Origin of the sequence: Duganella sp. CF402 (assembly GCF_900109645.1) — a bacterium.
In the GTDB taxonomy this organism is placed as follows: Bacteria; Pseudomonadota; Gammaproteobacteria; order Burkholderiales; family Burkholderiaceae_D; genus Rugamonas.
The window spans coordinates 2,209,013-2,265,398 of sequence record NZ_FOBG01000001.1; the positions used below are offsets into that span (position 1 = coordinate 2,209,013).

The following is a 56,386-nucleotide window of genomic DNA, read 5'->3' on the forward strand; positions in this document are numbered from 1 at the left end:
CTCCAGTTCCAGCGTGTTGATATCCTGCCCCATCGCCAGGCCGATGGTCACATCCAGCGTGTAGGCTTTCAGGTCGCGCAGCAGGTCTACAGGGCGGCCGGCCGCGATGGCTGCCTCCCAGCGCAGGCGCAGGCGCTCCGTCATCGCCGCCAGCGTGGGGAAGAAATTATGAATCACCTCCGGCGTCAGCGCGCGCATCACCAGCTTGCGCTGGCGGCGCCAATCCTCGCCCTCGGCGGTGAACAAGCCGCGCGTCCCCACTTCATTCAGCATATCGGCCGAACGGGTGGACCGACGGATCAGGTCCGGCCGGTCGCGCAGCAGCGTGGCGATCAGATCTCGGTCAGCCGTGGCCAGCATCTGGCGGCGCATGATATTGAAGCGGTACAGCGGACCGTGCTCGCGCGCCCAGCCCTCCATCACCTGGTGAAAAGGCCGCGCGCGGATATCGCGCACATTGCCGAACAGCGGACGGCCTTTCGGCCCCGGCAGGTCGGCGATGCGGCGCGGCGGCGGCGCCATGTCCGGTGTAAGTTGCATGATGTTTTTTTCCATATTGTGCCCGTCTCCGCGTACACTATATCTCCCAAATGTTGACGATATACTCACTCGCCGGAGGAAGCAAATGCTGTCGCACGTTTATGTGGGAATTAACAACTTTGACGAGACGCTGCCGTTCTACAGCGCCCTGATGGCGGTGCTGGGCGCACGCCAGCGCTTCGTCGATACGCACCGGCCGTGGGCCGCGTGGCAGCCGACCGAAGGGGCACGGCCGCTGTTCATCATCGGCGCGCCCTACGACAACCAGCCGGCGGCATGCGGCAACGGCCAGATGCTGGCGCTGCTGGCGACTTCACGGGAGATGGTGGACCGCGCCTACGAAACGGCACGGGAACATGGCGGCGTCTGCGAAGGCGCGCCGGGACTGAGGCCGCAGTATCACGCCAACTACTATGGCGCTTACTTCCGCGACCCGGAGGGGAATAAGCTGTGCGTCGTCTGCCATGATGCACATCACGACGCACAGCCGGGGTGAGATTTAAGCCAGGGCCTCTTTCGCCGCTTCTTCCGGCGTCAGGCCTTCGTAGAACTGGTCGGTGAACCACTCGACCTGTTCTTCAATGTGCTCCTGCGCCTGCTCCTGCGTGGCGCCGCCCTTCACCAAGAATCCTTCCACTTCAATACACCAGTTAATCAGCTCCAGGGTTTCCGGATCCAGTTCTTCCTTTTTCTTTGCCATGATGACTCCTTACTTCTCAGGGTACAGCACTACCTGCAGGTAGTTACTCGTGTCGAAGTAGCGCTGGGCGGCCAGTTTCAGGTCCGCCACCGTCATGCTGTTGACGCGCGACTCGTAGCTCAGTATATCCTCTGGATTGGTATTGTTAAAGAACGCGTTCTGCAGGGAGGCCATCCAGTAGCCATTCTCGCGCAAGCCCTTGCGGTAATTCTTGATCCATGCCGCCTTGACCTTGTTCAGGTCCACCTCTTCCGCGCCGTTCTGCTTGATCTTCTCGATTTCGGCAAAAGTGGCGGCCAGCACCTTGTCCACGTTCTCCGGCGCACATGGCAGGCTGGCGTTGATGGCGTAGTTCCCGTACGGGATGCGGTTCATGGCGCCGCTCATGCCGCCGCTGTACATCGCGCCCATTTTTTCGCGCAGCGTTTCAATCAGCTTGATATTCATGACCTCGACCAGCGCCTGCAAACGCATGCGCTCTGCGCGCGAGTATTCCACTTCGCCGGTGAAGGACAGAGAGATGGTGCTCTTCGGTTCGGAACCGGCGTGCACCTCTTTCTTGACCACGCCCTTGATCGGCCGCACGCCCTCGTCCTTGAAGGCCACCGGAATCTCGCCCACCGGCAGGCTGGCCAGGTAAGTCGCAATCAGCGGCTTGAGCTTCTCCACATCGAAACTGCCGACTACGAAGAAGGTGAAGTCGCGCGCGCTCGACATGCGGCTGTTGTAGATATCGAGCACGCGGTCCAGCGCCAGCTGGTCGAAGTCAGCCGGCTTGGCGGCGCGCAGCACGCGCGGGCTGTTGTTGTACAGGGTGGCGGTGACGGTATCGGCAAATACCGACTCGGGCCGCGCCAGATTGTTCTGCGCCAGTTCGCGCTGGCGGTCGACGTAGGCGCTGTAGATGGCGGCGTCCTTGCGCGGCTGCGTCATCTGCAAGTAGACCAATTGCAGCAGGGCTTCCACGTCCGAGCTGCCGGAACTGCCGCCCACCGATTCATTGAGCGAGCTGACACTGGCGGCGGAGCTGACGCTCTTCCCGGCCAACACCTTCACCAGATCGTTGGGCGTGTAATTCAATACGCCCATCTGGCCGACGATGCTGCTGGCGTAGTGCGCGGCGAAGACGTCGCTGTCCGGCAGCAGCGACCAGCCGCCGTAACGCAAGCCGCCGAGAATCACCTGGTCGTTATTGAAGTCGGTCGGCTTGAGAACCACCTTCACGCCGTTGCTCAGCGTGAGTTCCGTGATGCCGATTTTGGCATTGACGGTTTCGCTGACGATGCGGCCGGCCTTGGGCAAGCTAGGCATCAACTGGGTGGCATAGACTTTTTCTTCCTGCGGCTTGACGGCGATCTTCTCGGCCGCGCCGGCGATGGCCACAAGTTCATTGGCCTTCGGCTGCACCACGCCCGGCTTCTCGACGCCGGAGTAGATAACCAGCTTGCTCTGGTTTTCCGGAATGGCGGCGCGCGCGGCGGCATTCACTTCCTGCAGCGTAATGCCCGGTATCAGCTCAGTGGCATAGCGGTATTCCGCAGCGGTGCCGGGAATCGATTCCTGCTCGAGGAAGTTGCGGATGTATTCCGACGCAAAGCCGGACGAATCGGATTTATCGCGTTCGTTGTACATACGTTCGTAATTGCGCAGCATGCCCTTCTTGGCGCGCTCCACTTCCGACGCGGTGAAGCCGTACTGGCGCGCGCGCTGGTCTTCCTGCACCAGCGCGTTGATGGCAGGCGTGGCGCCGCCCTTGCCCAGCACTGCACCCGCGCCGAACGAACGGTAGCCGCGCACGATCTTGTTCATGCCGCTGCCGCCTTGCAGGAACGGCGGATTGGCCTGCTGCGTCAATTCGTACATGCGCTGGCTGAGGATAAAGCTGTACATGCCCTCGATCAGCTTCTGGCGATAGTCGGCGATGGTGTCGCCGGCCGGCCACGATTGAATCGGATAGCGGATGTAGACGGTGTTGGCGCTGACTTCCTTGTCGGTGAAGACGATGCCTTCTGAGTCCTGGCGCTCCGGAATTTGGGCGTAGTCGCGCGGGCGCGGCTTGGCCGGATTCTTGAGCTTATTGAAATGCTGCTCGATCAGGCGTTGCGCCTCGGCCGGTTCGATATCGCCGACCGCCACCACCGCCATCAGGTCCGGGCGATACCAGTCGCGGTAGAAGCGCTTGATGGCGTCATACTTGAAGGTTTTGAGGATGTCCTCTTTACCGATCGGCATGCGCTCGGCGTAGCGCGAGCCGTTCAGCACCTTGGGCAGCACGATCTTGTTCATGCGGTCGTCCACGCCCTTACCGAGGCGCAGCTCTTCCAGCACGATACCGCGTTCGCTGTCGATATCCTCGTCGTTGAAGGACAGGCCGTGGGCCCAGTCTTCCAGCACCTGGAAGCCCTGCTCCACGATTTCCTTTTTATCGGTCGGCAGCGGCAGGATGTAGACGGTTTCGTCGAAGCTCGTGTAAGCGTTGAGGTCCGCGCCGAATTTCACGCCGATCGATTGCAGATAGGAGACCAGCTCATTGCGCTTGAAATGGGTGGAACCGTTGAAAGCCATATGCTCGGTGAAGTGGGCCAGGCCTTGCTGGTCCTCGTCTTCCAGGATGGAGCCTGCCTTGACCACCAGCCGCAGTTCCAGCTTTTTCTCCGGGCGGCCGTTTTTCTGAATGTAGTAAGTCAGTCCATTGGCCAATTTGCCAACTTTAACCTGCGGCCCTACGGGGATTTTGTCACTGAGCTTCAACTCGTCGGCTAGCGCCGGGAAAGTGCAGGCCAGAAGCACAGCGCCGCACAGGGTACGCAGGTTAATCAACTTCGTCTCCGGATGCTTGGATTTTTTAGAGAATAGCTACCATACACCGAAAACCTTAAATTGGGCTAAAATCCTCGCTGCCTGCCACCCGGCAGATATTAATAACGTCTTCGGGGCGGGGTGTAATTCCCCACCGGCGGTAAAGCCCGCGAGCGCAGTAAAATGCGCAGATCTGGTGTAACTCCAGGGCCGACGGTTAAAGTCCGGATGAAAGAAGATGTGCGCTGTACGCATCCTGCTCGCCATTTATGGCGCGGCTGGCTGCGCGTATTCGCTTGCCCTGTCGCGTTCCTGACTTTTACAAGGAGCGTTTCACTATGCTGGACCAAACCGCAGTATCCCCCTACTCCCTCGTATCCGACGACCTGGAAGGCCGCATCCACGCCGCATTGGAGGCCATGCGCACCGGCGTACCGGTCATCCTGCTCGATGATTTCGACCGTGAAAACGAAGCGGACCTGATTGTTGCCGCTGAAAAGATGACCGTGCAGACGATGGCCATGATGATCCGTGAATGCAGCGGCATCGTGTGCCTGTGCCTGAGCGCGGATAAGGTGCGTGAACTGGAACTGCCGATGATGGCGGCGAATAACGGCAGCCGCTATGGCACGCCGTTCACGGTGTCGATCGAAGCGCGCGAGGGTGTGACCACCGGCGTGTCGGCGGCGGATCGCGTGACCACCATTCGTGCAGCGACGGCGGCCGATGCCAAGCCGTCGGACCTGGTGCATCCGGGCCATGTGTTCCCGTTGCGCGCCACGCCGGGCGGTGTGCTGGCCCGCAAAGGCCACACCGAAGGTTCGGTGGATCTGGCGACAATGGCCGGCCTAAACCCCTCGGCCGTGCTATGCGAACTAATGAACCCGGACGGCACCATGATGCGAGGCGCCGATATCGAGCGCTTCGCGGAACTGCACCAGATGCCTATCCTGACGATCGCAGAGATGATTGAATGGCGCCAGCAGCACCGGATCTGACGTAGTGATACACCAGCAGTAAAGCGCCTGCGTATGCCGCTGCGATCAAAGTGAACGCCATCGGCAGCCGCAGCGCCCATTCCGGTGCGATATGCATCACAGTGCCCATCATCGCCACGCCAACCAAGGCGCCGATCTGCCGATTGGCGTTCAGCGCGGCGGCGGCGCTGTTGGCATTTGCCTTGCCCGCCACCAGCATCACCGTCGCCGTCATGCCCGGAATCGCGATCCCAATCGCCACATTCATCACCACCGCCGCCAGCACCAGCAGCCAGTAAGGCGTATCGGGACGCAGGCCAAGCAGCATCAGCACCGCCATTGCCAGCCCGGCCATCAAGCCATACATCATCGGCGGCCGCGTGCCCACGCGCGCCGTGATCCTCCCCGAGGTCAGATTACCAACCGCGAAAGCCGCCATCATCGGAATCAGCTTGAGGCCAGTCTGCAGCGCATCCGCCCCGCCCTGCTGGATAAATAAACTCAGCAAGAACAACTGCCCGAACACCGCGAAGTTAATCAAAAATCCCACGCCATTGGCCGCCGCAAATGCCGGCGTCTCAAACAGCGCCTTGGGCAGCAAGGGATGCGCGCCGCCCCGTTCACGGCGCACCAGCATCGCAGCCGCAGTCACCGCCGCCGCGCCGGCCATCAGCACACCCGCCGAGGTCCAGCCCAGCGCCGGCCCCTCGATCAGCACGAAACTCAAGGCCGCCAGCGCCGCCACGCCCAGCACATGGCTCCACATCGACAAATCACGTTCATGCCGTGCCGTGGCCGGCGCCAGCACCTGCGTCAGCACGATGCCCAGCAAGCCAATCGGCACATTCACCCAGAACACGCTGCGCCAGCCGAATGCGTGCACCAGCACCCCGCCCACCAGCGGCCCCGCCGCCGACGCGCAACCGACAATCGCCGACCACGTACCGAGCATGCGCGCCCGCGTCGCCTGGTCTTCATAAGCATGCGTCAACAAACTTAAAGAACTCGGCATGAACAGCGCCGCTCCCGCGCCCTGCAGCAGGCGCGCCGCAATCAGCGCATGGCCGCTGGGCGCCAACGCGCACAGCACCGAGCCGAGGATAAACACACTCAAGCCGCCCTGATACACAGCCTTCGGACCGAAACGGTCAGCCAGCGCGCCCCCCGCCATCAGCAGCGCGGCAAAGGTCAGCGTGTAGCCGTCCACCACCCACACCAAACCGGTGAGCGGCACCGACAGGCTGGCGGAAATGTCGGACAGCGCAGTATTCACGGCGGTGACATCGATCATCGCCATCACAAAGCCGATGGCCAGCGTCATCAGCATCAATAAAGGAGGGGTTTTCATGCACACATGGTAGGCCGCTTGCCTGATGCAGTAAATACGCATAACATCAGCACTCTGATGCAAAAACGCATCACGCCGGAGACCTTCATGGACTGGGACAACGCCCGCATCTTCCTCGCCATCTACCGCAAAGGCACGCTGCGCTCGGCCGCCGCGCTGCTCGACATCGACCAGGCCACCGTCGGCCGCCGCCTCAACGCGCTGGAATCCTCGCTCGGCGCACGCCTGTTCCTGCGCACCCCGTCCGGCTACATGGCCACACCAGCCGGCGAGCAGGCCATCCATGCCGCTGAAAAAATGGAACAGGCGGCACTGCAGTTCCAGCGCGAGATGCAGGGCATCGACAACCGGTTGTCCGGCGTGGTGCGCGTCACCACCTCCGATACGATGGCCGCGCACTTCGTCATTGGCGCCATGCAGCGGCTGCACAAGCAGCATCCGGATATCCGCATCGTGCTCACCACCGGCACTGAAATCACCAGCCTGACGCGGCGCGAGGCCGACCTCGCGGTGCGCACGCTCAAGCCCACCAGCCCGGACCTGATCTCGCGCCATCTGGCCAAGCGCAGCATGGGGCTGTACGCCACGCCAGCCTACTTGAAGGCACGCGGCATGCCAGAACCAGGCGACGGACTGGCGGGGCACGACATCATCATCTACCAGCCGACGGTCGCGCCGCGCCATCAGGAAAAGATCTGCCTCGAACCGGTGCACAACGCGCGCGTGGCGCTGGAAGTGAACAGCGGGCTGGCGATGCTGGAAGCGGCACGCCAGGGCATCGGCATGGCCGAACTACCCTGCCACATGGCCGACGGCGACAAGCGGCTGGTGCGTATCTGGCCGGAGCGGGTCGACCATTACGACGTCTGGCTGGTGATGCACAGCGATTTAAGCCGCAGCGCCCGCGTGCGCGCGGCGGCCGACGCCATCATCGCCAGCTTCCCTGAACAGTAGCGTGCACCCGCGTGGCGGCGGCGGTGCTAATATGCCAACATGAACGCATATGCATCCACGTCCGGCATTCTGCAACGGCTGCACCAAGGCGCTGTCGCCTGGCTGCACGGCTGGTGGCGGCTGCTGCATTTTGCGGTGATGATGTTTTCACTGGCGCTGACGCCGGCCAGCTACGGACGCGCGAACCGGCCGGCGCTAGCCCACCGCCTCGTGGCCGACACGGTGCCCAACCTCGCGTGGTATGGCGTGCTGTCCGCGCTGGTCAGCCTGGTGCTGATCCGCATCGTGGTGGTCACGTCGCAGAGTTATGGCCTGTCGCGCTTTGCGCTGGAAATGGTGGTGCGCGTGCTGGTGCTGGAATTGATCCCGCTGACCGCCGCCGCTTTCGTCGCCCTGCGCACCACGCTGCCGGCCGGACTGGAACTGGCGCAGCGCCGCCATGCCGCCGCCAGCGCTTCCGGCGGCGAGCTGCATCGCGAGTTCTTCCCGCGCGTGGCGGCAGGCATCTTCGCGGTATGGATGCTGGCTGCGGTCAGCTGCGTGCTGACGCTGACCCTCACTTATCTTTCGCTGTACGGTTTTACGCCGTGGGCGCTGGCCGGCTACACACGCGTGGTCGGGCAGGTCTTCAATCCTGCGGTGACGCTGATACTGGTGCTGAAGATCGTGTTCTTCAGTTTTGCGGTCGCGCTGATACCGATGGCCACCTCGGACCGCATCTCGCACGGCTTGTCGGACATGGTCCGCGTGTTTGGCGTGATGCTGCTGGTCGAAGTGGCTTCGCTCATGGGTAACTACTACTGATATGACGGAACAGGACAACGAAGCCGCGCCGGTGCGCAATGCTGAACTCAAGGCCGGCGTGCTGCTGGTGCTGATGCTCGCGCTGGTGCTTGGGGCGGCGCTTTATTTGCTGTATGCGCGCGGCGCGTTCGAATCGACGCAAACGCTGGTTTTGCAGGCCGACGATTCGGAGGGCGTGGTGGTTGGCATGGATGTGACCTTTGCCGGCTTCCCCATCGGCCGCGTGCGGCGCATCGAATTGAGCCCGGAGGGCAAGGCGCGCGTGGTAGTCGATGTGCCGCGCAAGGATGCGCACTGGCTGCGTAGTTCCAGCATCTTTACGCTGGAGCGTGGGCTGGTGGGCGGCGCCAAGCTGCGTGCATTCAGCGGCATTCCAACCGACCCGCCGCTGGAGGATGGTGCGGCGCGCACGCTGCTGGTGGGCGATCCGGGCGCCGAGATTCCGCGCCTGCTGGCGGCGGCCAGGGACCTGCTGCAAAACCTGAACGATCTGACGGCGGAGAATTCCGCGCTGGCCGCATCGCTGGCCAATGTTGCCGGTGTCACCGGCAAGCTGAATGGGCCGCATGGCGCGATGGGGCTGATCGCCGGCGATGAGAAAGGCGCGCAGCAGCTGGCCGAGCGCGCCAACAAGCTGCTCGTCACGGTCAATGCGTTGGCGACCAAGGCGGATAGCCTGATCGGCCACGCCGACGAGCGGGTATTCGGCCCGTCCGGCGTGGCGACGGATGCGCAGGCCACCATCCAGCAGCTCAACGGCCTGCTGGCCGATGCGCGCAACTCGCTCAAGAAGATGGATGCGGTGCTGGTGGAGGCGCAGGCGGTGGCGTCCAACACCAAGGAGGCCACGGCGGACCTGGGCGCGCTGCGCGGCGAAGTGGAAAGCAGTTTGCGGCGGGTGGAGCAGCTGGTGAATGAAATCAATCGCAAGTGGCCATTCAAGCGCGATACGGAGATCAAGCTGCCATGAAGAAGACCATCGTTATTGCGGCCTTGCTGCTGTCCGGTTGCGGCAATAATCCGCCGGTGCCGGACTGGCAGATGACGGCACACGGGAGCATCGAGCGCGCCACCGCCGCCTACATGTCCGGCAACGCGCGCGTGGAAGCCGCCGAATCGGCGCGTGCCCGCGAAGCGCTGTCCAGCACCGGGAAAGTGGAACTGCTGATCCGCGCAGAATTGATCCGCTGCGCCGCGCGCGTGGCATCGCTGGTGTTCGAAGACTGCGCCGGCTACGACAAACTGGCGCAGGACGCCGGCACCGCCGACCGCATCTACGCCGCCTACCTCGCCGGCCACCTGCCCAGCCTCACGGATATCGTGCTGCTGCCGGAACAGCATCGGGCGGTGGCTGCGGCGAACGGGGATGCGGCAGTGGTGAGCGCGGTTCAAGCTATCGCCGATCCGCTTTCCCGCCTGGTCGCCAGCGGTGTGCTTCTGCGCACAGGCCGCGCCAATCCACAAATCCTGGCAGACGCCGTAGAAACCGCCTCCGCCCAAGGCTGGCGCCGTCCCCTGCTCGCCTGGCTCGGCGTGCAAGCCCTGCGCGCCGAACAAGCCGGCGACAGCGCCGAAGCCCAACGCATCAAACGCCGCATCGCGCTCGTCGGAGGCTGACTGGCGGCTGACGGCAACCGCGCGCGCCGCATCCTGTAAAATCCTCCCTTCAACGCATCGAGGATTTACATGGCTTACTCCCTCGCCCGCCCACTGCGCGGGCTGTTTTCCGTCCTGGCGCTGTCGTGCGCCGTACTGGCGCAAGCCGCGCCGCAAAAAGTCATCGTCGACATGGACATCGGCGACGATATCGACGACGCCTTCGCCCTCGGCCTGCTGCTGCAAAGCCCCGAGATCGAGATCGTTGGCATCACCACCGACTGGGGCGACACCGCACTGCGCGCGCAACTGCTGGAACGCATGCTGCGCGAGACCGGCCATCGCCACATCCCGGTGGCACAAGGCGTTCGCACTACCGGCAATCCACAGCCGTTCACGCAGGCGCGCTACGCGCAGCGCGGCCAGCTGCCAGCCAAAATCGATGCGGTCGATTTCATGCTCGACCAGATCAAGCGCCAGCCCGGCGAAATCACGCTGCTGGCCCTCGGCCCGCTGACCAATGTCGGCGCGGCGATCACGCGCGACGCCACCACCTTCGGCAAGCTGAAACAAGTCGCCATGATGGGCGGTTCGGTACGCAGCGGCTACCGCAAATCGCAGTACGTTCCGTCGCGGCCGGCCGACAAGGAATACAACATCGTGTCCGATATCGGCGGCGCGCAAAAACTGTTCACCTCCGGCGTACCGATCGTGATGATGCCGGTCGATTCCACCCAGATCCGTCTCGATGAAGTGGAGCGCAACGCCCTGCTCGGCCACGGCTCGCCCGTCACCGACCAACTGGCGCTGCTCTACCACCAGTGGATCAACGCCTACCAGCCTTGGTCCAGCAATATGCCGTCGCTGTTCGACGTGGTGCCGGTGGCATGGATGATCGATCCGTCGGTATGTCCAACAACGCCGCTACGCATCGTGGTCGACAGCGAAGGCTACACCCGCGAGCAGCCGGGCAAGCCAAACGCGCAAGTGTGCCTGGCCTCAGACCAGAAGCGCTTCTTCGACATCTTCATGCCGCGTTTATTGAAGGATTAAATCATGGCCCTCGTCTATTCCACCGAAACGGGCCGCATGTGTCCGGACTGCCGCAAGCCGCTCAGCGAGTGCGCCTGCAAAACTGCCGCCAAGGCCAAGCCAATCGGCGATGGCAATGTGAAGGTATCACGCGAATCCAAGGGGCGCGGCGGCAAGACCGTCACCCTGGTGCGCGGCCTGCCGCTGGGCGCCGAAGAGCTGGCGGCGCTGGGCAAGCAGTTGCGCAGCGCCTGCGGTTCCGGCGGCACGGCCAAGGACGGCGTGCTCGAAATCCAGGGCGACCATTGCGAACGCGTGATGGCCGAACTCACAAAGCTCGGCCACAAACCGAAGCGCGTCGGAGGTTAAGCTTTTAACGTGCGCTGGACCGACAGATAGATATTGTCGCGTTCCAGCGCCTTGCCTTCGCGTGCAGCGGCAATCCATGCTTCCGTAGTAGCCACGGCCGCAAAGCCGGTATGGAACACGGTGCTGAACACGCGGTGTATCTCTTCCGCGCTGGCCTTGCCGGCCGCGTTCTCGTAGGACGGCGAACCGCTGGCGTCCGACAAAAACTCCACCGACAATCCCTTGTGCGCCGCTTCGTAGATGGTGGCCGCATCGCAGTTGTGCGTCATGTAGCCAACGATGGTCAGCGTGTCGATGCCGTTATCGGCCACCCACTGGGCCAGGCCGGTGCCGGTGAACACGCTGGCATAGGTCTTGTTGATGTGGAGATTGGCCGAACGCTGCGCCACCTCCTCATGCAGCTGCCACGCCGGCGAGCCCTTGGCGAAGATGGGCGACTGTTCCGGCGCATCGTGCTGCACCACCACTACCGGGATATCGGCGGCACGGGCCGCGTCCATCGCACGGGTGATATTCGGCAGCGACACCGCCACCGGCGGATATTCAATCTTCATATTGCCAGTGAAGTATTCGTTTTGCACATCAACGACGATCAGGGCACGGCGCATGGTGGTTCTCCTGTGTTGGGTTACGATGAGAAGCATTGTGCGCTTCCACGTCACCAGCCGACAGCGGCCCGAAGGCATACAAACGATATAATCGGGCCATGAATACTTCCCGCTTCAGAATTGCCGTCATCGCCTTCGATGGCATCACGCCCTTCCACCTGTCCGTGCCGGGTATGGTGTTCCGCGATGCTACGTTCGACCTGAAAATCTGCTCGCCCGATCCGTCGCCGCTGCGCACCACCGGCGGCTTCGATATCGCCGTGCCGCACGGCCTGCAAACGCTGAGCCGCGCCGATATCGTCATTCTGCCGACCTGGCACGACGACTGCCGCCCCGCACCGGTAGCCCTGCTGCACGCGCTGCAACGTGCGCACAAGCGCGGCGCGCGCATCGTCGGCCTGTGCCTCGGCGCCTTTCCGCTGGCGGAAGCAGGCCTGCTGGATGGCCGCCGCGCCACCACGCACTGGCAGTTTGCGGATGCGCTGGCCGAACGTCATCCAACGGTCTCGGTGGACCGCGAAGTGCTGTATGTGGATGATGATGTGCTGACTTCCGCCGGCGTGGCGGCGGGTTTGGATTGCTGCCTGCACCTGCTGCGCCAGCTGTGCGGCGCGGAGGCGGCCAACCATGTGGCGCGGCAGCTGGTGGTGGCGCCGCACCGGCAAGGCGGGCAGGCACAGTTCATCGAGCGCCCGGTGCCGGTCAGCGGCAGCGATGACCGCTTTGCGCAAGTGCTCAACTGGGTCAACCGGCATCTGGCCGACAACCACAGCATCGATGCGCTGGCCGCGCGCGCGGCCATGAGCCGCCGCAATTTCACGCGCCACTTCCGCGACGCCACCGGCACCTCGTTCAAGCAATGGCTGCTCAACCAGCGCGTAGCGCACGCGCAGCGGCTGCTGGAAACCAGCGATGTGTCGATTGAAGTAGTGGCTCAGGAAGCGGGCTTCGGCTCGGCGCTGTCGCTGCGCCAGCACTTCCGCACCGCGCTGCGCACCTCCCCGTCAGTCTACCGCCGCCAGTTCCGCGCCAGCGGCGAGTGAGCGCACAGCAGGCTTACTTGCCGGCGGCTGCGGCGGCAGCTTCGCGCAGCTTGTCCTTCTTGCTCTTGCGCTTGCCCTTGATGCCGCCGTTGACCGTGTCGGTAAAGGCGCTGACCACAGGCGCGGCCTCGGTCGGCTCGAAGCCGGCGATCACCTCACGCTCCACGCGCTGGTTCTGGCGTTTTTCGATCAGGCGGAAATGCTGCTCCGCCTCGGCGGTGATGAAGCTGATCGCCACACCACTCTCTCCTGCCCGGCCAGTACGCCCGATACGGTGGGTATAGTCGACAGCGGAACGCGGCAAGTCATAGTTCACCACCGCCGGCAAGCGCGCGATATCGATGCCGCGCGCCGCCACGTCGGTCGCCACCAGCACTTGCAGATAGCCGGTGCGGAAATCGGTCAAGGTCTGGGTACGCGCGCCCTGGCTCAACTCCCCGTGGAAGGATGCGGCGTGAATACCGTTGCGGTTCAATTTATCCGCCACATGGTCCGACGCATACTTGGTAGCGACAAACACCATCACACCACGCCACTTGTGCTCAAGGATCAGATGCTTGAGCAGCATGGTACGTCGCGGCACATCCACTTTGATGGCGCGCTGTTCAATATCCGGCTTGCTGGACGGCTCGGACCGCACCTCAATGCGCGTCGGATTGTTCAGCAGGCCATCGGCCAGCTTTTGCACCGCCGGCGGGAAGGTCGCCGAGAAGAACAGGTTCTGGCGCTGCTTCGGCAGCAGTTCAAGGATGCGATTCAGCTCTTCGCTGAAACCCATATCCAGCAGGCGGTCTGCCTCGTCGAGCACCAGCATGGCCGTTTGCGACAGCTTCACCGCGTTATGGGCGACCAGGTCCAGCAGGCGGCCTGGCGTAGCGACCAGAATATCCGTGCCGCCGCGCAGCGCCAGCATCTGCGGGTTGATCGACACACCGCCGAACACCACCTGCACCTTCAGCGTGGTCGGCAAGTGCGACACCAGCTGACGTATCGAATCCGCCACCTGCGACGCCAGCTCGCGCGTCGGCACCAGGATCAGGCCATGCAGCTGGCGATGGCTGCCACGCTTGTCCAGCAGCGATTGCAGCAGCGGCAGCGCGAAGGCGGCAGTCTTGCCTGAGCCGGTTTGCGCGGCGCCCAGCACGTCCTCGCCGCGCAGGATGGCGGGAATCGCGGCACTCTGGATGGCCGTGGGTTCCTGATAGCCGATTTCAGTAATGGCGTTAAGCAGCGAGGGTGCGAGGCCCAGTGTAGAGAAAGACATGTCGGCCTTCGGATACGGGTAAAAGCGCCAGTATAAAGCATGCCGCGAATTTGACCCTGCGCGGCCATTCGTGGGACTATACCCTTTTTCACCACGCCGACAATCATGATTAACTGGGACGCCCACGCTTGCCTGCCACAACACCCGCTGGCCGATTTCACGCCGGTGCGCCGGCTGCACGCCGCCGGCGTAAATTACGTGTCGCTCAACGTCGGTGCGGACATGAATCCGGTGTCACAAGTGATGTCGGTGATTGCGGGCTACCGCGCCACTATCGCTGCCAATCCCGAGCGCTATGTGCTGGTGTCCAGCGTGGACGACATCATCCAGGCCGCAGCCGACGGCCGCATCGCCATCACCTTCGATCTTGAGGGTTCGATGCCGCTGCTGGACCAGCCGGACATGGTGGCGCTGTACGCGCAGCTAGGCGTGCGCCAGATCCACTTCGCCTACAACCGCAACAACAGCGTGGCGGGCGGCTGCCACGACGTGGCGCGCGGCCTGACGCCGCTCGGCCATCGCATGGTGCAGGCGGTGAACGACAACGGCATCCTGATGGACTGCTCGCACACGGGCCGCCTGTGCAGCCTGGAGATCATGAACGCCTCGTCGCAGCCGGTGATCTTCAGCCACGCCAATCCCTACACGCTGGTACCGCACGGCCGCAACGTCACCGATGAGCAGATCCGCGCTTGCGCCGCAGCCGGCGGCGTGGTGTGCATCTCCGGCCTGTCCTTCTTCCTCGGCAGCGAGCAGCCGAATGCGCAAGACGTGGCGCGGCATGCTGCCTACGTCGCCGATCTGGTGGGCGTGAAGCACGTCGGCATCGGACTGGATATCTGCTTCCAGCAGCCTGGCCTCGACGACACGCCGCCGGGCGCTTTCGATCCTTCGCACTGGTGGCCGGCATCGGCAGGCTACGACATGAACCATCCGCCGAGCTTCACGCCGCCGGAAGTGTGGCGCGAACTGCCGGCCGCGCTGCGCAAGGCCGGCATGAGCGACAGCGAAGTGGAGCTGGTCCTCGGCCGCAACATGATGCGCGTGGCGCAGCAAGTGTGGAGCGCGCCGGAAGCGACACTGGCCAAGGCAGCCTGATTACGCGCTGAGGGCCGCCATCTCGCTGTAGAGATTCGACTTGCCCTCGAAGCCGATGCCCACCAGCTCCGGCATGGTGATGTAGCCATTGTCGACCCGCACGCCGTCGGGGAAGCCGCCGAACGGCTGGAACAGGTCCGGGTAGGATTCGTTACCGCCCAGCCCAAGGCCGGCCGCAATGTTAAGCGACATCTGGTGGCCGCCGTGCGGAATGCAGCGAGTGCGCGACCAGCCGTGTTGGTGCAGCATGTCCAGCGTGCGCAGGTACTCCACCAGACCGTAGCTCAACGCGCAGTCGAACTGCAGCCAGTCGCGGTCCGCACGCATGCCGCCGTAGCGGATCAGATTACGCGCATCCTGCATCGAGAACAGATTTTCGCCGGTGGCCATCGGCTTGTCGTAGTAATTGCGCAGCGTGGCTTGCAGTTCGAAGTCCAGCGGATCGCCTGCTTCCTCGTACCAGAACAAGTCGTACTTCGACAACGCCTTGGCGTATTTGACGGCGGTGTCGAGGTCGAAGCGGCCGTTGGCATCCACCGCCAGCTTCTGGCCATCGCCCAACACGCTCAGGATCGAATCGATGCGGCGCAGGTCTTCGTCCAGCGAGGCGCCGCCGATCTTCTTCTTAACCACCGTGTAGCCGCGATCGATATAGCTGCGCATTTCATCTTTCAGCGCATCGTGGCTCTGGCCCGGATAGTAGTAGCCGCCGGCGGCGTAGACGAACACCTTACGGTCCGGCGTGCCGCTGCCGTAGCGTTCCGCCAGCAACTGGAACAGCGGCTTGCGCTCGATCTTCGCCACCGCATCCCAGATCGCCATGTCGATGGTGCCGATGGCCACCGAACGCTCGCCGTGGCCGCCCGGTTTCTCGTTGGTGAACATGCAGTCCCACACCTTGTGCGGATCGAGGTTGGTTCCGGCGTCGTTCAGCAGTGAGAACGGATCGGCTTCGAGGATGCGCGGGATGAAGCGCTCGCGCATCAACTTGCCCTGGCCGTAGCGGCCATTCGAATTGAAACCGTAGCCGACCACCGGCTTGCCGTCGCGGATCACGTCCGTGATGACGGCCACGAGGCTCAGCGTCATCTTGCTGAAATCGATGTAGGCGTTGCGGATCAGGGAGCTGATAGGGATGGTTTTTTCGCGTATCTCGACGATTTTCATGATGCGGTCTCCGTGGAAGAATGGTGACAGCTTACTCTTGAAAGATAGTCGTATAATTTACTGACATTAATTCCTTTATTAACTTCAAGTGAATAACGATATCGTCTCGGAATTGTCGTTCTTTGTGCTGCTGGCGAAGCTGGGCAGCTTGGCCGCCACCGCACGCGAGCTGGGACTGACGCCGCCGGCCGTCACCAAGCGCCTGATGCTGATGGAGCAGCGCCTTGGCGTGCGCCTGCTGAACCGCACCACGCGCCGCGTGAGCCTGACCAGCGAGGGCGAAACCTATCTCACGCAGGCCACGCGCATCCTGGCCGACATCCGCGACATGGAGGAATCGGTATCGAGCAGCCGCGCGGCGCCGAAAGGACTGCTGCGCGTGAACGCCACGCTGGGCTTCGGCCGCACCACCATCGCGCCGCTGGTGTCGGCGTTTGCGCGGCGCTATCCGGAGGTGGAAGTGCAACTGCAGCTGACCGACCGCGCCATCAACCTGGTGGAAGACGCCTATGACCTCGGCATCCGCTTCGGCGAACTGCCGGACACGCGGCTGGGCGCACGCAAGATCCTGTCCAACCACCGCTACCTGTGCGCCTCGGCGGCCTATTTGAAGCGCAACGGCGTGCCGCGCACGCCGCAGGAACTGGCGCAGCACCGCTGCATCCTGCACCGCCAGAACGACGACAGCTACAGCACCTGGAAACTGCAAAAAGGCCGCAAGCACGAAACGGTGAAAGTACACGGCAGCCTGTCCAGCAACGACGGCGACGTGGTGCTGGGCTGGGCGCTGGATGGCCACGGCATCCTGCTGCGTTCCGAGTGGGACGCGGCCAAGTACCTCGACAGCGGCCGCCTGCAGGTCGTCCTGCCCGACTACACCCTGCCCTCGGCCGACCTGTACGCCTACTACCCGAGCCGCCAACAACAGCCCGCCCGCGTCCGCGCCTTCATTGATTTTCTGGTGGAGAGCGTACCGGCAGCCACTGCGCCACGCCCCAGGCGAATTCCGGCAGGATGAAGAGCCAGAGCAGCGGCGCGCCGGTCGCGGTAAACGTCCAGACCATCCACGTGGTGAACAGCAGGCGCGCAACGCCGTCGTAGCGGCCGAAGCGCGGTTGCGGGTCGCGCAGGCGCAGCACCGACCACACCAGCACCACGCTGCCCAGCAGGCAGGCGAACAGGATGTGGAATGGAGTGAAGTCCGGCAGCGGTGCGCCGCCCAGCTTTTGGTTGACGGCGCCTAGTTGCGCGTGTGCGAAGGCGAAGCTCCACGGGGTTGCGAAAGGCGCGGTGACGATCAGGTCATACAGCGCGCTGCCGAATACGATTTTGCGGAAAGTAGTAGTTTTCATGCAGCCATGCTAAAGGCTGGAGTAGACTCCAGGGTCAAGCATTTTTTGGGAGACCACGCATGCAAATCGGGGAAATCGCCGAGGCCACAGGCCTCAGCCGCGACACGCTGCGCTTTTACGAGAAGCGCGGCCTGCTGCGCGCGCGCCGCAGCGCCAACGGCTATCGCGACTATCCGCAGGAAGCGGTCGACTTGCTGCGCTATATCCGCCTGGCGCAAACGCTGGGCTTTACGCTGGCCGAAATAGAAGCCGACCTGCCGCTGCTGGCCGAACCCGGCGCCACCGCCACTGCGCCGCAGTTGCGCTCAGCGCTGGAACGCAAGCTGGCCGATATCGACCAGCGCATCAACGGCCTGCACCTGCTGCGCGGCGAGCTGGCACGCCGTCTCGGCGAGGACAAGCAGGCGTGCCCGCTGCAAGGCGCCGCTACTTAGCCCTGCTGCACTCCGCCTTGGGCGAGCGCATGTCTTCCAACCGGACCCGCCGTCCGCCAACCTCCAACTCCTTGAAGCGCGGCGCCACCAAACTGAACTCGCCCTTGCGCAGCTTCTCCATCAGCGGCGCACAAGAAGTGTCGAGATAGCTCAGGGTTGCAGCGACGGCCCATTTTCCCGCGCTCCGCTCCGCGTACAGATAGCCGGCAAGGGCACGGTCTTTCTCCAGCAGCAGCACTTCCTGCTTGTCGTCGCCATCCGCATCGAGCAGGATGGCGTCGCATTTGCCTTCCTTCCGGGTCAGGCACGCTGGCTTTTCATCGTCTTGCGTGAGTTCCCATTCCTGCGCAAGGAAGCTGGCTGGCAGCTGCGCATCGGCAGGCCAGACACTCAGATTTGCCGCAACCGACGCCGGCGCGGTGAACTTCTTGGGCAGCATCCAGCGGTCCTTCAGCGCCATCGCCAGCGCGGCCGTAGCTTCACGCTGCAGCAGCGCGGCATCCGGTCCGGTAGTGCGCTGCTTCAGTTCTTCCAGCGCTTCCTGCCCATAACGCCCGCCCTCGAAGCGCAAATAGCGAAAGTCGAAATCGGCGGCAGCCGTCTTGCCCTTGTCCAGCCGCGCCATCTGGCTGTTCACGCCGATACCCGCCGGATCGGCGATGGGCGTGAATAAGGCCAGCAGCACCGCCAGCACCAGGAACGCGGCCCAGACATTGACCGTGCTGACGGGCTTGAGCCACGTGTCGTACTGATACGCGGCCCACACGTAGCCGATCGCGTAGAACAAGGCCACCAGCAGGCAGGCGGCGGCGATGACCCGGTCCGAAGTCCAGCCATATTGCGCCACCCGCAGTCCCAGCGCGTAAATGCCGACCGCCGTCACCGGCAGTATCAATATCGCCGCCGTGCGCGCGGCCACGCGCAGCGGCAGCGCCACCAGCGCCTCGCCGTTCTGGAACGCGGCGTTGATCAGCACCAGCAGCACGGCCGCAGCGCCCAGCAGTACCGAGGTGGCATGGCGCGTCTCCCACAGCGCCGCCAGCCCAGTGAACGGCAGCGTGCACAGGAAGCCCGTCACCAGCACCACGGCCACCGGCAGAATCCACGACATCAGCACCAGCAGCAAGGTGCGGATGCCGCGCACGATGGAGGGCCGCACATCCGTGATGTGCATGGCGCAGGAGAAGGCGGTGCAGATCACCGGCACGTTGAACCAGGATTCGCGCAGCAGATCGCGCAGGAAGTTCAGCTTGACCAGCATGAACAACTGCGATCCGAGCAGCAGCACGAAGAACAGCGCGCCGACGAAGAATGCAGAAAACAACAGTTGTATAGCCAGCTTCCACGCGGTTTCGAAATACGCGTTGTAGCCGGCGATGCGCCGCTTCTCCTGCACGCCGGCCAATACCAGCGCCTGAGCGATGAAGAAGAACACCACGCTAAATACCACCAGCAACACCGACGGCGCATAGTTGGGCCGATTATCCCAGTTGCTCAACAACGGCTGGGCATTCATGCCACGCCACGCGTCGTGCAGCGACAACGCCAGCAGCACGGCCAGCGCCGTCGCCAGCCACGCCGCCGCCTGTCGCGGCGCCATGTGGCCCAGGCTGGAGATCAGCAATACCGGCAAGATCAATAGCAGCGCGACCAGTGGCCCCATCACCATCGGCACAGTAGCAGGCCAGGCCCCGTCGCGCGCGGCGGACCACAGCCAATACAGCAGCAGTCCCTGTACCAGGCCCACCGCCAATCGGCCTGCCATGACCTTGCGGCTGACCTCCGCCTCCAGTGCAATCTCGTTTTGATCCATCGTCCCGCCCACGGTTGTCTATTCAATTATTTTAATAATTTAGCATGGATGACCGGGTAGGCGTGGAGGCGCTATAATCAAAGACTATGAATCCACTTCTCGACAAGCTTCACCCCTACCCGTTCGAAAAACTGCGCCTGCTGTTTGAGCAAGTCACTGCCAGCCCTCAGCACAAGGCCATCAGTCTGGGCATGGGGGAACCCAAGCATCCTACGCCAAAATTCATCGAGCAGGCGCTGATCGACAATGTCGACGGCCTGGCCATCTATCCGACCACCATCGGCTCGCCCGAGATGCGCGGCGCCATCGCCGGCTGGCTGGAACGCCGCTACAACCTGCCCAAGCTGAATCCGGCCACGCAGGTGCTGCCGGTGAACGGCTCGCGCGAAGCGCTGTTTGCGCTGGCGCAGGCGGTCATCGACAAGGATGCCAAGTCGATCGTAGTCAGCCCGAATCCGTTCTACCAGATCTACGAAGGCGCGGCCTACCTGGCCGGCGCCGAGCCGTACTTCGTCAACTCCGACCCGGCCCGCAATTTCGGCTGCGACTACGACAGCATTCCGGAAGAAGTCTGGAAGCGCGTGGCCCTGCTGTTCGTCTGCTCGCCGGGCAACCCGACCGGCGCCGTGTTGTCGCTGACCGACTGGGAACACCTGTTCGCGCTGTCGGAGCGCTACAACTTCGTCATCGCCGCCGACGAGTGCTACTCCGAGATCTATCACGGCGAACAGCCGCCGCTGGGTGCGATGGAAGCGGCCCACCAGCTGGGCCTCGCCACCATCGAGCGTCCGTACGCGCGTCTGGTGGTGTTCAGCAGCCTGTCCAAGCGCTCCAATGTGCCGGGCATGCGTTCGGGCTTTGTGGCCGGCGACGCCGAAGTGCTGAAAAAATTCCTGTTGTACCGCACCTATCACGGCGGCGCCATGAGCCTCTCCGTGCAAGCTGCGTCGATCGCGGCGTGGAACGACGAAACCCATGTCGAAAACAACCGCGAACAATACCGCGCCAAGTTCAACGCCATCACGCCTTTGCTGAAGGAAGTGCTGGACGTGGAACTGCCTGACGCCGGTTTCTACCTATGGGCCGACGTCAGCCGCACCGGCCTGTCGGACACCGAATTCGCCCAGCGCCTGTACGCCGAATATAATGTCACCGTACTGCCGGGTAGTTATCTGGCGCGCGAAGCGCACGGCATCAACCCTGGCCGCAACCGCATCCGCATGGCGCTGGTCGCCGAGACGGCGGAAGGCCTGGAAGCCGCGCAGCGCATCGTCCAATTCTGCAAGTCCCTTAACAAATAAGATTGAATCCATCATGAGCCAACAACTCCAGAACATCATCGAAACCGCCTGGGAAGACCGCGCAAACATCAACCCAGCCAACGGTTCCGCCGAACTGCGCGACGCCGTCAACCACGTACTGGCCGGCCTCGATAACGGCAGCATCCGCGTGGCCGACAAAGCCACCGGCACCTGGGTGGTGAACCAGTGGGTCAAGAAAGCCGTGCTGCTGTCGTTCCGACTGGAGAACAACGTGGTCCTGCCTTCGGACGGCACCATGCAGTTCTACGACAAAGTGCCAACCAAGTTCGCCAACTACACCGCCGACGATTTCGCCAAAGGCGGCTTCCGCGTGGTGCCGCCAGCTGTGGCGCGCCGTGGTTCCTTCATCGCCAAGAACGTGGTGCTGATGCCTTCCTACGTCAACATCGGCGCCTACGTCGATGAAGGCGCGATGGTCGACACCTGGGCCACCGTCGGTTCGTGCGCGCAGATCGGCAAGAACGTCCACCTGTCGGGCGGCGTGGGCATCGGCGGCGTGCTGGAACCTATGCAAGCCAATCCGACCATCATCGAAGACAACTGCTTCATCGGCGCGCGTTCGGAAATCGTTGAAGGCGTGATCGTGGAAGAAAACTCGGTGATCTCGATGGGCGTGTACATCGGCCAGTCGACCAAGATCTACGACCGCACCACCGGCGAAGTGACCTACGGCCGCGTGCCTTCGGGCTCGGTGGTGGTATCGGGCTCGCTGCCATCGGACGACGGCAAGTACTCGCTGTACTGCGCGGTCATCGTCAAGCGCGTCGACGCAAAGACCCGCGCGAAAACCGGCATCAACGAACTGCTGCGCGGTATTTAATGCACTAGAACCGGAGACTCATCATGGCTATGGACCGCTTGTTCCAACTCATGAAGGAAAAGAACGCGTCGGACATGTTTTTCGCGGTGAACTCTCCGGTTCACATCAAGATCAACGGGAATCTCATCCCGATCAACCAGCAAAAGCTGGAGCCGGAGAACATCCATGCCCTGCTGGCGGAAATCGCCACGCCGGAGCAGATGGACGAACTGGCAGCCACCAATGAACTGAACATGGGCGTTTCGGTGCCGAACCTGGGCCGCTTCCGCCTGTCCGCGTTCAAGCAGCGCGGCACCATCTCCGCCGTGTTCCGCTTTGTGCCCGCCACTATCCCGCTGCTGGCCGACCTGCAGCTGCCGCCGGTGCTGGCGGACCTGATCATGGAAAAGCGCGGCTTGCTGCTGCTGGTGGGCTCCACCGGTTCCGGCAAATCGACCACCATCGCCTCGATGCTGGATCACCGCAACGAACTGCGCTCCGGCCATATCCTGACGCTGGAAGATCCGATCGAGTACCTGTTCCGGAATAAGAAATCCATCGTCAACCAGCGCGAAATCGGCAGCGACGCCAAGGACTTCTACACCGCGCTGCGCAACTCCATGCGCCAGGCGCCGGACTGCATCCTGATCGGCGAAATCCGCGACAAGGAAACGATGGCGGCGGCGCTGGCCTATGCGCAGTCGGGCCACCTGGTGCTGGCCACGCTGCACGCGAATAACAGCTACAACGCTTTAAACCGCATCATCAGCTTCTACCCGATCGAGAACCGCGCGGCGCTGCTGCAGGATTTGTCGAGCACCGTGAAAGCCATCGTGTCGCAGCGGCTGGTGCGCTCGATCAACGGCGGCACCCGTTCGGCGGCGGTGGAAGTGATGGTCAACACGCGCTACATCGCGGACCTGATCGAAAAAGGCGAAATCGGCCAGATCAAGGAAGCGATGGAAAAGAGCATGTCGCCCGGCTCGCAATCGTTCGAGCAAGCCTTGCTCAAGCTGGTGCAGGATGGACTGGTCAGCCAGGACGAAGCACTGGCCAACGCCGATTCCGCCACCAACCTGCTGTGGCTCTTGAATAATGGCCCGGACAGCAAACTCGCCAAAGCCGACGAGCCGGAAGCCAAGGCCGCGCCGAGCAGCGAGGCTTCCTTTACCGAATTTACGCTGAATACCTAGTCGATCGTAAACCTGAACTCTCCGCTCAATACCAGCGCGGGGTCGATGCCTTCCGGCCGCGTATAGCGCGCCAGCGCAAAGTCGCTTTTCGCCTTCACATAATTCAGCAATTCCTTCTCAATCTTGCGCTCGTCATGGAACTGCGCCTTCGACATATCGCGATTGCCTGGCGAGCTGTCGGCCGTCTGCTCGAAAATCCAGGTGATGACGCCGCTCGATGGAACAAACTTCATCGCCAGATTTCCCTGCATGCGGTACGCAAGGGATGCCGGCGGATACTGGGTACGGCCAAACACCTCGCTCATCACGCCCGCCATGTAGACGCAAGCGCGGAACACCTCCGGCGGCATGCGTTCCAGCTCGTCATTGAAAGCGTCGGGCTGCTTCAGCGGATCGGCCTTGGGAGTGCAGCTGCCCGGCAAGCCATATGAACGCTGGGCCGCGAACCATAAGGCGCGGCCGTTATCGCGCCCAGGCGCAGCCAGCGCCGCCACCATTGCATGCCATGCGGTCGGGCTTCCCGCCTGATAGGCCATCTCGTACAGGCTAACCGCCTTCTCCCAGTTAGCCTTCATGCAGACGCCATCCTCCATCATGGCGGCGGCCATCATCAACACGTCGGGCTGGCGCGCCTTGATGCCATCCTTGACCTCCTGCACGGCGGCCGGGCAATCCTGATTATCCAGGAGTGCGGCAAGCCTACGGGTTTCGCGCGGGTCCGGCCGCTTCACGACAGGGTCGGCCCACACACTAAATGCAAACGACGCGGTACACAGCGCCAAGACGATGCGGAGGTTCAGGGCAACAGGCATGTTGGCAAGAGTAGTTATAAATAAAGCATTATACCCTCCTCCAGGATCGAAATACGTCAGGCGATCACGCCGCCGCCATCCACCAGCACCGTGGAGCCGGTGGCGAACGGCGTCGTCACCAGATAGACGATGGCATTGGCCAGGTCTTCCGGCTGGCCGACGCGCTGCGCCGGCAAGCGCGCCGCAACCGCTTCAAACTTGGCCGCCCGCACCTCATCGCTCATGCCGGACCACATCGGCGTGGCCACCATCCCCGGCGACACCGTATTCACACGCACCGGCGACAGCTCGAGCGCGAGGCCGCGCCCCAGCGATTCCAGCGCCGCGTTGATGGCGCCCTGCAGCACCGACGTCTTGCTCGGGCGTGCAGCGAGAAAACCCGACACCAGCGTCAGCGAACCGCCGGCAGCGATTTTAACGGCACGCGCCACGCGATACGCGCCCCAGAACTTGCTGTTCATGGCCGCATAGGCGTCCACCAGCGGCAGCTCCCGCACCGGGCCGGACGAGGTCTGCGCCGCCGACACCACGACGTGATCGTATTCTTCCTGCGCCGCGAAAAACGCTTCGACGGCGGCATCGTTGGACGTATCGAGAACGGCGGTGCGCACCGAGCCGCCGATCCGCGCCGCCGCAGCCTGCAGCTTGGCCGGGTCACGCGAGGCGATGGTCACTTGCGCGCCCAATGCCGCCAGCTCGCGGGCCGCAGCCTCGCCGATGCCGGAACTACCGCCAACGACCAGTACTTTTTTTCCTTCGAGTTTGCTCATGATGGCTCCTTAAATGGTTTCGGTTTCGCGCAGCGTGTCGGCGCGGCCCGCCGCAAAACGCGCTATTTCATCCTTGCGCATGAAGGCCACGCCCGGATGCGACTTTGCATAACGCAGGAATTCGTCCAGCACCCGCACCATCTGCGGAGAACCGCTGATACGGTCATGGGTGCTGACCGACATCATGCGGCGGCGCGTCGCGCCTTCCTCGTACAGCTGATCGAATTCCAGCTTGATCTGCTCAAGGAACTGGCTGGGTGAGTAATTGCGCCCTTCGATCAGCAGGATGTCGTTGTTACGCAGCGTGTATGGCACCACCACGAAGTCCTTGCCGTTGACCTGCTCGATGAACGGTTCGTCGCGACTCAGGTCATCGATGTGATAGGTGTAGCCCAGCTCCTGCAGCAGCGGCAGGGTGTTCGGCCCGCGACGCAGCCAGTTGGCGTTGTAGCCGGTGGGGCGCTGGCCAGTCACCTCTTCCACCATGCGGGTGGCATCGATCAGGAACTTGCGCTCTTCCGCACGGTTCATCGCATACTGCGAACTCCAGCGCGGACCGTGCGCAGCCGCCTCGTGGCCGCGACGCACGATCTCGCGCGCCAACTCCGGATGGCGGCGCGCCGCCTCGCCAATCATGTGCGAGGTCACCTTGACGCCATGCTTATCCCACAGGTCCAGCAGGCGCGGGATGCCTTCGCGGTAGCCGTAGGCGAACCAGGTGTTGGCGGTCAGGTCGGCCGGCACGCTGGCCGGAAAGTCCACTTTCGGGAACGGGCTGTCCGTGCCTTTGGCTGGCTGGCCGCCGGCTTCGAACTGCATGGAGAGAGAAATGACCAGCCGCGCATCGCCCGGCCAGAAGCCGCCTTTGCCTGCGGTGGCTGCGCTGGTTGCGGGCGCGGTTTGCGCCTCCACGGCCGGCGCCAGCAAGCTGGCGGCAGCAAGCGCGCCGGCCTGCCCGAGGAAACTGCGGCGCGAAGTAGGCGCGGTGTCGTTCGAAAGCTTCATCATCTCTCCTTCAGCAATAGTTGGGTGGTTGATGTAGCTATAATATGACCTAGAAAGCGCCTGAAATAGCCCCGAACGGGTGAATCATATTTTCCATTTCGCGAAGAATAGACCGTTATGCTCGACGACTTGCCTGCCCTCTCCGCCTTTGCCCGCATCGTCAGCGCGGGCAGCATGTCCGCCGCCGCGCGGGAACTGGACCTGCCGCTGTCGGTCATCAGCAAGCGCATGGCGCAGCTGGAAAAGCGCATCGGCGTGCGGCTGCTGCAACGGACCACGCGCCGCCAGGCACTGACAGAAGAAGGCGCCCTGCTCCACGCGCGCGTGCTGCGCATCCTCGACGAAATCGAACAGGCGGAATCGCTGCTGTCGCACAGCCGGCGCGAAGTGAGCGGCTTATTGCGCGTGACAGCGCCTGGTGAATTCGGCCGGCAGCACATCGTGCCCATCGTGGCCGACTTCCAGCGCCAACACCCGCAATTGACGGTGCAACTGGACCTGGGCGACGCCGTAGTGAACCTGCTGGAAAGCGGCCATGACCTGGCGATCCGCTTCGGCAGCCTGGAAGATTCGAGTCTGGTGGCGCGGCAGCTGGCGCCCAACTACCGCGTGGCCTGCGCCGCACCGGCCTATCTGGCGCAACACGGCATGCCCAGCCAGCCGTCGGAACTGGCGCAGCACCGCTGCATCCTGATCGGAGACCAGCGCCGCGCCGAATGGCGTTTTCAAGGTGAAGAAGAAGTGGCCGTCCGCGTGACCGGCGCCCTGATCACCAACGACGGCCAGGCGGCCCATGCCCTGGCCTTGCAGGCCGCCGGCATCGTGGTCAAATCGATCTGGGATGTGGGAGACGATATCCTGGCCGGACGGCTGCAGCGCGTACTACCCAGCCATGCGATGCCAGCGGCTCCCCTGAACGCGATTTTCCCGCACGGCCAGCACCTTGCGCCGCGCGTGCGCGCCTTCATCGACTACCTTCAGGCGCGCTTGCGGCAGGCATGGCGCTGGGATGCTCCAAACCAGGCCTAAACCTTGCGGCGGCGCGCCAGCAGGCCAAGCACCGCCAGCCCTGCGCCCAGCATGGCGTAGGTTGCCGGCTCCGGCACCGCATGCGTCATCCCGTAGGCGACGTTGTCGATGCCGACGTTGTAGGCGCTATCTTCCCATTCGATCCGGATGCCATCCGCGCCTATCCACATGCCGTTAAAGCTGGTCGGCATATTCGGGCTGGACATGCCCACACTGCCCTTGAACGCATACAGTACATTGCCGCTCAGGTCCGAGATGGTGATGTGCGTATCCCTCGAGGTGTTGGCGTAGGCGCCCATATCGAAGTGCGTCAGCATTACCGCCATGCCGTTGAGCGACTTGATATCAATACGGCCTTGCGAGTTCCCGTCGCTGCCGTTAGCAAAGGCCACGCCGCGCAGCGTGTTGTAGTCGGCATCCCACCAGTTGAGCGAGGTGCCGGGGATGCGCGGCGCAGAGTACTGCACGTCGATCATGCCGGGCATGTCCCCATACGACTGGGACAGGTAGGCCCAGTTGGCGCACGCCATAAGGGCGCCATTGCCATCGGCGGCGGCGTTGCAGACACCAGGTCCGTCAAAGTCGATGATCGCCGCATGGGCAGCAGGAATGGCAAATGCCAGGCTGGCCAGCCCGGCGACGATGGTTGATTTTGTTTTCATTTTTCTCTCCAGTGATCCCCGGTACAGCCTTTCCAGTATGGTCACTGTCAAGAAAATAGCCATTTGATAATTACTGCGCCCTGTTTTTGCCGAATAGGCCGAAGCTATCAGCTATCAGCCGTGCCACGCGGCGTGGTATCCTACCGGGTCTAACTTTCCCGACTTATCATGACCATTACCGTCTACGGCATCCCGAACTGCGATACCGTTAAAAAAGCACGCACCTGGCTGGCCGACCAGCAGCAGGATTTTGTCTTTCACGATTTTAAAAAGCAGGGCCTGACGCGCGAGATCGTCGCCGGCTGGCTGAAACACCTGTCGCGCGACGTGCTGGTGAACCGCAAAGGCACCACCTGGCGCGCCCTGTCCGATGAGCGCAAGGCGTCCATCGTCGATGACGAAGCGGCCATCGCGCTGATGCTGGAAAATCCTTCCGTCATCAAGCGCCCGGTGCTGGACAAGAACGGCGCCTTCTCCGTCGGCTTCTCCGACGCGCAGTACCAACAAATTTTCAACGGCTGATATGACTCCTTCCAAGACCCTGGCGCTGACCGAAAAACTGATCTCCCTGTCCTCCGTCACCCCGGACGATAAGGGCTGCCAGCAGCACCTGATCGACTTGCTCACCCCTCTGGGCTTCAAGTGCGAAACCATAGCATCGAACGGCGTGACCAACCTGTGGGCGCGCCGTGGCACGACTTCTCCTGTGATGGTGTTCGCCGGCCACACCGACGTGGTGCCGACCGGCCCTGTCGAACAATGGCGCTCGCAGCCCTTCACCCCGACCCACCGCGACGGCAAGCTGTATGGCCGTGGCGCAGCCGACATGAAAACCTCGATCGCCGCCTTCGTGGTGGCCTGCGAAGAATTCATCGCCAAGCACGACGACCACAAGGGCTCTATCGCCTTCCTGATCACCAGCGATGAAGAAGGCCCGGCCACCGACGGCACCGTCATCGTCTGCAATATGCTCAAAGAGCGCGGCGAAACGCTGGACTACTGCATCGTCGGCGAGCCAACCTCGGACGAAACCCTGGGCGACATGATCAAGAACGGCCGTCGCGGCTCGCTGTCCGGCAAGTTGACGATCAAGGGCGTGCAAGGCCACATCGCCTACCCGCAGTTGGCCAAGAACCCGATCCACCTCGGCGCGCCTGCGTTGGCCGAACTGGCGGCCGAAGTCTGGGACCACGGTAACGAGTACTACCTGCCCACCTCGTGGCAGATGTCGAACATCCACGCCGGCACTGGCGCGAACAACGTCATCCCGGGCGAGATGGTCATCGACTTCAACTTCCGCTTCTCCACCGCCAGCACGCACGAAGACCTGAAGCGCCGCGTGCACGCCATCCTGGACAAGCACAATCTGCACTACGACCTGAAATGGGCGCTGAGCGGCCTGCCGTTCCTGACCCCGCGCGGTACGCTGAGCGACGCGCTGTCGGCCGCCATCAAGTCGGAAACCGGCGTGGAGACCGAACTGTCGACCACCGGCGGCACCTCGGACGGCCGCTTTATCGCGCAGATCTGCCCGCAAGTGATAGAATTCGGCCCCCCGAATGCCAGCATTCACAAGATCGATGAGCATATCGAACTGCGTTTCGTCGATCCGCTGAAGAATATTTATCGCCGTACGCTGGAAAACCTGTTGACCTAAACTGCCATGACCACCACGCCATTCACCACGCCGCGCGACCTGTTGCGCTACGCCGTCACCCGCTTCAACACCGCCCAGCTGTTCTTCGGCCACGGCAGCGCGGAAGCCTATGACGAAGCAGCCTATCTGATCCTGCACACGCTCAAGCTGCCGCTGGACCTGCTCGACCCGTTCCTCGACGCGAAGCTGCTGCCGGAAGAAATCGCGGCGGTGATGGCGGTGATCGAACGCCGCGTCAATGACCGCGTGCCGGCGGCCTACATCACCAACGAAGCCTTCCTGGGCAGCTACAAGTTCTACGTCGACGAGCGCACCATCGTGCCGCGCTCCTTCATCGCCGAGCTGATTCCCGAATACTTCGCGCCGTGGGTCAACGAGCCTGAGAATGTGACCAACATCCTGGAACTGTGCACCGGCTCCGGCTGCCTCGCCATCATGATGGCGGACGCCTTCCCCGATGCGCTCGTCGATGCTGTCGACATTTCGGCCGACGCGCTGGAAGTCGCCAAGCGCAACGTGGCGACCTACGAACTGGAAGACCGCCTGACGCTGATCCAGTCCGACCTGTACGCCAATGTGCCGAACAAGAAGTATGACCTGATCATCACCAATCCGCCGTACGTGAACTCGTCCTCGATGAGCAAGCTGCCGATGGAGTACCGCGCCGAGCCTGAACTGGCGCTGGACGGCGGCAAGGACGGCATGGACATCGTGCGCCGCATCGTGGCCGGCGCCGCTGAGCGCCTGACCGACGACGGCCTGCTGATCGTCGAAATCGGCAATGAAAAAGAATTCGCTGAAGCCGCATTCGGTGAAATGGGCCTGACCTGGCTCACCACCAGCAACGGCGACGACATGGTCTTCCTGCTGACGGCTGACCAACTGAAACTCTAAGAAGAACACGAATGATCCGCTTCAACCAAGTAAGCCTGATGCGCGGCGTAAAGCCGCTGCTGGAACAAGTCGACGTCACCCTCAATCCCGGCGATAAAATCGGTTTGATCGGCGCCAATGGCGCCGGCAAATCCAGCCTGTTCGCGATGATGCGCAACGAGCTGCACCCGGACCAGGGCGATATCGACTTCCCGGCCAAATGGCGCGTCGCTTACGTGGCGCAGGAAACCCCGCCGCTGGAACGCGCCGCCCTCGATTACGCCATCGACGGCGACGTCGGCCTGCGCAAGCTGCAAGCGGAGTTGGAACGACTGGAGTCCGAGCCGGAATCCACCGAGAACGGCATCGCCATCGGTGAAGTCTATAGCGCGCTGGCCGACGCCGACGCCTACACCGTGCAGTCGCGCGGCGAACAGCTGCTGCTGGGCCTCGGTTTCTCGCTCGACCAGATGCAGCAGCCGGTAGCCAGCTTCTCGGGCGGCTGGCGTATGCGCCTGAATCTGGCGCAAGCGCTGATGTGCCCTTCCGACCTGCTGCTGCTCGATGAACCGACCAACCACCTGGACCTGGACGCCATCATCTGGCTGGAAGACTGGCTGAAACGCTACACCGGCACGCTGCTCATCATCTCCCACGATCGCGACTTCCTCGACGAAATCGTCAACGTCATCGTGCACATCGACGAGCGCAAACTGAAACGCTACTCGGGCAACTACTCGGCGTTTGAACGCCAACGTGCAGCGCAACTGGCGCTGGCCGCCGGCGCTCTGGAAAAGCAGCAGCGCAAGCGCGCTCACCTCGAATCGTTCATCGAACGCTTCAAGGCCAAGGCTTCCAAGGCACGCCAGGCGCAGAGCCGCATGAAGGCGCTGGCCAAGATGGAAGAACTGGCGCCGCTGCGCGCCGCCGCCGAGTTCTCGTTCGAATTCCGCGAACCTGCGAACGCGCCCAACCCGCTGCTGGTGATGGAAGACGTCAACGCCGGCTACCGCAACGAAAACGAGAAAACCGGCGAAGTGACCGAGAAGACCATCGTCAGCGATATCAACTTCTCGCTGCAGATCGGCCAGCGTATCGGCCTGCTGGGTATTAACGGCGCTGGTAAGTCGACGCTGATCAAGACCATCGCCGGCGAGCTGATGCCGCTGACCGGCGAATCCACCACCGGCAAGGGCCTGAACATCGGCTACTTCGCCCAGCATCAGGTGGAGATGCTGCGTCACGACGAATCGCCGCTGTGGCATCTGGCGAAGATTGCGCCGACCACGCGCGAGCAGGAACTGCGCAACTTCCTCGGCGGCTTCAACTTCCCAGGCACGATGGTGACCAGCCCGATCGCACCGTTCTCCGGCGGCGAGAAGGCACGCCTGGCATTGGCCCTGATCGTGTGGCAGCGCCCTAACCTGCTGCTGCTTGACGAACCAACCAATCACCTGGATCTGGAAACCCGCGAAGCGCTGACCGAAGCGCTGGCGCAGTTTGAAGGCACGCTGGTGGTGGTATCGCACGATCGCCATCTGCTGCGCGCCACCACCGACCAGTTCATCATCGTCGCCGACGGCAAGCTGCAGCCGTTCGACGGCGACCTGGATGACTACAAGGACTGGCTGTTCCAGACCAAGCTGGGTAAAGGCACCGACGTGCTGCCGGCGGCGGGTAAGGAAAACAAGACCGCGTTCCCGGTGCAGTCGCCGGTCGCGCCGGCGAAAGTGGAAGCCGCTGCGCCGGTGGTCAACAGCAAGGAGCAAAAGCGCAAGGAAGCGGAAGATCGCCAGCGCATCTCCGCGCTGCGCAAGCCGATCGAGCAAAAGATCAAGCGCCTGGACGAGCAAATCGCCAAGCGCACGGCGCAGAAGGCTGATGTGGATGCCCAGTTGGGCGAGGAGTCGATCTACGACGCCGCCAACAAGGCCAAGCTGAAACAACTGCTGGCCGACCAGGCTTTCTTCACCAAGGACCTGGGCGAGCTGGAAGGCCAGTGGCTGGAGCTGCAAGAGCAGCTGGAAGCCATCGTTTAAAGCTAGGCCGCTTGGCGGGCGCCGAACTGTACTTTGCGGATCGACATCAGCTTATCGATGTCGACCACAATCAGGCGGCGCCCGTCCAGATCTCCCAAGCCCACCAGGTAATCAACACCGCCGGCGCCGGCAATCGGCTCGATCTGCTCGGGCTTGAGCGCGACGATGTCCGTCACGCCGTCCACCACCATTCCCATCACACAGCTGGACAGCTTGAGGATGATCACATCCGTCAGCGGATCGTGTTCCGGCGGGCGCGGCCCGAAGGCGATGCGCATGTCGACGATCGGCATGATCACCCCGCGCGACACCACCACGCCGGTGACGATTTCCCCATCCGACGAAAAGCGTTCCAGCGCCTGCAAGGGCCGCAGCTCCTGCACCTTGTTAAAGTCCAGCGCGTAATCGAGTCCGCCGAGCCGGAAAACCAGATACTGGCATGCCTCGCCGGCGGCGGCTTGCGTTATCGAAGAAGACATGATGATCCTTTCGTTCGGAGAACAGCAAGTCTCATCCTAACCGCGCGCCAGCCCGCAGGCGTTGAGGCGCATCAAGCTAACCGGGCGCAGGCCGCAGGTTTGCTACAATCGCCACATGAACATTATCAATCCAGACGAGGTGGAATTCACCGCCATCCGCGCCCAGGGGCCGGGCGGACAGAACGTGAACAAGGTATCGAACGCCGTACACGTGCGATTCGACATCACCGCTTCTTCGCTACCCGACCACATCAAGGAACGCCTGCTGGCTGTGCGCGACGGCCGCATCACGCGTGAAGGCGTGGTGGTGCTGAAGGCGCAGCAATCGCGCAGCCTCGGCGCCAACAAGGCGGATGCCTTGCGCCGCCTGCAGGAACTGGTCGACAGCGTGGCCGTGCTGCCCACCGTGCGCCGCGCCACCAAGCCGACAATGGGTTCACAACGCCGCCGCCTCGAAGGCAAGGCCAAGGACGGCGAACGCAAACAGCTGCGCGGCAAAATCACATTCTGATCAACTGGTGCGCGCCCAGCGCCAGCAGCGCGATGAAGAAGCAGCGGCGGAACAACAGCGGCGACATGCGCTCGCGCAGCCACTGCCCCAATTGCATGCCGATCACGGCCGGGACCAGCGCCAGCAAGGATCCGCCCGCCGCTGCCGCGTGCCATTCGCCACGCACCGCCAGCAAGACCGCCAGCGCCAGCGTGGCGACAGTGAAGGCCATGCCCATCGCCGGTATCAAGTCGTCCTTGTCCAGATTGAGCGCTTGCAGATATGGAGCGACCGGCATCACGAACACGCCGGTCACGCCGGCCATGAAGCCGGTGGCGGCCCCCGCCAACGGCCCGGCCCAGTGCTCGGCGGACGGCGGCACATGCATGCGCCAGCCGGTCAATCCCAGCAGGCCATAGCCCGCCAGTGCCAGCCCAAGCAGCAGCGCGCCGCCGGCCAGCCCATCGCCCAGCAGTGCCACGCAGGCCGTGCCGACGCAGATGGCCAGCAGCAGCCAGCGAAAACGCAGCCATAGCGGATACAGCGCCGGCCCAGTCGCCAGCTGCCATACATTCGTTACAGACGAAGGCACAATCAGCAACGCGGCGGCTTCCAGCGGCGGCATGCGCAAGGTGAGCAAGGCCACCGCCACAGTCGGCAATCCCATGCCGGTAACGCCTTTGACAACACCGGCCAGCACAAAAACGAAAGCAATAAACAAGGTATCCATGCCCGCCATTGTGCCGCGCCGGGCCGCTGGGCGGAATCTGGCATATACTGAGGCAGACTTCGGATAAAACATAGGCTATGCGCTTCGACCTGACCGACCTTAAGCTGTTCGTCCATATTGCCGACAGCGGCAGCATCACCGCCGGCGCGGCGCTGGCGCACCTGGCGCTGCCGTCGGCCAGCGCGCGCGTGCGCGGCATGGAAGAAGCGCTCAACGTGCCACTACTGCAGCGCGGCCGGCGCGGCGCCGAGCCGACCGAAGCCGGACGCACGCTGTTGCAGCACGCCCGCACCATCCTGCGCCAAGTGGACGACATGCACGCCGACCTGGCGCAATTCGCCACCGGCCTCAAGGGACAAGTGCGCCTGCTCTGCAATACCTCGGCCATGACCGAATTCCTGCCGGACGCGCTGGCCGCCTTCCTGGCCGCGCATCCGCAGCTGAGCATTAATCTGGAAGAACGCCTGAGCCGCGACATCGTGCAGGCGGTGGCGGACGGCGCCGCCGATATCGGCATCATCACCGATGCGGTGGACCGCGCCGCGCTGCAAACCTTCCCCTTTCGCGACGATCCGCTGGTGCTGGCGATGGCGCGCAGCCATCCGCTGGCGCACGCGCTGGGCCACAAGCGCCACGTGGCGTTCGAGGCGGCGCTGGAATATGACTTCATCGGCCTGGCCGGCGACAGCGCCTTGCAGCAGTACGCGGCGGGACAGGCGGAACGGCTGGGCCGCCGCATGCACTGCAAAATCCGCCTGCGCAGCTTTGAAGCCATCTGCCGCATGGCCGCCAGCGGCGCGGGACTGGCGCTACTGCCCGAAACAGCCGCACGCCGCAGCCCGGACGATCTGCGCATCGTGAAGTTGAGCGATGCGTGGGCAGACCGCAAGCTGCTGATCTGCGTGCGCGATGAAGCCGCCCTGCCCGGCTATGCGCGAGAACTGGTGGCGGCGCTGCGCCGAACTTAATCCGCCGGACTTAATCCGCCAAATATGGCGCCCAGTTGATCGGGCCCACAGGCCCGCTGTGCAGCACCGTCATGCCCGGCACGGCGGTGCGCACCTTGGCCTTGACTTCCTTGGCCGGCCGGTCGTAGGGCGGCGCCTCGCCAGGCACGAAGCTCATGGTCCGCAGCAGCACGTCGCCGGTCAACAGCTCCACCACGCAGCGCGAGCCGCGCTGCACGGCGCTCTTCTGCCGCTGCACCTGATTGACCTCTTCCTGCGCCTGTTCCATCTGCACCTGCGCCGCCTTCACCTTCAGCGAAATCTTGGCCACCTGCCGCAGCAAGGGGCCGACCGCTTCCGCCATCTTGTGGAACAAGGGTTCCTGCTCCGGCGTCAGCATCACCTCACGCTTGCGCACGCGGGTGGCCAGCGTCAGGTAGTTGCGGACTTCGGTCTGGCTGGTGATGGCGTCCATCTCCGCCTTGCGCACATCGGCTTCGCGCGCGGCCTGCTGCACCTTGGGCTGCAGCTCGGCGATCTTCTTGTCGAACTTCGAGGTATCCGGCACCAGCGCGTAGAGCAGCATTTCGTTTTGCTTGCGCGGCCCGGCGTGCACGATCTCGATCTTGCGCGCTGCGATGGCGCAGCCCTCGGCCACCTTGATCACCACCTCTTCCGCGATGATCTCGCAATTGCTGGCTTCCCCGATCACCACGCGGGTGCCGGTAATGATGCAGCTTTCCGCGCGCGCCAGTGCGATCTCGCCGCGCCTGGTCTGCAACACCGCGCCGGACGCCACGCCCTGCACGCGAATCGCGCCGTCGGCATTGGTGGCGGTGCCGCCCATCAGGTTTTTGCTCAGCACAATATCGCCGCCGCGCGAGACGATGTTGCCGAACACGTCGCCGTGAATGGTGATGTTCCCGCCCTCCACCGAGCGCTGTTCCTGCACATCGCCGAATTCCTCGTACTCGCCGGTGAGTTGCAGGTTGCCGGTGGTGCGCGCGCTCACGCCCTCGCGGCTGATGATCTTCGGCCCGATCGACAAACGCTTGGTGCCTGGGTCGAGGCTCAGAAAGCCCTCCACCGCCGACACCAGGTATTCGCCATCCTTCAGGCTCTCAATCACCGTGCCTTCGCCGGCCACCGTGGTCAGCTCGATGTCCTTGGGCACCGGCGGCTCCAGCACCAGTCCTGACAACTCATAGCCGCGCACACCCGGCGTACGCGGCACCTTGCGCAGCAGCTTGACGTTGGGCTTCACTTGCGGGAAGCGGTTCTGGAAGGTCTGCCAATCGAGCTTGCCATCAGCCTTCTGCAGCGGCGCGTTGCTGCGATGGAGATCCTGCGATACTTCAGCGATGGAAGCGTCCTTGCCCGGTGTGGCATTGAGGCGCCGGGCCACCACGATGCGCGCCAGCCGTCCGGTGCCGATCACGTCACGCACCGCCGGCGCATCGATACCGAAGCGGATCCCCTTGATCCACATATCGGCCACGAATTCGTCGAAGTTCAGGCGCGCCGGTTGCGGCGGCATGTCCGGCACCTCGAAGAACACCGGCTCGAAATAGTACTCGGCCTCGCCGTTGATGATCTTGACGTTCTTGTACAGCGAACGGCGCGGCGCGTGGAAAGGCTCGATGCTGTCGGCAAAGCGCAGCAGCGGCTTGTTGCGTAAGTTCTCCGGCAAATCGGGGCCGACGTTGTACAGCACTTTGCTGAACACCGCGTAATCGAGGCCGGCAAAATAGGCGCTGCTCATGAAGACCTGGCTGACCGCCGCAAGGCAGCCTACGGCGGCGGCATCGGTTGAAAAATAGATGCCGTCACCTCGCCTGACGATCGCTGCAGGCAGATCGCCTTCTGCGTTTTGTTCCAGCGCCGTAGCGTCGTCTGACACGGTCTAATCCCCAGGAAGTTGTAAGCCCAAGATTAGCATTTACGCCGGGCTTGCGCCAGCCGCTTCAAGGCCGCGCAAACCGCTGGCGCGGATTCAAATGCCAGTCCAGCGTCCCGGTGCTGTCGGAGAACAGCAACTCGCCGCCGCTCGGCGTGCCGCGCAAGCGCGCCTTGAGATCCTTGGGCGGCAAGGCGCGCATGGCGGTGGTGTCGCCCGCAAACGGCATGGTGCGCACCATCGTCTCGCCGTTGACCAGGTGCAGGCCGCAGCGCGCAATGCCGGCCGCCTCCATCTTCTGTTCGATCACGCGGTCCAGGCGGTCGCTGAGCAGCTTGTGCTGCGTCTGGCCGGCTTGCAAATCCTGCTGCAGTTTGTGGACGGCCTTGATCTCCTCCGCCACCGCACTGGCGATCTTGCGCAGGTGCTGCCCCTGCTCCGGCGTCAGCACCAGTTCCTGCGTGCGCAGCTTGGCGGCCAGCGCCAGGTAGCGGCGCACATCCGGCTGCGCCGAGATGCGGTCAAGCTCCTCCTTGCTGGCCTCATTGGCCTGCGCGAAGGCGGCCACGCGCTGTTCCAGTTCGGCGATCTCCGCGTCGAACTGCGTCACGTCCTTCACCAGCACATAAATCAGCATTTCGGTGCGGCGGCGCGGGCCGGCGCTTTCCAGTTCCACGTTGCGGCCGGCGATGGCGCAGCCTTCCGCTACTTCGATGAACACTTCATCGGCGATGATCTCGCAGTTGGAGGCCTCCACCAGCTTGACGCTGGTGCCGGAGATGACGCAGTTCTCGGCACGGTTGATGGAGATGCTGCCATTGGTCGCGACGATCACCGAGTTGGAAGCAACGCCGGCGATGTTGATGCTGCCGGCCGCGTTATGCACGCTGCCGCTGACCAGGTTCTTGTCCAGCACCACAGTGCCGCCGCGCGAATTGATATTGCCGTAGACGTTGCCGTGCACCGTGATATCGCTGCCGGTGACGTCGCGCTGCTCCTGCACATCGCCGAATTCCTCGTAGGCGCCGGCCAGCTCCAGGTTGCCTGTGGTGCGGCCGCTGACGCCTTCGAGGCTGACGATTTTATCGTTGATGGAAATGCGGTTGGACTTCGCGTCCACACTCAGGAAGCCTTCGCGCGTGGAGACCAGGTACTCGCCATCTTCGAACATCTTGGCTTCCGTGCCGTCGCCGGCCAGGAAGCGCAGCGTCAAGTCCTTGGGCGGTTCGGGATCGGTCTTGCGCCCGGCCAGGTCGAAGCCCGGCAGGCCCGGCACCGGCGGCAGCTTTTTCAGCAGCCGCATGCCGGCCTTAATCTGCGGGAAGCGGTTCTGGAAGCTTTGCAGATCGACCCGGCCATCGGCGCGCTCTTTGGGCGCATCGCTGCGATGCAGGTCGGACGAGACTTCCACCACGGTCGCATCCTGTCCCTTCTCGGGTTCGAGGTCGGTGGCGAAGGTGATGCGGTCAGGTTTGGTCGAGGTCATGGCCGCCTTCACGGCCGCCACGTCGATGCCGAAATGGATCCCCTTGTTCCACATGTCGGCGATGAATTCGTCGATATCGAGGTACACCGGGCGCTCCGGGATCACGGTGCCGTCGGGCAGCGTCATCTCTTCCTGATATAGCTGCTGGAAGTAGTACTCGGCGTAGGAGACGCTCATCTTCGGCGCCTTGTACAGCGCCAGCCGCTGACCGTCGAACACGCGCACGTCGTCGGCCAGGCGCAGCGACTCCTGGCCGGGATTGAGCGCCGGCCCCACATCGTACAAAGCCTTGAGCAGCGCTGGATAATTGAGGCCGACGAAAAACCAACCCGATTGAAACACGTGCGTCACTGCGGCCACCAGCGCCGGCTTGCTCATGCTCAGATCAATGTAAATTCCGTCCGCTAGTCTTCCCAGCCCTATAGGCAAGCCTGGACCTGGGGCTTCTGGCTCCCGGTCGGCGGCTAGCGCTGCGGATGCAACGTCTTGAACCACGGTCTTCCTCCAAACGGCACGCTCGGGCCGAAAGGCGTTGCGTGTGATTAATTTATCTTACACGCAGACCATGCGGAATATATGAAAAAAGGTGGCGAAAACGGCACAACTGTGAAGTTATTGATACACATCAATACCAATAAATTAATAAACGTGCCGTTCTTGCATCTTTAATTAAAAGATAATCAACGCCGTGGGGGATTGGCGTACAGGTCCTGCCCGACCTCGTTGATCTGGCGGCGCAGATCGCGGCGTTCGTCCGGCGTCATGCGGCCAACGCGGCGATTGAGTTCCGCATTGCGGCTGGCTTCCTGCATCGCGCGGCGCTGTTCTTCGGCGCGCGCTTCGTAGCTGCGCGGATCGATCTGGCGATTGTCGCTGGCGCGTTGATCGTTGCGTTGGCCGCCCTGCTGGTGTTGCGGCTGCTCGCGGCGCGGACCGTCACCGCCATCGGCGTGCGCCAGTGCGGCGCTGCAAGCCAGCACGGAAGCCGTAATGACTCGAACGCAAAAAGATGCGCTAGCTACCGCGGATATTTTTTTGTGATCGATGAACATGGCGTTCCTAAGAGCTGAATCTATGCCCGCAGTGTATGATGCTTTGACCGAGGGGGTAAGGCTAATTGGGTAAAGTTTGTAATAATTTGTAATGACTTATCCTGTGTGCGTTTTCGCAGGACGATTATGACGTTACCATAGCAACATGAATAAGACAAATCTGGCTGCCAAATGACTAGCACAACGACTGAATCCGGCAACAACAACGCCAACTCGAACGGCCACGCCGCCAAGATCATGGTGGTGGACGACGACGTTCGCCTGCGCGACCTGCTGCGCCGCTACCTCACCGAACAAGGCTTCAACGTCTTCACCGCCGAAAGCGCGACCGCCATGAACAAGCTGTGGCTGCGCGAGCGCTATGACCTGCTGGTGCTGGACCTGATGCTGCCCGGCGAAGACGGCCTGTCGATCTGCCGCCGCCTGCGCGGCGCCGGCGACCAGACTCCGATCATCATGCTGACCGCCAAAGGCGAGGACGTGGACCGCATCGTCGGCCTGGAAATGGGCGCGGACGACTACCTGCCGAAGCCATTCAACCCGCGCGAGCTGGTGGCCCGCATCGGCGCCGTGCTGCGCCGCCGTGGCCCGGACGAGATTCCGGGCGCGCCGTCGGAAACGCCGCAGACCTTTGAATTCGGCCAGTTCGTGCTGGACCTGGGCACCCGCACGCTGAAGAAAAACGGCGAGACCGTGCCGCTGACCACCGGCGAATTCTCGGTGCTGAAAGTATTTGCACGCCATGCGCGCCAGCCGCTGTCGCGCGAAAAGCTGATGGAACTGGCGCGCGGCCGCGAATACGAAGTGTTCGACCGCAGCCTCGATGTGCAGATCTCGCGCCTGCGCAAGCTGATCGAACCGGATCCATCGAGCCCACTGTACATCCAGACCGTTTGGGGCCTGGGCTATGTGTTCATCCCGGAGGGACAGCCGCGCTAATATGAAGTTGCCGCTGAAGTTACCTTTCCCGCTCCGTGTCGCCAGCCTGAAAAGCGGCTTATTCTGGCGCACCTTCTTCCTGCTTGGCGCGCTGACCACCACCAGCATGACGGCGTGGGTCGGCATGATCAGTCTGGTGCAGCACGAGCCGCAGGTGCAGCAGATCTCCTCACAGGTGATCTCGGTGGTCACCATCACCCACGCCGCCCTCACCCACTCCGCGCCCGAGCTGCGGCGCGAGCTGCTGTTCGAGCTTGTGTCGAATGAGGGCATCCGCGTGTTCCCGCTGGAGGAGGACGACAAGGTCGAGCCGCCGGCCAGCAACGCGCTGATGCCGGACATCGAAAAGCTGGTGAAGGCCAAGCTGGGTGCCGATACGCGCTTTTCGTCCAAGGTGAACGGCGTGGCGGGCTTCTGGGTCAGCTTCAACATCGACGATGACCAGTACTGGCTGATGCTGGAACGCGAACGCATACGCGGCCTGACCGGCATCCAGTGGCTGGGCTGGGCCAGCGTGGTGTCGGTGGTGTCGCTGTTGGGCGCAGCTTTCATTTCCAGCCTGATCAACCTGCCGCTGCGCCGCCTGACGCAAGCCACGCGCGATTTCGCGCAGGGCAAGCGCCCGGCGCCGCTGCCGGAAAAAGGCCCGATCGAGATCATGGAAGCCAACCGCAGCTTCAACCAGATGGTCGAAGATCTTCAACAAGTTGAATCCGACCGCGCCGTGATCCTGGCCGGCATCTCACACGACCTGCGTACGCCGCTGGCGCGCATGCAGCTGGAAGTGGAGATGGCCAACCTGCCGGACGAGGCGCGCGAAGGCATGCAGTCCGATATCGGCCAGATGGACGCCATCATCGGCCAGTTCCTCGATTACGCCAAACCGACCGAAGCGTCCAGCTTTATCAACGTCGACATCAGCGAACTGCTGACCGACACCGCGCACGAGGCTTCGCGCCTGCATGATGTACGCATCAATACCGATATCGCACCCGGCGCGCATGCGATGGGCAACGCCACCGATATCAAGCGCGTCATCAATAACCTGATCGAGAACGCCCGCCGTTACGGCAAGACCCCGGGCGAGGAGTTCACCGAGATCGATATCAAGTGCAGCGTCAAGGGCATGCATACCTCAAAGCGCGTCACCATCGAGGTGCAGGACCACGGCAGCGGCGTGCCGCCGGAGCAGATCGAACAGCTGCTCAAGCCTTTCACCCGGCTGGACACGGCGCGCGGCCAGGCCAATGGCGCCGGCCTCGGACTGGCGATTGTCGACCGTGTGATGACGCGCCACAACGCCGAACTGAATGTCCGCAACCGCGACGGCGGCGGCCTGCAGATCCAGATCGTGATGAAGGGACTGTGATGCGGCGCGGTTCCCTGCGCCTTGCGCGGCAGATCGCTGCCTGCGTTGTCGCGGCGGCCGGCTTCGGCGCGGGCGCCGATGCAACATACGCTGCGCCTCCTGCGCCTGCCGTGCAAACGCGCGAACCGACGGCGGAGGAGCGCACCTCGTTCGACGAATACTACCGCGAGCAGGTGCCGGCCCGCTTGAGCGGCGGCCCGTCGCTGTTTGCGCCAGCCTTCGATATCCAGCGCCGTCGCGGCGAACCGTGGCAAGTGATCGCGCGCGTCGACTCCTCGCCGCGCCACTACACGCCGGAACTGTGCCGGCAAGTCCGCACCAGCTACATCTACGACGCCAGGGCGCCCAAAGGCCAGCGCTGGACGACCACCGCCGCAGAGCCGGAATGGTACGTCTGGCTGGCGACGCCGAAAGTAATCTGCACCGCCGCCAAGTACACGGTGCGCATGGAACCAGCCGTCGCCAACGCCGACGCCACCGCGCTGCTGCGCCAGCACCGCGACCTGCTGCTGCGGGCGCGCCTTCTGTTTGCCGGTAACTCAGGCTGCGCGCGTCAACGCGCCCTGACCTTCCGCCTGAGCGCCATCGAACCGGCGCCGCCGGCCAACGGCGCACCGCAAATGGTAGGCATGGTATTCGAGAGCGACCGCGATACTCGTGTGCGCGTCGCCGTGCGTAAGCATCGCGGCGAGTACGCGGCCTGGAACGTCAACTGCGAGTAGCAGCGGAACGATTGATCGGATGGTCAGGCCCTTCCAGCAGCTTGGTCAGCAATAGCTCCACCGAACCGTAGCCATACAGCGAATCAGGATCCAGTCCCGCCGTTTCATACGGCACCGATTCCTCGCGCTCCGAGCGGCTCGGATCAGCATCCGCATAGGTCACGCGCCATGCACGCTTGAGCGCATCGGCGCGGCGCAGGAATTGCGGCACCGGCCACATAGCGGGATCCCACACAGCGCTATCGCCCAGCACGCGCCAATGGCCGCTGACCAGCGCCATGTCGCCGCAGCGCAGCACCTTGACCGCGTCCTGCGGGCGCAAGGTATCCAACTCCTCCACCGACGGTACACGCGCCAGCTTCGGGCCGAACAGATACGCGAGCATGATCTTGCTACCCGGTGACAGGCGCGCCACCATACCCCAACCGTAGCCACCGTCCAGCAATGGCACGGCAAACCAGCTCCCCTCTTGATACGACTGCTTCATTCAAACCCTTTCATCAGCAAGACCGCAGTGTAGCCACGCCGCGCAAAACGCGGCGCACGGGTGTCTGCGGAGTTGGATGACACTTGTGTTACACTGGCGCCTCGCTAGGGGTCCTGGAACGTCGTTTCCGGGTGAGAGATACCCTTCGTACCTGATCTGGATAATGCCAGCGAAGGAAAGCGCAAATGTGGTTCCCCCCTCCTTTGATGGCTCTCTTCGCGGCTCCCAGCCGAACAAGTAGAGAGCAGATATGTCCACACCAAACTTTGCAGTGTCCGCCATCGCATTGGCGGTTTTACAGATGACTTCCGCCGCCGCGCGCGCCGAAGAGGCAGCAGCGCCTGAGCAAACCATGCAGGAAGTCGTCGTCAGCGGCGTCAAGGTCCGCGCCAACTCCGCCAGCGTGGCCGGCTTCTCCAGCGCGCCGCTGCTGGAAACCCCAGCCTCGGTCAGCGTGCTGACTTCGCGGCAGATGCTGGACCTGCAAATCCGCTCCACCACCGACGCCGCCAAATTCGACGCCAGCCTGAGCGACGCCTACAACGCTGTCGGCTACGCCGAGCAGTTCTCGATTCGCGGCTTCAAGCTCGATAACGCCTCCAGCTACCGCAAGGACGGTACCGCCATCTCCGGCGACACCCAGATCCCGCTCGAGAACAAGGAGCGCATCGAAATCCTGAAAGGCCTGTCCGGCCTGCAGTCCGGCGTGTCGGCACCGGGTGGCGTCATCAACTTCGTCACCAAGCGCCCGACCGATACGCCGCTGCGCACCGTGGTGCTGGAAACCCGCGAGCGCGGCACGTTGTACGGCGCCGTGGACCTGGGCGGCCGCTTCGACAACAGCGATTTCGGCTACCGCATCAACGCCGCCGCCGAACGCCTGCGTTCCTACATCAAGGGCGCCGACGGCAACCGCAAATTCGTGTCGGCAGCTTTCGACTGGCGCATCTCGCCGCAAGCCTTGCTGCAGATCGACGGCGACTACCAGCGCAAGTCGCAGCTCACCGCGCCGGGCTACCAGCTGCTGAACGGCACCACCCTGCCGGTGGTCGATGCGGACGTGCTGCTGAACGACCAGCCGTGGGCGCGTCCGGTGGAGACCACCAGCACCAATATCGGCGTACGCTTCGCCTACCAGTTCTCGCCGGAGTGGAACGCCACCATCAGCGCCAACCAGCACAACTTCAAGCGCGATGACTTCACCGCCTTCCCTTACGGCTGCAGCAACCAGGATCTGTATCCGGGCTACTGCGGCAATGGCGACTACGACGTCTACAACTACATCAGCAAGGGCGAAAAGAAATCGCCGCTGACCGCGCAGGCGCTGCTGCAAGGCCGCTTCGCCACCGGTTCGGTCAAACACGAACTGACCGTCGGCGCATCGTTCTTCAAGAACAGCGAAAAATGGGGCGACTACCTGTACGACTGGTCGGGCGTCAGCAACATCTACCATCCGGTGGTGGTGGCGCCTGCGCCGGGCGACAGCGGCCCTGTGTCGGAACGCCGCCGCGACAACGAGCGCGCCCTGTTCGCTCAGGATATCGTCAGCCTGAACGAACAACTGAAACTGCACGCCGGCGCGCGCTATGTCAAAGTCAAACGCGATGAGCTGACCGATGGCGGCGACTTCGCCCATACCGATATCGGCTTCTGGCTGCCAAACGTTGCGCTGGTGTACAACGTGCGTCCTAACGTGGCGACCTACGTCTCCTACGCCCAAGGCCTGGAGCACGGTGGCGTGGCGCCGATGGGCACCGCGAACGAGCACCGCGCGCTGGAACCAGGCAAGTCGAAGCAGGTGGAAGTGGGCGTGAAAGCCGATCTGCGCCAGGATCTGAGCGCCAGCGTGTCGCTGTTCCAGATCCGCAAAGGCCTGGAATACATCGACGCCAGCAACGTCTATGTGCGTAACGGCGAAGCGCAGAATCGCGGCCTGGAAATGGCGCTGGCGGGACGCGCCACGCGCGAGCTGACGGTCGGCGTATCGGCCACCGCGCTGAACACCCAGCAGCGCGACACCGGTTCGGCGGAACTGGACGGCAAGCGCGTAACCGACGTGGCGGCGTTCAAGTCGTCGGTGTACGCCAGCTACGCGGTGCCGCAAGTGACAGGCCTGGAAGTGGGCGCCAACTGGCAGTACTCGGGCAAGAAAGCCTTCGACACCGCCAACAAGGTGTTCGTGCCGGCCTACCACGTGGTGAACCTGAGCGCGTCCTACGCCACCCGCATCGGCAACGTCGGCACCACCCTGCGTGCCGGCATCGACAATGCGTTCGACAAGTTCTACTGGCGCGATGTGACGCCGGATCTGGGCGGCTACCTGATGCCGGGTGCGTCGCGCACCTTCCGCATCTCGGCGCAGTTCGACCTTTAAAGCCTGTCCAGCGCGTCCGCCACAGCGGCGACGCGCTGTTCAACGCTGCCGCTGACCGGCACGTAGGAAATTCCGCGCGCCGTCAGTTCTTCCATCAGCATGCGGTTGATCGTGATGCTGGCTTCCTCATTTTCCCGCATCAAACCATCGGCTTCCCACGGAATGTCGGCGGCCGTCACCAGCGTGAGGTCGTAGCGCTGCGGATGTGCATCCGCCAGCGGCGCAAGCTGCGCATCGATACCGCCGAAGTAATGGCGGCTGTAGACCGCCGTCATCAACGGCGTGGTATCGCAAAAGAGAAAATGCCGGGCTCGCCGCTCGGCTTCAGCCTCGCGCTCCAGCTGCGTGCGGGCGATGTGGATCTGGTCCGCCTCCACCGGCACGCGGTTCACGCTGTCGACAAACTCGCGCAAATACTCCGGCACCCACACGGTGCCGAAGCGCTGCGCCAGCGCGGCGGCCAGCGTGGTCTTGCCGGAGGACGCCGTGCCGAGGATGGCGATGCGTTTCATCAGAGTGCGAGGCGGCGGTTGCCGGTATCGGCGTCACCACTCCATGCGCGCAGTCCGATGATCGCCATGCCGACGAATACCAGGTACAGCAGCGCGGTCAGGATCAAGTTCTTGTGCAGGTACAGGCCCACATACAGGATGTCGACGATGATCCACACATGCCAGTTCTCGATCTTCTTCCGCGACAGCAGCAATTGGCCTACCAGCGAACCGGCGGTGAGGAAGCCGTCCGAGTTCGGCACGTCGGTGTCGGTGTAGGTCTTGAGGAACCACGCCAGCACCGCAAAGCCGCCCAGCCACGCGGCGGCGGCGGTCCAGCGGCCACGCGCATCGAGCGAAGTGACCGGCAGCTTGTCGTGGCTGTCGTCGCCATGCAGCCATTGATACCAGCCGAAGATCGAGACAGCGATGAACACCAGCTGCAAGCCCATGTCGCCATACAGGCGCGAACCGAAGAACACCAAACCGTAGGTGGCCGACGAGATGATGGCAAACAGCCAGCCCCAATGGCTCTGGCGAATGTTGAACCACACCGTCGCCACCGACAGCAGGAACGACAACAGCTCCAGCGGGGTCGTGGCAAATACTGCCAGATGTAGTGGCATGTTTGCGTAACTTAGCAGGAGCGTCAGCGTGTTCATTTTTTAGGGTACTTGATGGTCATTTCTTTGAGCAGGTTGCCGGCATGATCGACTTCCGCCATCACCCACAGCATATACCGGATATCCATGTGGATGGCGCGGGTGATATCGCGGTCGAAGTACCAGTCCTTGGTGATGGACTCGTAGGTCGAATCGAAATTCAGGCCAATCAGCTCGCCGTGCTTGTTCATCACCGCCGAACCGGAGTTGCCGCCGGTGGTGTCGGCGCTGGTCAGGAAATCGACCGGTACCGTGCCCAGCACCGGATCCTTGAACTGGCCATAGCGCTTGGCCTTGATGGCTTCCAGCAGATTGGCCGGCGCGTTGAACGGCTCCTTGCCGGTGTTCTTTTCAACGATGCCTTCGATGGTGGTGAACGGACCCTTGGTGATGCCGTCCTTCGGCGAGTAAGGCGACACGGTGCCATAGGTCACGCGCAGCGTCGAATTCGCATCAGGATACACCGGTTTGCCCTGCGACTTCTTCCACGCGATCACGGCCGCCATGTACTGCGGGATGACGCGTTCCAGATTGCCGTCCAACTCCTTGCGGCGCTCTTTCAGCGATTGCGCAACGTCGTCGATCTTCACCGCCAGCTTGAGGAAGGCGTCGTCCGAAGCCTTGATGGCGGCGGTATCCTTGCCCAGCCACGCCAGGCGCTGCGCGGTGTCGCCCAACTGCGACTGCGCGAACAACGCAGGCACAGCGTCCACCGATGGCAGCAGCGCATCGAGGCCGTTCACGTGCATAGCCTTCGGCAGCCTGGCGTAGCGCTGCAGGGCCGCCGTAAAGCGGGCCTGGTCCACGCTGCCCACGTACGATTGCTCAAGGCGGTTCAGGCGCGCCTTGATGAAGGCCAGGTCGCGCTGCTGGTAACCGGTTTCACGCTCCGCATCCGGACGCGCGCTTTCAACCGCCAGGCGATACAGCGTGCTGCCGGATTTCAGCAGGTCGCCGGTGGTGGCAACGCTATAGCCGAACTCCTCGTCGCTCAGCGCGATATCGGCGGCGATCAGTGCATCCAGTTCCGGCAGCAAGGCCTTGTCGGCGTTAGGCTGCTTGCCATACCACGCGCGGAATTCGGCATCCTGCACGTCCTTGATGGCGGCGATGTCCTTGCGCGCAAAGCCGTCCATCAGGCCGCGCGTTTTCTTCATCACGTTATTGAGGCTCTTGACCACGCTGGCGTAGCGCACCGCGTTGGCTTCGCTGTCCTTGCTGGCGGCGGCGATCACGTCCAGGTCGGACTGGATCTCGGCAGCCTTGGCCGGATAGGCGGCGTCGCGTGCGTAGCGGATTTCAGCCGGCAGCTTGTAGCGGCTGGTGCGGCCCGGATAACCGGCCAGCAGTACCGGGTCGCCGTTCTTCAAACCTTCGGCCGACACCACCAGGAAGTCCTTTGAGTGATAAGGCACGTTGTCCGGCGACGGGTCGGCCGGACGGCCATCCTTGCCGACGTAGGCGCGCAGGAACGAATAGTCGCCCACATGGCGCGGCCATTCGTAGTTGTCGATATCGCCGCCGAAATCGCCCAGCGAATTGGCCGGCGCGTACACCAGGCGCACGTCGCGGATCATCATCTGGCGGATGCGGTAGTACTCAAGGCCGCGATGGAAAGCCGGCACCGAGCAGCGATAGAACTTGTCGCTCTCGCATTCGGCGATCAGTGCCTTGATGGCCTTCTCCACCGCTTCGCTGCGCTGCTTGCCGCTCATGGACGGCGTCACCCCCTTCAGCACGCGGCTGGTGACGTTTTCCACCTTGTCGGTCACGTACACCAGCGTGTTCGGACCGCCCGGCAGCTCCTCGGCGCGGGCCTTGGCGAGGAAGCCGTTGGCGATGTAATTGTGTTCCGGGGTCGAATTGCGCTGAATGGCGCCGTATGCGCAGTGATGGTTAGTGACCACCAGGCCGGCGTCCGACACGAACGAGGCCGAGCAGCCGCCCAGCGACACGATGGCGCTCATCGGGTGTTTGGACAAATCGGCAAGCTTTTCCGCCGGGATGGCGATGCCCACGCGTTTCAGTTCGGATTTCAATTGCGGCAGCTGGTACGGCTGCCATTGGCCCTCGTCCGCATACACGCTTGTGGCGCACAGCAGCGCGGCTGGAATGACTAATTTTTTTAACAAGATAAGACCCCGGTTATATTACGGCGCCGATATTATAAATCGAAGCTCAGGGTCAGCCTACAGCCGCCGTCTGCCGGACTGGTAATTTCGAGCCGGCCGCCCTGCGCCACCACCCGCTGGCGCATGCCGATCAGGCCAAACGAATCGTCGCCGCCGCGCGCGCCGCGCGGGCGCATGCCGACGCCATCGTCGGCCACGCTCAGGACCAGCCCTTGCGCGTCGGCCAGCAGCGTGATGTCGACCCGGCGCGCGGCCGCATGGCGGCGCACATTGCTCAGCGCTTCCTGCACGGCGCGGAACAGCACCGTCGCCAGCTCCACCGACACGCCGGCCAGCGCATCCTCGCCAGGCAGCGCCAGCTCGCATGCCAGGCCGGTGCGCTTGCGGAACTCGGCGGCCTGCCATTCCAGCGCCGCCTGCAGGCCCAGGTCCAGCACCGGCGGCCGCAGCTCGTTCATGATGCCGCGCACGCTGCGGATGGTGGCGTCGACATTCTCCATCGCGGCGTTGACGCGCTGGTGCAGCAGTCCATGCTGCACGCTGGTGCGTGCGCTCAGCATCGACAAGTCGATGCGCAGCGCCAGCAGGTTCTGCCCCAGCTCATCATGGATGTCGCGCGCGATGCGCTTGCGCTCTTCTTCCTTGACGGTTTCCAGGTGCTCGGCCAGCTGGCGCAACTGCTCGCGCGATTCGGTCAGCTCGGCCGTGCGTGCTGCCACCCGCGCATCCAGCTCTTCCGACCAGCGCCGCTGCGCGGCCTCGGCCTCGCGCTGCGCCGTCACGTCCGAGAACACGCCGATGAAATAAATGGTGGCGCTATCGTCGTCGCGCATCACGCTCAGCGACATATGGGCCACGTACGGCGTGCCGTCGCGGCGGCGGTTGAATACATCGCCCTGCCAGGCGCCCGCGCTGCACAACTGCAGCATCGCGGCTGCGTGATAGCCCGGCGGATGCGCTTCCTGGCGGCCGAGGAAGCGCGGATTGCGGCCCAGGGCTTCTTCCACCGGGTAGCCGGTCATGACGGTGAAGGCATGGTTGACCGCGACGATGTTGTGGCCCGCATCGCACACCAGCACCGCCTCATTGATACTGTCCAGCACCCGCATGGCGCGCAGCCGCGCGGCGTCGCGCAGGTCGGGCGTGCCCATGTCGGTCAGGATCATGCGGCAGGCGGACATCTCGACATCCAGGTTGGCCTCGATGCGCAGCCGGCGCTGCGCGGCGCTGCCGTCCGGCGCGGCCGGGTCGAACAGCGGCGCTTCCAGTACGGCGCGCTGGCCGCTTTCAAACAACTCCGCCAGGAAGCGCCGCAAGCCCGCTTGCGTCTGCGGCGCCAGGAACTGCTCGAAGCCCAGGCCGATCAGCTCATCGCGCGCGCGCTGCAGCAGTTCGGCCGCCGCCAGGTTGGCGCGGGTGATCCGGCCCTGCTGGTCCAGCGAGACATAGCCGGCCGGCGCCTGGTCGTACAGCTCCGCATAGCGCAGGCGCATGGTCTCGGCTTCATCGCGCTCGCTTTGCAGCTCGGCCAGCGCCTGCTGCTGCATATCGAGCTCGATCTGGCTGACTTGCAGCTCATGCCATTGCTTGAGGCGATCGCTGTCGGCGTCCGGAGGCGGTTGCAACGGCAGCGACGCCGCCGCCCGCTCTGCGATCTCGCGCAGCTGGCTGGGGTCCAGCTCCGGGCGCGAGCGCGTGATCATGAGCGGTCGGCGTCCCGGGATTGCACTAGCAGGCGTGCTTCCATCTGTTTGAGTTCCGTGATGTTGATGAAGGTGACGACCACGCCATCGATGACATTATCGACCGTGCGGTAGGGGCGGATGCGCATGGTGTACCAGCCACCACTGCGCGTTTCGATCTGTTTCTCGCAGAATACCAGCGTGCGCAACACGTGCTGCGCATCCTGTTCCAGGTCAGTGTACAGCAGGTCGTTGACAATGTCGCTCAGTGGACGATTAACGTCGCTTGCAATCAGCTTGTAAATCTGGGTGGTCTGGTCGGTAAAGCGGCGGATGCGCAACTCGCTGTCGAGGAAAATGGTCGCCACGTCGGTGCTGTTGAGCAGGTTCTTCATGTCGCCGTTGACCAGCGACAGGTCGTCCACCTTGGATTGCAGCTCGGCGTTGACGGTGTAGAGCTCCTCGTTCAGCGACTGCATCTCTTCCTTGGAGGTGGTCAGCTCTTCGTTGGTCGACTGTAGCTCTTCATTGGTCGATTGCAGCTCTTCGTTGGCCGACTTGAGCTCCTCGCGCGAAGCCTGCATCTCGTCGCGCACGGTCTGGATCTCCAGCCGCGCCTGCGCCAGCTGCTGCTCCAGTTCCAGCAGATACGGATTGGTCGAGCGCGTGCGGCGCTTCTTCGGCGGCAGCGGCACGCTGGCAAAGGTCAGCAGCACGGTGCCGGGCAAGGGGCCGCTTTCCGGCATGGCTTCCGCCGTCAGGTCGATCGCCTGCGAGGCCTTGCCGGCTTCGTCGCGCTGGATCAAGCCGCGCATGGCGATCAGGCCCGGCTCCTGGGTGGCGCGCTTGAGCAGCTCCGCCATTTCGTGGCGCAGGCCGTCGCGCGCCATTGCATGGATATTCCAGTTGGCCTTGCCGGCCGCCGGTTCAAGGTAAGCGCCGGTACGGCCGTGAATGTACAGGATGTCGCCGTGGGGGTTCAGCAGCACCGCTGCCGGCGCATGCTTCTTGAGCAGTTGCTGCTCGACCTGGATCTGGAGATTACCGTTCATGGATGGGTGGGCAGGTTGAATAACAGTCGGAGCCGACGCGCTACTGACACGGGTCGGGAAGTAGTTTGCCACGCGGTGGATGGATGCGTCCAGTCGCCGGTAAATGCGCCCGGCGCCGGCCATCGGCGCGAACAACTCGCTGAAGTGGCCGGGTGTGTCGGCGCTGCCCAGCATCAGCAGGCCGCCGGTGCGCAAGGCGTAGTGGAACAGCGGAATCAACTGCTCCTGCAGCTTGGCCGTGAAGTAGATCAGCAGGTTGCGGCAGCACAGGAGATCGAGCTTGGTGAACGGCGGATCGGAGATCACGTTCTGGCGCGCGAAGATGATCATGTTGCGCACATCCTTGCGGATGCGGTAGCCGCCCTTCTCGGCCGGCATGAAGTAGCGCTGCAGCTGATCGGGCGTGACGTCGGCTTCGATATCGGCGCCGAACACGCCCTGGCGCGCCTGATCGACCGCATCGTCATCGAGGTCGGTGGCGAAGATCTGCAGCGTGTAGCGCGCCGACGGGCGCAGGCGCTCCAGCACTTCGTTAAAGGCGACGGCCAGCGAATAGGCTTCCTCGCCGGTCGAGCAGGCCGCCACCCAGGCCTTGAAGGCCGCGCCCTCCGGGTGCTCGGCGATCAGCTGCGGCAGCGCGGTGTTCATCAGGTATTCCCACACCTTGGAGTCGCGGAAGAAATTGGTCACGCCGATCAGCAATTCCTTGAACAGCAGTTCCACCTCGGCCGGATTGGCGCCCATGAACTGCACGTACTCGGCCAGCGAACCGCACTGGCGCAGCTTCATGCGGCGGTCGATGCGGCGCAGCACCGTGCTCAGTTTATAGTCGGAGAAGTTGGCGCCGGTCTGCTTGAGCAGCAGCTGAAACAGCTGCTGCAAGCCCTGGCGCTGGAGCAGCGCCTGTTCCGGCAGGCCGGCTTCCTGGGTGCTCCACCACTCGGCGATGCGGGTCGCCATCTGGCCCGGCAGCTCGACCATGTCCACCGCGCGCGCGGCAATGGCGCTGGACGGCATGGGATCGAAACGCGCCGACGAGGGCAACTGCGCCAGCGTCAGGCCGCCGCTGTCGCGGATCGCTTTCAGGCCCAGCGAGCCGTCCGCGCCCATGCCGGAGAACAGGATGCCGACCGCCACGTCGCGGCTATGCACGGCCAGCGACTTGAAGAAGGTATCGATCGGCAGGCTGTGGCCGCGCCGGCCGCTGGGCGGGTGCAGCGCAAAGTGATGGTGCTCGATGGTCAGTTCATGATTGGGCGGGATCACATAGACACGATTGGCCAGGACCGCCATACCGTCCTCGATCTCGCACACGATCATGGTGGTCATGCGCTGCAGCAGTTCCGGCAGCATGCATTTGTGGAGCGGGTCGAGGTGCTGCACCACCACGAAAGCGAAGCCGCTCTGCGGCGGCACGCTGACCAGGAATTCGCAGATCGGATCGAGACCGCCGGCGGACGCACCGATGCCCACGATGGGCATCAGCGTAGCAGCGGCAGGAGAAGCGCTTTTCTTGGTCATCGTGGCGTGTTGATTTGTACATCTTTGCCAGATGATTATAACAGCCTGCCCCCTGCGCCAAGTCTTGGACTTAGTCTTAGTCTTTCTGCGCGTGCCAGCCGCCGCCCAGCGACTGGATCAGCGCAATCGCGGTGGTCTGGCGGTCGGCCTGCGACTGCACCAGCGAACGGCGCGCGCTCAGCGCGGTCTGCTGGGCCGTCACCACATCGCTATAGCTGACCTGCCCCGCGCGATAGCGGTTCAGCATCTGCACCTCGACCTGGTCGGCCGCTTCCGATGCGGCCTTGCGCAAGTCCTGCTGCTGCGCCAGCGTGCGGGTCGCGGTCAGCTGGTTCTCGACGTCGGCAAACGCCGTCAGCACGGTCTGGCGGTAGCTGGCGATGGCCTGGTCGCGCTGCGCCTCGGCGCCGCTGACGCGGGCCTTGGTGGCGCCGGCGTCGAACAAGCTCTGCGCCGCCGACAGGCCGAGCGACCACAGATTGTTGGAGGCGTTGAACAAGCCGCCGGTGGACGCCGCGCCATAGCCAAAGGAGCCGGTCAGGTTCAGGCTCGGGAAGTAGGCGCTGCGGGCGATGCCGATTTGTTCGTTGGCGGCCGCCACGCGGCGCTCGGCGGCGGCGATGTCGGGCCGGCGCTGCAGCAGCGTCGATGGCACGCCGGTCGGCACATCCGGCACCACGATGTTCCATGCGGCCGGCGCCAGCGCGAAATCGCCGGCGGCTTTGCCCAGCAAGACCGCGATCGCATGTTCCAGCGTGGCGCGCTGGCGCACCAGCGTGATCTGGTCAATGCGCGCGCTGGCCAGCTGGGTTTGCGCCTGCAGCAGGTCGGACTTGGCGGCGATGCCGGCGTCGAAACGGTTCTGCGTGATTTGCAGCACCCGCGCGTAGCCGTCCACGGTGGCGTCGAGCAGCGCCTTCTCGGCGTCGGTCTGGCGCAGCGAGAAGTAGTTGGTGGCCAGTTCGCCCTGCGCCGACAAGCGCGCGGCGGCCAGGTCGGCGGCACTGGCCTGCAGGCTGGCGTTGGCGTTGCCGACGCCGGCGCGCAGCTTGCCCCACACATCCGGCTCCCAGCTGGCGCCGATGTTGGCGCGGTACTGGTTGGCGGTCCTGGTGTCGCCGCCACCACCGCTGCGGGTGGCGCTGCCATTCAGGTCCACGCTCGGGAACAGCGTGGCGCGCTGCTCAGTCACCAGCGCCCTCGCCTGCGCATACGAGGCCACGGCGGCGGCCACGTTCTGGTTATTGACCTCGATGCTGTCGGCCAGCTGGTTCAGGACCGGATCGCCGAACAGCTGCCACCACGGGCCGCGTTCCAGCGTGTCGGCCGGCGCGGCGGCGGTCCAGCCGGCGGCGGCGCGGTCGGCGTCACCCGGCGTTTCCTTGTAAGCGGCAGGCTGCGGCGCGGCCGGCGTCTGATAGGTGGGCGTGACCGAGCATGCGCCCAGCAGCGCGGTGGCTACGGCCAGCGCGATCAAATGGTAGCGGGGAGTTGGGACGTATTTACTCATGGTGTGATCATGCGGCTCAGTTGTTGTTCGGACGGGCTGCGGCGGCGCAGCTTGTCCATCAAAATGTAGACGACGGGAGTGGTCAGCAATGTCAGGCACTGGCTGGCAATCAGGCCGCCGATAATGGCGACGCCCAGCGGCTGGCGCAGTTCCGAGCCCTCGCCGAAACCAATCGCCAGCGGCAGCGCGCCCAATGCGGCGGCCACGGTGGTCATCAGGATGGGGCGGAATCGCAACAGGCAGGCTTCGCGCACGGCTTCCAGCGGCGGCAGGCCGCGTGAACGCTCGGTCTCCAGCGCAAAGTCGATAATCAGGATGGCGTTCTTCTTGACGATACCAATCAGCAGGAAGATGCCGATCAGCGCAATGGTCGAGAACTCCATCTTGAACACCAGCAGCGCCAGCACCGCGCCCACGCCGGCCGACGGCAGCGTGGTCAACACCGTCACCGGATGCACCAGGCTTTCATACAGGATGCCCAGCACGATGTAGATCACCACGATGGCCGCGAGGATCAGCAGCGGCAAGGACTTGTTGCTGTCCTGCGCCTGCTTGGCCGAACCGGCAAAGCTGCCGCGCACATTGTTCGGCATGGCGATTTCCGCTTCCGCCTGCGCGATCTGCGCGGCGGCGTCGGACAGGCTGGCGCCTTCGGCCAGGTTGAAGGCGATGGTGGTCGCCAGCTCGCCGTCCTGGTGGTTGATCGAGGTGGCGGCCGAGCTTTCGGCGAACGACGCCAGCGTGGACAATGGCACCATCGTGGTGGCCGCAGTGCTCAGCGCGGAGCCGGACGACGCATCCTTCACCGCCGGTGCAGCCACGTTAGCCGCCGTGCCGCTGCTGGACGTCGGCGCGCCGGTCGGATTGGCGGCCGTCGGCGACGGCAGGCCCTTGGCCGGCACGTAGACATCGTTGAGCGCTTCGGGGCTCTTGGCGTACCAGCGCGGCACTTCCATGATGACGTGGTACTGGTTCAGCTCATCGTAGATGGTTGCCACCTGACGCTGGCCGAAGCTGTTGTACAGCGCATTGTCGATATCCTTGGTCGACACGCCGAGGCGCGAGGCGCTCTGCTTGTCGATGGTGACGAAGGTCTCGACGCCGTTGTCGGCCTGGTCGGAGTCGACATCGATCAGCGACTTCTGGCCCTTCATCGCTTCCGCGAGGCGGGTGGCCCATTTTTTCAGGTCGGCCTGGTTGTCGGACTTCAGCGTGTACTGGAAGTTGGCGTTGGCCGAGCGGCCGCCCGAGCGCAGATCCTGCACGGGACTGAGGAACAGGCTCACGCCGGTGACCTTGGCCAGCTTGGGCCGCAGGCGCGCAATCACCGCCTGCCCCGCCACCTTGCGCTCGCTGGCCGGCTTCAGGTTGATGAACATGAAGCCGCCGCCGGCGCGACGGCCGCCGGTAAAGCCCACCACAGTGGCCACGTCCGGATCTTCCTTGATGATGTTGACCAGCTGGCGCAGCTTGCCCTGCATGGCCTGGAACGAGATGCTCTGGTCGGCGCGGATGCCGCCGCTGATCTGGCCTGTGTCCTGCTGCGGGAAGCCGCCTTTCGGAATCGCGGCAAACAGGTAGAAATTCAGGCCGATCACAAACACAAGGCTCAGCATCACCAGCCACACGCTATGCAGCGCCCAGTCCAGCGCATGCTCGTAGCCTTTGAGGACCATGTCGAAACCGCGCTCGAAGAAGCGCGCGATGCGGCCAGGCGGCTTGGCGTGGTGCGCGTCCGGCGACAGCAGCCAGGCGCACATCATCGGCGTGGTGGTCAGCGAGATCACCAGCGAAATCATCACGGCGGCCGACAGCGTGATCGCGAATTCCTTGAACAGCGCGCCGAACTGGCCGCCCATGAACAGCAGCGGAATGAACACGGCGATCAGCGAAAGGCTGATCGACAGCACGGTGAAGCCCACCTCGCGCGCGCCCAGCAGCGCCGCCTTGAAGCGGTCCATGCCGGCCTCGATGTGGCGGGTGGTATTTTCCAGCACCACGATGGCGTCGTCGACCACGAAGCCGGTGGCCACGGTCAGCGCCATCAGCGACAAGTTATTCAGGCTGAAGCCGAGCAGGTACATCACCCCGAAAGTGCCGAGCAGCGAAACGATGGTCGCCACGGTCGGCACAATCGTCGCGCGCACATTGCGCAGGAACACGCTCACCACCAGCACCACCAGCAGGATGGAGATAATCAGCGTGACTTCGATTTCGTGCAGCGAGGAGCGAATCGAGTTGGTGCTGTCGCTGGCGACTTGAATCGTCACGTCGGGCGGCAACTGCGCCTGCAGCAGCGGCAGTT

52 protein-coding genes and 2 riboswitches (2 of these 54 cut by a window edge) are annotated in these 56,386 nt (G+C 63.6%); of the genes, 26 read left to right on the forward strand and 26 right to left on the reverse strand.

Features of this window, described 5'->3' with window-relative positions; all coding sequences use genetic code 11:
• Positions 1-540: the 5' portion of a cytochrome P450 gene (locus BMZ70_RS09890; RefSeq protein ID WP_092277717.1), read on the reverse strand. 891 nt of this gene lie to the left of the window's left edge; the window shows 540 of its 1,431 coding nt (coding positions 1-540); the start codon lies at positions 538-540; its stop codon lies off the left edge, out of view.
• An 85-nt stretch (positions 541-625) separates the two neighbouring features.
• Between BMZ70_RS09890 and BMZ70_RS09895 the strand changes: the two genes are divergently transcribed.
• Positions 626-1,036, forward strand: coding sequence for a VOC family protein (locus tag BMZ70_RS09895; RefSeq protein WP_092273059.1), 411 nt, complete (start codon positions 626-628; stop codon positions 1,034-1,036).
• A gap of 3 nt (positions 1,037-1,039) precedes the next feature.
• Here the strand turns inward: BMZ70_RS09895 and BMZ70_RS09900 are convergent, their stop codons facing one another.
• Together BMZ70_RS09900 and BMZ70_RS09905 are read right to left on the reverse strand one after the other, a co-directional pair.
• Entirely contained in the window at positions 1,040-1,240 is a 201-nt protein-coding gene (locus tag BMZ70_RS09900) for a hypothetical protein (protein ID WP_072780462.1), read from the reverse strand.
• 9 nt (positions 1,241-1,249) lie between these two features.
• Positions 1,250-4,060, reverse strand: coding sequence for a M16 family metallopeptidase (locus BMZ70_RS09905; RefSeq protein WP_307183748.1), 2,811 nt, complete (start codon positions 4,058-4,060; stop codon positions 1,250-1,252).
• A gap of 102 nt (positions 4,061-4,162) precedes the next feature.
• A riboswitch (FMN riboswitch) is annotated at positions 4,163-4,283 on the forward strand.
• Between the two features lie 94 nt (positions 4,284-4,377).
• On the opposite strand from BMZ70_RS09905, the gene ribB reads away from it, so the two are divergent.
• Positions 4,378-5,037 carry a 3,4-dihydroxy-2-butanone-4-phosphate synthase gene (gene ribB / locus BMZ70_RS09910; protein ID WP_092273062.1) on the forward strand — a complete coding sequence of 220 codons (660 nt, stop codon included), beginning with the start codon at positions 4,378-4,380 and terminating at the stop codon, positions 5,035-5,037.
• On the opposite strand, the gene BMZ70_RS09915 is transcribed toward ribB, so the two are convergent.
• A complete protein-coding gene (locus tag BMZ70_RS09915) occupies positions 4,985-6,364 on the reverse strand; it encodes an MFS transporter (protein ID WP_229205359.1) in 1,380 nt (459 codons plus the stop codon). The genes ribB and BMZ70_RS09915 overlap by 53 nt on opposite strands.
• 87 nt (positions 6,365-6,451) lie before the next feature.
• On the opposite strand from BMZ70_RS09915, the gene BMZ70_RS09920 reads away from it, so the two are divergent.
• From BMZ70_RS09920 to BMZ70_RS09945, 6 genes are all read left to right on the forward strand, one after another.
• Positions 6,452-7,318, forward strand: a complete 867-nt coding sequence (locus BMZ70_RS09920; protein WP_092277721.1) for a LysR family transcriptional regulator — start codon at positions 6,452-6,454, stop codon at positions 7,316-7,318.
• Between the two features lie 39 nt (positions 7,319-7,357).
• On the forward strand, positions 7,358-8,122 hold the full coding sequence (locus tag BMZ70_RS09925; protein WP_092273068.1) for an MlaE family ABC transporter permease: 765 nt from the start codon (positions 7,358-7,360) through the stop codon (positions 8,120-8,122).
• A 1-nt stretch (position 8,123) separates the two neighbouring features.
• Positions 8,124-9,092 (forward strand): MlaD family protein, encoded by a 969-nt coding sequence (locus BMZ70_RS09930; RefSeq protein WP_092273070.1) that lies wholly within the window; start codon positions 8,124-8,126, stop codon positions 9,090-9,092.
• Positions 9,089-9,739, forward strand: coding sequence for a hypothetical protein (locus tag BMZ70_RS09935; RefSeq protein WP_092273072.1), 651 nt, complete (start codon positions 9,089-9,091; stop codon positions 9,737-9,739). Before BMZ70_RS09930 ends, BMZ70_RS09935 begins: the two co-directional genes overlap by 4 nt.
• A gap of 69 nt (positions 9,740-9,808) precedes the next feature.
• Positions 9,809-10,771, forward strand: coding sequence for a nucleoside hydrolase (locus tag BMZ70_RS09940; RefSeq protein ID WP_092273075.1), 963 nt, complete (start codon positions 9,809-9,811; stop codon positions 10,769-10,771).
• 3 nt (positions 10,772-10,774) lie between these two features.
• Entirely contained in the window at positions 10,775-11,119 is a 345-nt protein-coding gene (locus BMZ70_RS09945; RefSeq protein ID WP_092273078.1) for a translation initiation factor Sui1, read from the forward strand.
• On the opposite strand, the gene BMZ70_RS09950 is transcribed toward BMZ70_RS09945, so the two are convergent.
• A complete protein-coding gene (locus BMZ70_RS09950) occupies positions 11,116-11,727 on the reverse strand; it encodes an isochorismatase family protein (RefSeq protein ID WP_229205360.1) in 612 nt (203 codons plus the stop codon). The genes BMZ70_RS09945 and BMZ70_RS09950 overlap by 4 nt on opposite strands.
• A 98-nt stretch (positions 11,728-11,825) precedes the next feature.
• Here BMZ70_RS09950 and BMZ70_RS09955 point away from each other — a divergent pair, with 98 nt between their 5' ends.
• The gene (locus tag BMZ70_RS09955) at positions 11,826-12,770 is read left to right on the forward strand and encodes a GlxA family transcriptional regulator (RefSeq protein ID WP_092273084.1); all 945 of its coding nucleotides are present in this window, start codon (positions 11,826-11,828) and stop codon (positions 12,768-12,770) included.
• Between the two features lie 13 nt (positions 12,771-12,783).
• Here BMZ70_RS09955 and BMZ70_RS09960 read toward each other — a convergent pair whose 3' ends face one another.
• Complete coding sequence (locus BMZ70_RS09960; protein WP_092273086.1) at positions 12,784-14,034, reverse strand: DEAD/DEAH box helicase; 1,251 nt, start codon at positions 14,032-14,034, stop codon at positions 12,784-12,786.
• Positions 14,035-14,139: 105 nt separating this feature from the next.
• Between BMZ70_RS09960 and BMZ70_RS09965 the strand changes: the two genes are divergently transcribed.
• Complete coding sequence (locus tag BMZ70_RS09965) at positions 14,140-15,132, forward strand: dipeptidase (RefSeq protein ID WP_092273088.1); 993 nt, start codon at positions 14,140-14,142, stop codon at positions 15,130-15,132.
• Here BMZ70_RS09965 and BMZ70_RS09970 read toward each other — a convergent pair whose 3' ends face one another.
• The gene (locus BMZ70_RS09970; protein WP_092273091.1) at positions 15,133-16,299 is read right to left on the reverse strand and encodes a mandelate racemase/muconate lactonizing enzyme family protein; all 1,167 of its coding nucleotides are present in this window, start codon (positions 16,297-16,299) and stop codon (positions 15,133-15,135) included. It lies immediately after the preceding gene.
• A gap of 88 nt (positions 16,300-16,387) precedes the next feature.
• Between BMZ70_RS09970 and BMZ70_RS09975 the strand changes: the two genes are divergently transcribed.
• Positions 16,388-17,317 carry a LysR family transcriptional regulator gene (locus BMZ70_RS09975; RefSeq protein WP_092273094.1) on the forward strand — a complete coding sequence of 310 codons (930 nt, stop codon included), beginning with the start codon at positions 16,388-16,390 and terminating at the stop codon, positions 17,315-17,317.
• Here the strand turns inward: BMZ70_RS09975 and BMZ70_RS09980 are convergent.
• Entirely contained in the window at positions 17,247-17,651 is a 405-nt protein-coding gene (locus BMZ70_RS09980) for a hypothetical protein (protein WP_092273097.1), read from the reverse strand. The genes BMZ70_RS09975 and BMZ70_RS09980 overlap by 71 nt on opposite strands.
• A gap of 59 nt (positions 17,652-17,710) precedes the next feature.
• On the opposite strand from BMZ70_RS09980, the gene BMZ70_RS09985 reads away from it, so the two are divergent.
• On the forward strand, positions 17,711-18,085 hold the full coding sequence (locus tag BMZ70_RS09985; protein WP_092273100.1) for a MerR family transcriptional regulator: 375 nt from the start codon (positions 17,711-17,713) through the stop codon (positions 18,083-18,085).
• On the opposite strand, the gene BMZ70_RS09990 is transcribed toward BMZ70_RS09985, so the two are convergent.
• Positions 18,078-19,898: a DUF4153 domain-containing protein gene (locus tag BMZ70_RS09990; protein WP_092273103.1), complete on the reverse strand. Its 1,821-nt coding sequence runs from the start codon at positions 19,896-19,898 to the stop codon at positions 18,078-18,080. The two genes, BMZ70_RS09985 and BMZ70_RS09990, sit on opposite strands and share 8 nt — an antisense overlap.
• Positions 19,899-19,984: 86 nt before the next feature.
• Between BMZ70_RS09990 and dapC the strand changes: the two genes are divergently transcribed.
• From dapC to BMZ70_RS10005, 3 genes are read left to right on the forward strand one after another with little or no spacing between them, the layout of a single operon-like run.
• Entirely contained in the window at positions 19,985-21,199 is a 1,215-nt protein-coding gene (gene dapC / locus BMZ70_RS09995; RefSeq protein WP_092273106.1) for a succinyldiaminopimelate transaminase, read from the forward strand.
• Positions 21,200-21,212: 13 nt separating this feature from the next.
• Positions 21,213-22,040 carry a 2,3,4,5-tetrahydropyridine-2,6-dicarboxylate N-succinyltransferase gene (gene dapD, locus BMZ70_RS10000; RefSeq protein ID WP_092273109.1) on the forward strand — a complete coding sequence of 276 codons (828 nt, stop codon included), beginning with the start codon at positions 21,213-21,215 and terminating at the stop codon, positions 22,038-22,040.
• A gap of 23 nt (positions 22,041-22,063) precedes the next feature.
• On the forward strand, positions 22,064-23,212 hold the full coding sequence (locus tag BMZ70_RS10005) for a PilT/PilU family type 4a pilus ATPase (protein ID WP_092273112.1): 1,149 nt from the start codon (positions 22,064-22,066) through the stop codon (positions 23,210-23,212).
• Here the strand turns inward: BMZ70_RS10005 and BMZ70_RS10010 are convergent.
• The 3 genes from BMZ70_RS10010 to BMZ70_RS10020 form a co-directional block, all read right to left on the reverse strand.
• Positions 23,209-23,943, reverse strand: a complete 735-nt coding sequence (locus BMZ70_RS10010; protein WP_130300811.1) for a hypothetical protein — start codon at positions 23,941-23,943, stop codon at positions 23,209-23,211. The two genes, BMZ70_RS10005 and BMZ70_RS10010, sit on opposite strands and share 4 nt — an antisense overlap.
• A gap of 137 nt (positions 23,944-24,080) precedes the next feature.
• Positions 24,081-24,797, reverse strand: coding sequence for an SDR family oxidoreductase (locus BMZ70_RS10015; RefSeq protein ID WP_373922514.1), 717 nt, complete (start codon positions 24,795-24,797; stop codon positions 24,081-24,083).
• A gap of 6 nt (positions 24,798-24,803) precedes the next feature.
• Positions 24,804-25,799, reverse strand: coding sequence for a polysaccharide deacetylase family protein (locus BMZ70_RS10020; RefSeq protein ID WP_092273121.1), 996 nt, complete (start codon positions 25,797-25,799; stop codon positions 24,804-24,806).
• A 117-nt stretch (positions 25,800-25,916) separates the two neighbouring features.
• On the opposite strand from BMZ70_RS10020, the gene BMZ70_RS10025 reads away from it, so the two are divergent.
• Positions 25,917-26,828 carry a LysR family transcriptional regulator gene (locus tag BMZ70_RS10025; protein WP_092273124.1) on the forward strand — a complete coding sequence of 304 codons (912 nt, stop codon included), beginning with the start codon at positions 25,917-25,919 and terminating at the stop codon, positions 26,826-26,828.
• Here the strand turns inward: BMZ70_RS10025 and BMZ70_RS28810 are convergent.
• Positions 26,825-27,490, reverse strand: coding sequence for a PEP-CTERM sorting domain-containing protein (locus BMZ70_RS28810; RefSeq protein WP_229205361.1), 666 nt, complete (start codon positions 27,488-27,490; stop codon positions 26,825-26,827). The two genes, BMZ70_RS10025 and BMZ70_RS28810, sit on opposite strands and share 4 nt — an antisense overlap.
• A gap of 168 nt (positions 27,491-27,658) precedes the next feature.
• Between BMZ70_RS28810 and BMZ70_RS10035 the strand changes: the two genes are divergently transcribed.
• From BMZ70_RS10035 to BMZ70_RS10050, 4 genes are read left to right on the forward strand one after another with little or no spacing between them, the layout of a single operon-like run.
• Complete coding sequence (locus BMZ70_RS10035) at positions 27,659-28,012, forward strand: ArsC family reductase (RefSeq protein ID WP_092273130.1); 354 nt, start codon at positions 27,659-27,661, stop codon at positions 28,010-28,012.
• Position 28,013: 1 nt separating this feature from the next.
• On the forward strand, positions 28,014-29,147 hold the full coding sequence (dapE, locus tag BMZ70_RS10040; RefSeq protein WP_092273133.1) for a succinyl-diaminopimelate desuccinylase: 1,134 nt from the start codon (positions 28,014-28,016) through the stop codon (positions 29,145-29,147).
• A gap of 6 nt (positions 29,148-29,153) precedes the next feature.
• Positions 29,154-30,041 carry a 50S ribosomal protein L3 N(5)-glutamine methyltransferase gene (prmB, locus tag BMZ70_RS10045; RefSeq protein WP_092273136.1) on the forward strand — a complete coding sequence of 296 codons (888 nt, stop codon included), beginning with the start codon at positions 29,154-29,156 and terminating at the stop codon, positions 30,039-30,041.
• Positions 30,042-30,052: 11 nt separating this feature from the next.
• Positions 30,053-32,059, forward strand: a complete 2,007-nt coding sequence (locus tag BMZ70_RS10050) for an ATP-binding cassette domain-containing protein (protein ID WP_092273138.1) — start codon at positions 30,053-30,055, stop codon at positions 32,057-32,059.
• Positions 32,060-32,061: 2 nt separating this feature from the next.
• Here BMZ70_RS10050 and BMZ70_RS10055 read toward each other — a convergent pair whose 3' ends face one another.
• Positions 32,062-32,538 carry a chemotaxis protein CheW gene (locus BMZ70_RS10055; RefSeq protein WP_092273141.1) on the reverse strand — a complete coding sequence of 159 codons (477 nt, stop codon included), beginning with the start codon at positions 32,536-32,538 and terminating at the stop codon, positions 32,062-32,064.
• 115 nt (positions 32,539-32,653) lie between these two features.
• Between BMZ70_RS10055 and arfB the strand changes: the two genes are divergently transcribed.
• A complete protein-coding gene (gene arfB / locus BMZ70_RS10060) occupies positions 32,654-33,049 on the forward strand; it encodes an alternative ribosome rescue aminoacyl-tRNA hydrolase ArfB (RefSeq protein WP_092273144.1) in 396 nt (131 codons plus the stop codon).
• Here the strand turns inward: arfB and BMZ70_RS10065 are convergent.
• Complete coding sequence (locus tag BMZ70_RS10065; protein WP_307183763.1) at positions 33,039-33,758, reverse strand: sulfite exporter TauE/SafE family protein; 720 nt, start codon at positions 33,756-33,758, stop codon at positions 33,039-33,041. The two genes, arfB and BMZ70_RS10065, sit on opposite strands and share 11 nt — an antisense overlap.
• Positions 33,759-33,835: 77 nt before the next feature.
• On the opposite strand from BMZ70_RS10065, the gene BMZ70_RS10070 reads away from it, so the two are divergent.
• The gene (locus BMZ70_RS10070) at positions 33,836-34,726 is read left to right on the forward strand and encodes a LysR family transcriptional regulator (RefSeq protein WP_092273150.1); all 891 of its coding nucleotides are present in this window, start codon (positions 33,836-33,838) and stop codon (positions 34,724-34,726) included.
• 10 nt (positions 34,727-34,736) lie between these two features.
• Here BMZ70_RS10070 and BMZ70_RS10075 read toward each other — a convergent pair whose 3' ends face one another.
• The 3 genes from BMZ70_RS10075 to BMZ70_RS10085 form a co-directional block, all read right to left on the reverse strand.
• Positions 34,737-36,605 (reverse strand): flagellar assembly protein A, encoded by a 1,869-nt coding sequence (locus BMZ70_RS10075; RefSeq protein WP_229205362.1) that lies wholly within the window; start codon positions 36,603-36,605, stop codon positions 34,737-34,739.
• A 64-nt stretch (positions 36,606-36,669) separates the two neighbouring features.
• Complete coding sequence (locus BMZ70_RS10080) at positions 36,670-38,466, reverse strand: FapA family protein (RefSeq protein ID WP_092273152.1); 1,797 nt, start codon at positions 38,464-38,466, stop codon at positions 36,670-36,672.
• A gap of 302 nt (positions 38,467-38,768) precedes the next feature.
• A complete protein-coding gene (locus BMZ70_RS10085; protein ID WP_229205363.1) occupies positions 38,769-39,068 on the reverse strand; it encodes a hypothetical protein in 300 nt (99 codons plus the stop codon).
• A gap of 243 nt (positions 39,069-39,311) precedes the next feature.
• Here BMZ70_RS10085 and ompR point away from each other — a divergent pair, with 243 nt between their 5' ends.
• Genes ompR through BMZ70_RS10100 form a run of 3 tightly spaced genes read left to right on the forward strand, consistent with a single transcriptional unit; the run spans position 39,312 to position 42,170 of the window.
• The gene (gene ompR / locus BMZ70_RS10090; RefSeq protein WP_092273155.1) at positions 39,312-40,079 is read left to right on the forward strand and encodes an osmolarity response regulator transcription factor OmpR; all 768 of its coding nucleotides are present in this window, start codon (positions 39,312-39,314) and stop codon (positions 40,077-40,079) included.
• A 1-nt stretch (position 40,080) separates the two neighbouring features.
• On the forward strand, positions 40,081-41,448 hold the full coding sequence (locus tag BMZ70_RS10095) for an ATP-binding protein (protein ID WP_092273158.1): 1,368 nt from the start codon (positions 40,081-40,083) through the stop codon (positions 41,446-41,448).
• A complete protein-coding gene (locus BMZ70_RS10100) occupies positions 41,448-42,170 on the forward strand; it encodes a hypothetical protein (protein WP_229205364.1) in 723 nt (240 codons plus the stop codon). Before BMZ70_RS10095 ends, BMZ70_RS10100 begins: the two co-directional genes overlap by 1 nt.
• Here BMZ70_RS10100 and BMZ70_RS10105 read toward each other — a convergent pair.
• Positions 42,157-42,657, reverse strand: a complete 501-nt coding sequence (locus BMZ70_RS10105; RefSeq protein ID WP_092273161.1) for an Imm26 family immunity protein — start codon at positions 42,655-42,657, stop codon at positions 42,157-42,159. The two genes, BMZ70_RS10100 and BMZ70_RS10105, sit on opposite strands and share 14 nt — an antisense overlap.
• Before the next feature lie 96 nt (positions 42,658-42,753).
• A riboswitch (TPP riboswitch) is annotated at positions 42,754-42,852 on the forward strand.
• 55 nt (positions 42,853-42,907) lie between these two features.
• Here BMZ70_RS10105 and BMZ70_RS10110 point away from each other — a divergent pair.
• Positions 42,908-45,031 (forward strand): TonB-dependent siderophore receptor, encoded by a 2,124-nt coding sequence (locus BMZ70_RS10110; protein ID WP_092273164.1) that lies wholly within the window; start codon positions 42,908-42,910, stop codon positions 45,029-45,031.
• On the opposite strand, the gene BMZ70_RS10115 is transcribed toward BMZ70_RS10110, so the two are convergent.
• From BMZ70_RS10115 to BMZ70_RS10145, 7 genes are all read right to left on the reverse strand, one after another.
• Entirely contained in the window at positions 45,028-45,543 is a 516-nt protein-coding gene (locus BMZ70_RS10115; RefSeq protein ID WP_092273167.1) for an AAA family ATPase, read from the reverse strand. The two genes, BMZ70_RS10110 and BMZ70_RS10115, sit on opposite strands and share 4 nt — an antisense overlap.
• A complete protein-coding gene (gene pnuC, locus BMZ70_RS10120; RefSeq protein ID WP_092277729.1) occupies positions 45,543-46,148 on the reverse strand; it encodes a nicotinamide riboside transporter PnuC in 606 nt (201 codons plus the stop codon). The genes BMZ70_RS10115 and pnuC overlap by 1 nt, the downstream gene beginning before the upstream one ends.
• A gap of 32 nt (positions 46,149-46,180) precedes the next feature.
• Positions 46,181-48,316 (reverse strand): S46 family peptidase, encoded by a 2,136-nt coding sequence (locus BMZ70_RS10125; protein ID WP_092273170.1) that lies wholly within the window; start codon positions 48,314-48,316, stop codon positions 46,181-46,183.
• Positions 48,317-48,348: 32 nt separating this feature from the next.
• Positions 48,349-50,019: a PAS domain-containing sensor histidine kinase gene (locus tag BMZ70_RS10130; RefSeq protein WP_092273173.1), complete on the reverse strand. Its 1,671-nt coding sequence runs from the start codon at positions 50,017-50,019 to the stop codon at positions 48,349-48,351.
• Positions 50,016-52,571 carry a chemotaxis protein CheB gene (locus BMZ70_RS10135; RefSeq protein WP_229205365.1) on the reverse strand — a complete coding sequence of 852 codons (2,556 nt, stop codon included), beginning with the start codon at positions 52,569-52,571 and terminating at the stop codon, positions 50,016-50,018. The genes BMZ70_RS10130 and BMZ70_RS10135 overlap by 4 nt, the downstream gene beginning before the upstream one ends.
• Before the next feature lie 76 nt (positions 52,572-52,647).
• A complete protein-coding gene (locus BMZ70_RS10140) occupies positions 52,648-54,081 on the reverse strand; it encodes an efflux transporter outer membrane subunit (protein WP_092273176.1) in 1,434 nt (477 codons plus the stop codon).
• A protein-coding gene (locus tag BMZ70_RS10145) for an efflux RND transporter permease subunit (RefSeq protein ID WP_092273178.1) crosses the window boundary here: on the reverse strand, positions 54,078-56,386 show its 3' portion. 919 nt of this gene lie beyond the right edge of the window; 2,309 of the gene's 3,228 nt are visible here — the last part of the coding sequence; its start codon lies beyond the right edge, outside the window; its stop codon occupies positions 54,078-54,080. Before BMZ70_RS10145 ends, BMZ70_RS10140 begins: the two co-directional genes overlap by 4 nt.

Bases quoted from the DNA above. Each gene is read 5' to 3' on its own strand.
- BMZ70_RS09895 (WP_092273059.1), top strand. From the start codon at position 626: ATGCTGTCGCACGTTTATGTGGGAATTAACAACTTTGACGAGACGCTG.
- BMZ70_RS09900 (WP_072780462.1), bottom strand. From the start codon at position 1,240: ATGGCAAAGAAAAAGGAAGAACTGGATCCGGAAACCCTGGAGCTGATT.
- ribB (WP_092273062.1), top strand. From the start codon at position 4,378: ATGCTGGACCAAACCGCAGTATCCCCCTACTCCCTCGTATCCGACGAC.
- BMZ70_RS09915 (WP_229205359.1), bottom strand. From the start codon at position 6,364: ATGAAAACCCCTCCTTTATTGATGCTGATGACGCTGGCCATCGGCTTT.
- BMZ70_RS09920 (WP_092277721.1), top strand. From the start codon at position 6,452: ATGGACTGGGACAACGCCCGCATCTTCCTCGCCATCTACCGCAAAGGC.
- BMZ70_RS09925 (WP_092273068.1), top strand. From the start codon at position 7,358: ATGAACGCATATGCATCCACGTCCGGCATTCTGCAACGGCTGCACCAA.
- BMZ70_RS09930 (WP_092273070.1), top strand. From the start codon at position 8,124: ATGACGGAACAGGACAACGAAGCCGCGCCGGTGCGCAATGCTGAACTC.
- BMZ70_RS09935 (WP_092273072.1), top strand. From the start codon at position 9,089: ATGAAGAAGACCATCGTTATTGCGGCCTTGCTGCTGTCCGGTTGCGGC.
- BMZ70_RS09940 (WP_092273075.1), top strand. From the start codon at position 9,809: ATGGCTTACTCCCTCGCCCGCCCACTGCGCGGGCTGTTTTCCGTCCTG.
- BMZ70_RS09945 (WP_092273078.1), top strand. From the start codon at position 10,775: ATGGCCCTCGTCTATTCCACCGAAACGGGCCGCATGTGTCCGGACTGC.
- BMZ70_RS09950 (WP_229205360.1), bottom strand. From the start codon at position 11,727: ATGCGCCGTGCCCTGATCGTCGTTGATGTGCAAAACGAATACTTCACT.
- BMZ70_RS09955 (WP_092273084.1), top strand. From the start codon at position 11,826: ATGAATACTTCCCGCTTCAGAATTGCCGTCATCGCCTTCGATGGCATC.
- BMZ70_RS09960 (WP_092273086.1), bottom strand. From the start codon at position 14,034: ATGTCTTTCTCTACACTGGGCCTCGCACCCTCGCTGCTTAACGCCATT.
- BMZ70_RS09965 (WP_092273088.1), top strand. From the start codon at position 14,140: ATGATTAACTGGGACGCCCACGCTTGCCTGCCACAACACCCGCTGGCC.
- BMZ70_RS09970 (WP_092273091.1), bottom strand. From the start codon at position 16,299: ATGAAAATCGTCGAGATACGCGAAAAAACCATCCCTATCAGCTCCCTG.
- BMZ70_RS09980 (WP_092273097.1), bottom strand. From the start codon at position 17,651: ATGAAAACTACTACTTTCCGCAAAATCGTATTCGGCAGCGCGCTGTAT.
- BMZ70_RS09985 (WP_092273100.1), top strand. From the start codon at position 17,711: ATGCAAATCGGGGAAATCGCCGAGGCCACAGGCCTCAGCCGCGACACG.
- BMZ70_RS09990 (WP_092273103.1), bottom strand. From the start codon at position 19,898: ATGGATCAAAACGAGATTGCACTGGAGGCGGAGGTCAGCCGCAAGGTC.
- dapC (WP_092273106.1), top strand. From the start codon at position 19,985: ATGAATCCACTTCTCGACAAGCTTCACCCCTACCCGTTCGAAAAACTG.
- dapD (WP_092273109.1), top strand. From the start codon at position 21,213: ATGAGCCAACAACTCCAGAACATCATCGAAACCGCCTGGGAAGACCGC.
- BMZ70_RS10005 (WP_092273112.1), top strand. From the start codon at position 22,064: ATGGCTATGGACCGCTTGTTCCAACTCATGAAGGAAAAGAACGCGTCG.
- BMZ70_RS10020 (WP_092273121.1), bottom strand. From the start codon at position 25,799: ATGAAGCTTTCGAACGACACCGCGCCTACTTCGCGCCGCAGTTTCCTC.
- BMZ70_RS10025 (WP_092273124.1), top strand. From the start codon at position 25,917: ATGCTCGACGACTTGCCTGCCCTCTCCGCCTTTGCCCGCATCGTCAGC.
- BMZ70_RS28810 (WP_229205361.1), bottom strand. From the start codon at position 27,490: ATGAAAACAAAATCAACCATCGTCGCCGGGCTGGCCAGCCTGGCATTT.
- BMZ70_RS10035 (WP_092273130.1), top strand. From the start codon at position 27,659: ATGACCATTACCGTCTACGGCATCCCGAACTGCGATACCGTTAAAAAA.
- dapE (WP_092273133.1), top strand. From the start codon at position 28,014: ATGACTCCTTCCAAGACCCTGGCGCTGACCGAAAAACTGATCTCCCTG.
- prmB (WP_092273136.1), top strand. From the start codon at position 29,154: ATGACCACCACGCCATTCACCACGCCGCGCGACCTGTTGCGCTACGCC.
- BMZ70_RS10050 (WP_092273138.1), top strand. From the start codon at position 30,053: ATGATCCGCTTCAACCAAGTAAGCCTGATGCGCGGCGTAAAGCCGCTG.
- BMZ70_RS10055 (WP_092273141.1), bottom strand. From the start codon at position 32,538: ATGTCTTCTTCGATAACGCAAGCCGCCGCCGGCGAGGCATGCCAGTAT.
- arfB (WP_092273144.1), top strand. From the start codon at position 32,654: ATGAACATTATCAATCCAGACGAGGTGGAATTCACCGCCATCCGCGCC.
- BMZ70_RS10065 (WP_307183763.1), bottom strand. From the start codon at position 33,758: ATGGATACCTTGTTTATTGCTTTCGTTTTTGTGCTGGCCGGTGTTGTC.
- BMZ70_RS10070 (WP_092273150.1), top strand. From the start codon at position 33,836: ATGCGCTTCGACCTGACCGACCTTAAGCTGTTCGTCCATATTGCCGAC.
- BMZ70_RS10080 (WP_092273152.1), bottom strand. From the start codon at position 38,466: ATGAGCAAGCCGGCGCTGGTGGCCGCAGTGACGCACGTGTTTCAATCG.
- ompR (WP_092273155.1), top strand. From the start codon at position 39,312: ATGACTAGCACAACGACTGAATCCGGCAACAACAACGCCAACTCGAAC.
- BMZ70_RS10095 (WP_092273158.1), top strand. From the start codon at position 40,081: ATGAAGTTGCCGCTGAAGTTACCTTTCCCGCTCCGTGTCGCCAGCCTG.
- BMZ70_RS10100 (WP_229205364.1), top strand. From the start codon at position 41,448: ATGCGGCGCGGTTCCCTGCGCCTTGCGCGGCAGATCGCTGCCTGCGTT.
- BMZ70_RS10105 (WP_092273161.1), bottom strand. From the start codon at position 42,657: ATGAAGCAGTCGTATCAAGAGGGGAGCTGGTTTGCCGTGCCATTGCTG.
- BMZ70_RS10110 (WP_092273164.1), top strand. From the start codon at position 42,908: ATGTCCACACCAAACTTTGCAGTGTCCGCCATCGCATTGGCGGTTTTA.
- BMZ70_RS10115 (WP_092273167.1), bottom strand. From the start codon at position 45,543: ATGAAACGCATCGCCATCCTCGGCACGGCGTCCTCCGGCAAGACCACG.
- pnuC (WP_092277729.1), bottom strand. From the start codon at position 46,148: ATGCCACTACATCTGGCAGTATTTGCCACGACCCCGCTGGAGCTGTTG.
- BMZ70_RS10130 (WP_092273173.1), bottom strand. From the start codon at position 50,019: ATGATCACGCGCTCGCGCCCGGAGCTGGACCCCAGCCAGCTGCGCGAG.
- BMZ70_RS10135 (WP_229205365.1), bottom strand. From the start codon at position 52,571: ATGACCAAGAAAAGCGCTTCTCCTGCCGCTGCTACGCTGATGCCCATC.
- BMZ70_RS10140 (WP_092273176.1), bottom strand. From the start codon at position 54,081: ATGAGTAAATACGTCCCAACTCCCCGCTACCATTTGATCGCGCTGGCC.